The organism is Microcella sp., assembly GCF_046296455.1.
Taxonomy (GTDB): Bacteria; Actinomycetota; Actinomycetes; order Actinomycetales; family Microbacteriaceae; genus Microcella.
The window spans coordinates 62,299-115,342 of the sequence record NZ_JBKBLF010000006.1; the positions used below are offsets into that span (position 1 = coordinate 62,299).

The 53,044-nt window shown below is 70.4% G+C and carries 55 protein-coding genes and 1 other RNA gene (1 of these 56 cut by a window edge); 29 read left to right on the forward strand and 27 right to left on the reverse strand.

The features are described from left to right. The 4 genes in view from ACK4HH_RS04745 to ACK4HH_RS04760 are tightly spaced (at most 46 nt apart) and all read right to left on the reverse strand, a layout consistent with a single transcriptional unit that may run on beyond the window. Nucleotides 1–10: the 5' end (the start) of a hypothetical protein gene (locus tag ACK4HH_RS04745; RefSeq protein WP_409648785.1), read on the reverse strand. Its footprint begins 539 nt before the window's first position; 10 of the gene's 549 nt are visible here — the first part of the coding sequence; the start codon lies at nt 8–10; the stop codon falls past the left edge of the window. A gap of 36 nt (nt 11–46) precedes the next feature. Then, entirely contained in the window at nt 47–1,141 is a 1,095-nt protein-coding gene (locus ACK4HH_RS04750) for a glycosyltransferase (protein WP_409648788.1), read from the reverse strand. Continuing rightward, nucleotides 1,138–2,067: a hypothetical protein gene (locus ACK4HH_RS04755; RefSeq protein ID WP_409648791.1), complete on the reverse strand. Its 930-nt coding sequence runs from the start codon at nt 2,065–2,067 to the stop codon at nt 1,138–1,140. Before ACK4HH_RS04755 ends, ACK4HH_RS04750 begins: the two co-directional genes overlap by 4 nt. 46 nt (nt 2,068–2,113) lie before the next feature. Continuing rightward, the gene (locus tag ACK4HH_RS04760) at nt 2,114–3,334 is read right to left on the reverse strand and encodes an MFS transporter (RefSeq protein ID WP_409648794.1); all 1,221 of its coding nucleotides are present in this window, start codon (nt 3,332–3,334) and stop codon (nt 2,114–2,116) included. A 44-nt stretch (nt 3,335–3,378) separates the two neighbouring features. Between ACK4HH_RS04760 and prfB the strand changes: the two genes are divergently transcribed. From prfB to smpB, 5 genes are all read left to right on the forward strand, one after another. Beyond that, a complete protein-coding gene (gene prfB, locus ACK4HH_RS04765) occupies nt 3,379–4,488 on the forward strand; it encodes a peptide chain release factor 2 (protein WP_409648797.1) in 1,110 nt (369 codons plus the stop codon). 28 nt (nt 4,489–4,516) lie between these two features. Continuing rightward, nucleotides 4,517–4,885 carry a VOC family protein gene (locus tag ACK4HH_RS04770; protein ID WP_409648800.1) on the forward strand — a complete coding sequence of 123 codons (369 nt, stop codon included), beginning with the start codon at nt 4,517–4,519 and terminating at the stop codon, nt 4,883–4,885. A gap of 75 nt (nt 4,886–4,960) precedes the next feature. Beyond that, nucleotides 4,961–5,719 carry a cell division ATP-binding protein FtsE gene (gene ftsE / locus ACK4HH_RS04775; protein ID WP_409648803.1) on the forward strand — a complete coding sequence of 253 codons (759 nt, stop codon included), beginning with the start codon at nt 4,961–4,963 and terminating at the stop codon, nt 5,717–5,719. After that, complete coding sequence (gene ftsX / locus ACK4HH_RS04780; RefSeq protein WP_409648806.1) at nt 5,716–6,630, forward strand: permease-like cell division protein FtsX; 915 nt, start codon at nt 5,716–5,718, stop codon at nt 6,628–6,630. The genes ftsE and ftsX overlap by 4 nt, the downstream gene beginning before the upstream one ends. Nucleotides 6,631–6,714: 84 nt before the next feature. Further along, on the forward strand, nt 6,715–7,191 hold the full coding sequence (smpB, locus tag ACK4HH_RS04785; protein ID WP_409648808.1) for an SsrA-binding protein SmpB: 477 nt from the start codon (nt 6,715–6,717) through the stop codon (nt 7,189–7,191). A gap of 17 nt (nt 7,192–7,208) precedes the next feature. Here smpB and ACK4HH_RS04790 read toward each other — a convergent pair whose 3' ends face one another. Both ACK4HH_RS04790 and ACK4HH_RS04795 read right to left on the reverse strand, forming a co-directional pair. Continuing rightward, a complete protein-coding gene (locus ACK4HH_RS04790; protein WP_409648811.1) occupies nt 7,209–8,720 on the reverse strand; it encodes a hypothetical protein in 1,512 nt (503 codons plus the stop codon). Between the two features lie 152 nt (nt 8,721–8,872). Then, a complete protein-coding gene (locus tag ACK4HH_RS04795; RefSeq protein WP_409648814.1) occupies nt 8,873–9,544 on the reverse strand; it encodes an SIMPL domain-containing protein in 672 nt (223 codons plus the stop codon). Between the two features lie 158 nt (nt 9,545–9,702). Between ACK4HH_RS04795 and ssrA the strand changes: the two genes are divergently transcribed. The 6 genes from ssrA to ACK4HH_RS04825 all read left to right on the forward strand — a co-directional run bounded on the left by ssrA (nt 9,703) and on the right by ACK4HH_RS04825 (nt 13,151). Then, nucleotides 9,703–10,074: a transfer-messenger RNA gene (gene ssrA / locus ACK4HH_RS04800) on the forward strand. 64 nt (nt 10,075–10,138) lie between these two features. After that, complete coding sequence (locus tag ACK4HH_RS04805) at nt 10,139–10,513, forward strand: YccF domain-containing protein (protein WP_409648817.1); 375 nt, start codon at nt 10,139–10,141, stop codon at nt 10,511–10,513. Next, on the forward strand, nt 10,510–11,403 hold the full coding sequence (locus tag ACK4HH_RS04810; protein ID WP_409648820.1) for an EamA family transporter: 894 nt from the start codon (nt 10,510–10,512) through the stop codon (nt 11,401–11,403). The genes ACK4HH_RS04805 and ACK4HH_RS04810 overlap by 4 nt, the downstream gene beginning before the upstream one ends. Nucleotides 11,404–11,467: 64 nt before the next feature. Further along, complete coding sequence (locus ACK4HH_RS04815; RefSeq protein WP_409648823.1) at nt 11,468–11,911, forward strand: hypothetical protein; 444 nt, start codon at nt 11,468–11,470, stop codon at nt 11,909–11,911. Then, nucleotides 11,905–12,144, forward strand: a complete 240-nt coding sequence (locus tag ACK4HH_RS04820) for a helix-turn-helix transcriptional regulator (RefSeq protein WP_409648826.1) — start codon at nt 11,905–11,907, stop codon at nt 12,142–12,144. Before ACK4HH_RS04815 ends, ACK4HH_RS04820 begins: the two co-directional genes overlap by 7 nt. Continuing rightward, the gene (locus ACK4HH_RS04825; protein ID WP_409648829.1) at nt 12,141–13,151 is read left to right on the forward strand and encodes an NAD(P)-dependent alcohol dehydrogenase; all 1,011 of its coding nucleotides are present in this window, start codon (nt 12,141–12,143) and stop codon (nt 13,149–13,151) included. Before ACK4HH_RS04820 ends, ACK4HH_RS04825 begins: the two co-directional genes overlap by 4 nt. On the opposite strand, the gene ACK4HH_RS04830 is transcribed toward ACK4HH_RS04825, so the two are convergent. From ACK4HH_RS04830 to aroA, 5 genes are all read right to left on the reverse strand, one after another. Continuing rightward, nucleotides 13,148–13,657 (reverse strand): septum formation family protein, encoded by a 510-nt coding sequence (locus ACK4HH_RS04830; RefSeq protein WP_409648832.1) that lies wholly within the window; start codon nt 13,655–13,657, stop codon nt 13,148–13,150. The two genes, ACK4HH_RS04825 and ACK4HH_RS04830, sit on opposite strands and share 4 nt — an antisense overlap. A gap of 11 nt (nt 13,658–13,668) precedes the next feature. Further along, nucleotides 13,669–14,187, reverse strand: coding sequence for a septum formation family protein (locus tag ACK4HH_RS04835; RefSeq protein ID WP_409648835.1), 519 nt, complete (start codon nt 14,185–14,187; stop codon nt 13,669–13,671). 73 nt (nt 14,188–14,260) lie between these two features. Continuing rightward, nucleotides 14,261–15,106, reverse strand: coding sequence for an inositol monophosphatase family protein (locus tag ACK4HH_RS04840; RefSeq protein WP_409648838.1), 846 nt, complete (start codon nt 15,104–15,106; stop codon nt 14,261–14,263). After that, nucleotides 15,103–16,170 (reverse strand): ribosome small subunit-dependent GTPase A, encoded by a 1,068-nt coding sequence (gene rsgA / locus ACK4HH_RS04845; protein WP_409648840.1) that lies wholly within the window; start codon nt 16,168–16,170, stop codon nt 15,103–15,105. Before rsgA ends, ACK4HH_RS04840 begins: the two co-directional genes overlap by 4 nt. After that, nucleotides 16,167–17,585 (reverse strand): 3-phosphoshikimate 1-carboxyvinyltransferase, encoded by a 1,419-nt coding sequence (gene aroA, locus ACK4HH_RS04850; protein ID WP_409648843.1) that lies wholly within the window; start codon nt 17,583–17,585, stop codon nt 16,167–16,169. Before aroA ends, rsgA begins: the two co-directional genes overlap by 4 nt. Before the next feature lie 126 nt (nt 17,586–17,711). Between aroA and ACK4HH_RS04855 the strand changes: the two genes are divergently transcribed. Then, complete coding sequence (locus ACK4HH_RS04855; protein WP_255160971.1) at nt 17,712–18,326, forward strand: sigma-70 family RNA polymerase sigma factor; 615 nt, start codon at nt 17,712–17,714, stop codon at nt 18,324–18,326. Beyond that, nucleotides 18,323–18,562, forward strand: coding sequence for a zf-HC2 domain-containing protein (locus ACK4HH_RS04860; protein WP_255159850.1), 240 nt, complete (start codon nt 18,323–18,325; stop codon nt 18,560–18,562). The genes ACK4HH_RS04855 and ACK4HH_RS04860 overlap by 4 nt, the downstream gene beginning before the upstream one ends. Here ACK4HH_RS04860 and ACK4HH_RS04865 read toward each other — a convergent pair whose 3' ends face one another. Then, complete coding sequence (locus tag ACK4HH_RS04865) at nt 18,563–22,324, reverse strand: multifunctional oxoglutarate decarboxylase/oxoglutarate dehydrogenase thiamine pyrophosphate-binding subunit/dihydrolipoyllysine-residue succinyltransferase subunit (protein ID WP_409648846.1); 3,762 nt, start codon at nt 22,322–22,324, stop codon at nt 18,563–18,565. It abuts the gene before it with no gap. A 131-nt stretch (nt 22,325–22,455) separates the two neighbouring features. On the opposite strand from ACK4HH_RS04865, the gene ACK4HH_RS04870 reads away from it, so the two are divergent. The 5 genes from ACK4HH_RS04870 (at nt 22,456) to ACK4HH_RS04890 (ending at nt 27,766) form a co-directional block, all read left to right on the forward strand. Further along, nucleotides 22,456–23,895 carry a GuaB1 family IMP dehydrogenase-related protein gene (locus tag ACK4HH_RS04870; RefSeq protein ID WP_409648849.1) on the forward strand — a complete coding sequence of 480 codons (1,440 nt, stop codon included), beginning with the start codon at nt 22,456–22,458 and terminating at the stop codon, nt 23,893–23,895. 26 nt (nt 23,896–23,921) lie between these two features. Next, on the forward strand, nt 23,922–24,419 hold the full coding sequence (locus ACK4HH_RS04875) for a DUF2716 domain-containing protein (RefSeq protein WP_409648852.1): 498 nt from the start codon (nt 23,922–23,924) through the stop codon (nt 24,417–24,419). A gap of 88 nt (nt 24,420–24,507) precedes the next feature. Continuing rightward, nucleotides 24,508–25,167, forward strand: a complete 660-nt coding sequence (locus ACK4HH_RS04880) for a DUF4304 domain-containing protein (RefSeq protein WP_409648855.1) — start codon at nt 24,508–24,510, stop codon at nt 25,165–25,167. Nucleotides 25,168–25,352: 185 nt separating this feature from the next. Then, complete coding sequence (locus tag ACK4HH_RS04885; protein ID WP_409648858.1) at nt 25,353–26,720, forward strand: hemolysin family protein; 1,368 nt, start codon at nt 25,353–25,355, stop codon at nt 26,718–26,720. Further along, nucleotides 26,717–27,766: a hemolysin family protein gene (locus ACK4HH_RS04890; RefSeq protein ID WP_409648862.1), complete on the forward strand. Its 1,050-nt coding sequence runs from the start codon at nt 26,717–26,719 to the stop codon at nt 27,764–27,766. Before ACK4HH_RS04885 ends, ACK4HH_RS04890 begins: the two co-directional genes overlap by 4 nt. A 3-nt stretch (nt 27,767–27,769) precedes the next feature. On the opposite strand, the gene ACK4HH_RS04895 is transcribed toward ACK4HH_RS04890, so the two are convergent. Continuing rightward, nucleotides 27,770–28,927 carry an NADH:flavin oxidoreductase/NADH oxidase gene (locus ACK4HH_RS04895; RefSeq protein WP_409648865.1) on the reverse strand — a complete coding sequence of 386 codons (1,158 nt, stop codon included), beginning with the start codon at nt 28,925–28,927 and terminating at the stop codon, nt 27,770–27,772. A 53-nt stretch (nt 28,928–28,980) separates the two neighbouring features. Between ACK4HH_RS04895 and ACK4HH_RS04900 the strand changes: the two genes are divergently transcribed. Beyond that, nucleotides 28,981–29,823 carry an NAD(P)H-hydrate dehydratase gene (locus tag ACK4HH_RS04900; RefSeq protein WP_409648868.1) on the forward strand — a complete coding sequence of 281 codons (843 nt, stop codon included), beginning with the start codon at nt 28,981–28,983 and terminating at the stop codon, nt 29,821–29,823. A gap of 17 nt (nt 29,824–29,840) precedes the next feature. On the opposite strand, the gene ACK4HH_RS04905 is transcribed toward ACK4HH_RS04900, so the two are convergent. From ACK4HH_RS04905 to ACK4HH_RS04915, 3 genes are read right to left on the reverse strand one after another with little or no spacing between them, the layout of a single operon-like run. Continuing rightward, nucleotides 29,841–30,581 carry an amino acid ABC transporter ATP-binding protein gene (locus tag ACK4HH_RS04905; RefSeq protein ID WP_409648871.1) on the reverse strand — a complete coding sequence of 247 codons (741 nt, stop codon included), beginning with the start codon at nt 30,579–30,581 and terminating at the stop codon, nt 29,841–29,843. Continuing rightward, a complete protein-coding gene (locus tag ACK4HH_RS04910; protein ID WP_409648874.1) occupies nt 30,578–31,450 on the reverse strand; it encodes an amino acid ABC transporter permease in 873 nt (290 codons plus the stop codon). The genes ACK4HH_RS04905 and ACK4HH_RS04910 overlap by 4 nt, the downstream gene beginning before the upstream one ends. Continuing rightward, nucleotides 31,450–32,316 (reverse strand): transporter substrate-binding domain-containing protein, encoded by an 867-nt coding sequence (locus ACK4HH_RS04915; RefSeq protein ID WP_409648877.1) that lies wholly within the window; start codon nt 32,314–32,316, stop codon nt 31,450–31,452. Before ACK4HH_RS04915 ends, ACK4HH_RS04910 begins: the two co-directional genes overlap by 1 nt. A gap of 151 nt (nt 32,317–32,467) precedes the next feature. Here ACK4HH_RS04915 and ACK4HH_RS04920 point away from each other — a divergent pair, with 151 nt between their 5' ends. The 6 genes from ACK4HH_RS04920 to ACK4HH_RS04945 all read left to right on the forward strand — a co-directional run bounded on the left by ACK4HH_RS04920 (nt 32,468) and on the right by ACK4HH_RS04945 (nt 38,049). After that, on the forward strand, nt 32,468–33,766 hold the full coding sequence (locus ACK4HH_RS04920) for a hypothetical protein (RefSeq protein WP_409648880.1): 1,299 nt from the start codon (nt 32,468–32,470) through the stop codon (nt 33,764–33,766). Next, the gene (locus ACK4HH_RS04925) at nt 33,763–34,074 is read left to right on the forward strand and encodes an MTH1187 family thiamine-binding protein (RefSeq protein ID WP_409648883.1); all 312 of its coding nucleotides are present in this window, start codon (nt 33,763–33,765) and stop codon (nt 34,072–34,074) included. Before ACK4HH_RS04920 ends, ACK4HH_RS04925 begins: the two co-directional genes overlap by 4 nt. Before the next feature lie 32 nt (nt 34,075–34,106). Continuing rightward, a complete protein-coding gene (locus ACK4HH_RS04930) occupies nt 34,107–35,420 on the forward strand; it encodes a DUF222 domain-containing protein (RefSeq protein ID WP_409648887.1) in 1,314 nt (437 codons plus the stop codon). Between the two features lie 73 nt (nt 35,421–35,493). Further along, on the forward strand, nt 35,494–36,105 hold the full coding sequence (locus ACK4HH_RS04935) for a hypothetical protein (protein ID WP_409648889.1): 612 nt from the start codon (nt 35,494–35,496) through the stop codon (nt 36,103–36,105). Between the two features lie 20 nt (nt 36,106–36,125). Continuing rightward, nucleotides 36,126–36,608, forward strand: coding sequence for an RNA polymerase sigma factor (locus ACK4HH_RS04940; protein ID WP_409648929.1), 483 nt, complete (start codon nt 36,126–36,128; stop codon nt 36,606–36,608). A 268-nt stretch (nt 36,609–36,876) separates the two neighbouring features. Further along, a complete protein-coding gene (locus tag ACK4HH_RS04945) occupies nt 36,877–38,049 on the forward strand; it encodes an MFS transporter (protein ID WP_409648932.1) in 1,173 nt (390 codons plus the stop codon). A gap of 24 nt (nt 38,050–38,073) precedes the next feature. Here the strand turns inward: ACK4HH_RS04945 and ACK4HH_RS04950 are convergent, their stop codons facing one another. The 7 genes from ACK4HH_RS04950 to ACK4HH_RS04980 form a co-directional block, all read right to left on the reverse strand. Beyond that, nucleotides 38,074–38,745 (reverse strand): response regulator, encoded by a 672-nt coding sequence (locus ACK4HH_RS04950; RefSeq protein WP_255159833.1) that lies wholly within the window; start codon nt 38,743–38,745, stop codon nt 38,074–38,076. A 50-nt stretch (nt 38,746–38,795) separates the two neighbouring features. Beyond that, nucleotides 38,796–40,052: a hypothetical protein gene (locus ACK4HH_RS04955; protein WP_409648892.1), complete on the reverse strand. Its 1,257-nt coding sequence runs from the start codon at nt 40,050–40,052 to the stop codon at nt 38,796–38,798. Continuing rightward, nucleotides 40,049–41,212, reverse strand: coding sequence for a sensor histidine kinase (locus ACK4HH_RS04960; protein ID WP_409648895.1), 1,164 nt, complete (start codon nt 41,210–41,212; stop codon nt 40,049–40,051). Before ACK4HH_RS04960 ends, ACK4HH_RS04955 begins: the two co-directional genes overlap by 4 nt. A 35-nt stretch (nt 41,213–41,247) precedes the next feature. Further along, the gene (locus ACK4HH_RS04965) at nt 41,248–42,156 is read right to left on the reverse strand and encodes a hypothetical protein (RefSeq protein ID WP_409648898.1); all 909 of its coding nucleotides are present in this window, start codon (nt 42,154–42,156) and stop codon (nt 41,248–41,250) included. Nucleotides 42,157–42,162: 6 nt separating this feature from the next. Continuing rightward, nucleotides 42,163–43,362, reverse strand: a complete 1,200-nt coding sequence (locus tag ACK4HH_RS04970) for a homoserine O-acetyltransferase (protein ID WP_409648901.1) — start codon at nt 43,360–43,362, stop codon at nt 42,163–42,165. Between the two features lie 86 nt (nt 43,363–43,448). Further along, a complete protein-coding gene (locus ACK4HH_RS04975; protein ID WP_409648935.1) occupies nt 43,449–44,864 on the reverse strand; it encodes a bifunctional o-acetylhomoserine/o-acetylserine sulfhydrylase in 1,416 nt (471 codons plus the stop codon). Nucleotides 44,865–44,868: 4 nt separating this feature from the next. Further along, on the reverse strand, nt 44,869–45,990 hold the full coding sequence (locus tag ACK4HH_RS04980; protein ID WP_409648904.1) for an acyltransferase family protein: 1,122 nt from the start codon (nt 45,988–45,990) through the stop codon (nt 44,869–44,871). A gap of 42 nt (nt 45,991–46,032) precedes the next feature. Here ACK4HH_RS04980 and ACK4HH_RS04985 point away from each other — a divergent pair, with 42 nt between their 5' ends. Next, nucleotides 46,033–46,812: an SDR family oxidoreductase gene (locus ACK4HH_RS04985; RefSeq protein ID WP_409648907.1), complete on the forward strand. Its 780-nt coding sequence runs from the start codon at nt 46,033–46,035 to the stop codon at nt 46,810–46,812. Here the strand turns inward: ACK4HH_RS04985 and ACK4HH_RS04990 are convergent. Next, nucleotides 46,809–48,308: an MFS transporter gene (locus ACK4HH_RS04990; protein WP_409648909.1), complete on the reverse strand. Its 1,500-nt coding sequence runs from the start codon at nt 48,306–48,308 to the stop codon at nt 46,809–46,811. The genes ACK4HH_RS04985 and ACK4HH_RS04990 overlap by 4 nt on opposite strands. A gap of 42 nt (nt 48,309–48,350) precedes the next feature. Between ACK4HH_RS04990 and ACK4HH_RS04995 the strand changes: the two genes are divergently transcribed. Together ACK4HH_RS04995 and ACK4HH_RS05000 are read left to right on the forward strand one after the other, a co-directional pair. Continuing rightward, nucleotides 48,351–49,040 (forward strand): uracil-DNA glycosylase, encoded by a 690-nt coding sequence (locus tag ACK4HH_RS04995; protein WP_409648912.1) that lies wholly within the window; start codon nt 48,351–48,353, stop codon nt 49,038–49,040. A gap of 42 nt (nt 49,041–49,082) precedes the next feature. Further along, a complete protein-coding gene (locus tag ACK4HH_RS05000) occupies nt 49,083–49,670 on the forward strand; it encodes an N-acetyltransferase family protein (protein ID WP_409648915.1) in 588 nt (195 codons plus the stop codon). A 21-nt stretch (nt 49,671–49,691) separates the two neighbouring features. Here ACK4HH_RS05000 and ACK4HH_RS05005 read toward each other — a convergent pair whose 3' ends face one another. Continuing rightward, nucleotides 49,692–50,306, reverse strand: a complete 615-nt coding sequence (locus ACK4HH_RS05005) for a hypothetical protein (RefSeq protein WP_409648918.1) — start codon at nt 50,304–50,306, stop codon at nt 49,692–49,694. 182 nt (nt 50,307–50,488) lie between these two features. Between ACK4HH_RS05005 and ACK4HH_RS05010 the strand changes: the two genes are divergently transcribed. After that, on the forward strand, nt 50,489–51,952 hold the full coding sequence (locus tag ACK4HH_RS05010) for an amidase (RefSeq protein ID WP_409648921.1): 1,464 nt from the start codon (nt 50,489–50,491) through the stop codon (nt 51,950–51,952). Nucleotides 51,953–52,018: 66 nt separating this feature from the next. On the opposite strand, the gene ACK4HH_RS05015 is transcribed toward ACK4HH_RS05010, so the two are convergent. After that, nucleotides 52,019–52,600 carry a hypothetical protein gene (locus tag ACK4HH_RS05015; RefSeq protein WP_409648924.1) on the reverse strand — a complete coding sequence of 194 codons (582 nt, stop codon included), beginning with the start codon at nt 52,598–52,600 and terminating at the stop codon, nt 52,019–52,021. A gap of 42 nt (nt 52,601–52,642) precedes the next feature. Then, nucleotides 52,643–52,999 carry a hypothetical protein gene (locus ACK4HH_RS05020; protein WP_255160969.1) on the reverse strand — a complete coding sequence of 119 codons (357 nt, stop codon included), beginning with the start codon at nt 52,997–52,999 and terminating at the stop codon, nt 52,643–52,645. Nucleotides 53,000–53,044 lie beyond the last annotated feature (45 nt).

The following is a 53,044-nucleotide window of genomic DNA, read 5'->3' on the forward strand; positions in this document are numbered from 1 at the left end:
GACTCGGCATGAACGACTCTCTCTTTCGGGTGCGCTCAGCCTAGCTTCACGCCGGCGTCGGGCGCGGGTTTTCTGCCGAGGCGAGGTCTGACCGCATGAGCTGCAGGTGGTCGCGGTGCTCGGCAGGCACGCCGTCGAGGGTCAGCAGCCGCTCGACCTCGGTGCGTGCGAGCGCACGATGGCCGATGCGCCAGGCTGCGTCGGCGCGCTCGAAGGCCGCCGCCCAGCGGTAGACCTCGGCGTCGACGAACAGGGTGTCGTCGGGCAGCTCGAGGGCCGCGGCCGCACTGGCGAAGACCCACGCGGCATGGTGCTGGCGCAGCAGCCGGTGGCGGCGGGCGAGTCGGTAGAGCGGTTCGGCGCGCTCGGGGCGAGCATCCCATGCCCGGATCATGGCGTCGGTCGCTGTTGGCGAGGCGATCGCCTCTTCGATCAGGGCCGCCTGGTAGAGCGACCAGAACACCTCTTCGGCCCAGCCGCCCATGGTCGCGCGCCGTCGGTACTGCTGCAGGGCCAGCTCGCGCTCGCCGGCGTCTCGATAGGTCTGCGCCAGGTAGAAGACCGTGCGGCTCGAATCGGGGTGCTCGAGCAGGTCGAGGCCGAGCAGGGCGGCGTCGCGCTCGAGCTTCACCTGGTGCGACGAACCGTCGGCGACGTGCGTGATGCGCAGGCCGTCGAACCACTCGGTTCGATACGGAGCGGTGCTCGAGAGGTGCTCGTGCGTGCGCCCCACGTAGTGCCACGGGCGGCTGCCGCGCACGAGGTAGGGCATGCGGTACGAGACCCCGCCGTTGACGGGCACGAGCGCGGCATCGGCCGAGAAGGCCGCGAGCTGCTCGGCCAGGTCGGCGTCGGCATCGACGATCATGTCGGCGTCGAGCAGCAGCAGCCAGTCGGCCCCGTCGGTCGCCCAGTCGACGAGCTCGGAGCGGTTGTGCCCGAAGTCGACCCACGTGCTGCGCCGCAGCTCGCCCGCAACCCCCGCGAGGGAGGTCTCGATGAGCGCCACGGTGTCGTCGGTCGACCCGGTGTCGATGATGCGCCACGAGTCGATGAGCGGCAGCACGGAGGCGAGGGCGCGCTGGATGATCGGCGCCTCGTCGCGCACGATCATGGCCAGGCGCACGCCCGTTCCCCTCACGCGGTCACCCCGATCGGCCGTCGCACGGGGTCGAGCCGCTCGAGCACGCCCGCGATCGGCAGGCGCGCCAGCCAGGCTTCGCGGTCGGCCACGCCGAAGGTCATGAGAAGGTCGCCGCCCTCGCGGGCGGCTCCCGCAGCGAACTCGACGCCGAATCCGGTGAGGCGCAGTCGAGGCGACGCCCGAGCGACGAGCCCGTCGCCGCCGATGGTGACGAAACGGTGCAGGTAGGCCCGACCGGTGGGCAGCAGGTGGCTCTCGTGCACCACGAACAGGGTCTCGCCATCGTCGAGGTCGACCGGGCCCGCCCCGCCGCGGGTACTCGGTCCGAGGCCGCTCGATCCGCGCTCATCGAGATCGGACGTCCCCGTCGCGGGGTCGATTGTGATGATGCGCAGCGGGTCCCACGAGTACACCGCGCGAACGGCACCCGATATCGGCCAGGGGATCCAGTTCTTCTCGTGCCGGCCGGGCCGCGGGCTGTCGACGAGCACCTCGGCGACGACGTCGTCGCCCTGCGGCACGAGCAGCGCGATGCGGCAGACTCCCGATTCGTCCACATCGCGCACGGTCGCGAGCCCGCAGATGCCCGCCTCGCCGGCGAACAGCCGCACGTCCTCCCAGCCCTGCACGGGGAATGACGAGGGGGTGCGGTCGGTATGGATCTGCAGCGGACGAGGTTGTCGACTCTCGCCGTCGACCAGGTCGATGAGCACGGTCTGCGATCGGATCACGGTGTCGGGCATCTCGTAGCGCCCAGCGTCGGTCAGGCGGTAGTTGGCGCTGCGCACCCCAATCGTGGTCGTGCCGGCGGTGCGCACGATCGACGGGTTGAAGCGCGACCACCCCGGTTGCACGGGCGGCGTCAGCGGCTCGAGCGTGACCGCGGGGGCCCACTGCGCGAGCAGCGGGGGAACGGTCGCCATGCGGGCCACTGTAGCGCCGCATCCCGCGAGCCGTCGGTCGCGGGGCTCAGCGGTCGCGCGGCAGGTAGCGTGGGATCATCCAGGCCAGCATCCCGCCACCGACGAGACCGAGCACGCCCAGCACGCCCGCGCCGACCGCGAGCGAGAAGGCCGCGGTGAGCCCGGCCAGCAGCAGGGGAGCCCCGGCTCCGCCGGCATCCAGAATCAAGCGCCACGCGCCGAGGAAGAGCGCGGGGTCGGTGCGGCCGGCGAGGTCGCTGCCCATCGTCATCAAGATGCCCGCACCGATGCCGTTCGCGAGCGCGAGACCGATCGCGACGCCGACGAACCACGCGACCGGGTCGGCGGCGGCCGCCGAGAGCGCGAGCACGATGAACCCCACCCCGAGCCCGAGCGTCGACGGCACGGCCGTGTAGAGCCGGCCGAAGCGGTCCATGAGCCAGCCGCCCAGGTAGAAGAGGGCGAAGTCGACCGCGGCGGTGGCGCCGATGATCGTCGCCGTCTGGGCGTCGCCGAGCCCGATGCTCACGGCCCACAGGGGCAGCAGCACCTGCCGGCTGGCGCGCAGGGCCGAGACGGTGAGCGCGGCGAGCCCGAGCCGAGCGAGAACGTCACGGCGCGCGCCGATCGTGCGCAGCACGTCAAGGGGGCGCACGGCCGGGCGTTCGACCTCGGGGTCGCGACGCAGCAGGCCCTCGGGGTCGGGCAGCAGCAGGAGGCTCGCGGCGACGCCGACGAGCGTCGCGATCGCGAACCAGTAGACGGCCCCGGTCTCGCCGGTGAGCGTGATGATGAGCGCGCCGACGAAGGGGCCGATCATGAGCCCGAGCCGAAACACCCCGCCGAGCGTCGACAGGGCACGCGCACGGTAGGCCGCGGGAACCGCGGTTGTCAGCAGGGCGTGCCGGGCCAGGGCGAAGACCGCGGCCGAGGCGCCCAGCACGAGCATTCCGAGACCGAGCAGGGCGACCGTGGGGGCGAGCGCCGAGATCGCAATGCCCACCCCGGCCGAGCCCAGGGCGCCGAGCATGGCCGCCCGTTCGCCAAGGCGCGCGACGATCCAGCCCGCGGGAAGGTCGCCGAGCAGCTGGCCGACGAGCAGCAGCGCCGCCACGAAGCCGGCGGCGGCGAGATCGGCCCCGACCTGCGCGGCGAGCGAGGGGATGAGGGGGATGATCGCGCCCTCGCCGATGGTGAACAGCAGCGTGGGCAGCAGGGCGGGCGCGACGATCGACCGCCAGCGGAACTCGGGCTCGGGCGTCGACATCTCGCCGTTCAGCGTACGCGCCCGCGGGTAGGCTGGCTGGCGACATGATCGATCTGGACTTCGCCGAGCGCATCGCCGCCGCCCGCAGCACTTTCGCCGACATCCGCGCCGTCGTCGACGTCGAGCGCCTCGAGGCCGACATCGCCGCGCTCAACGAGCAGGCGGGCGCGCCCGACCTGTGGGACGACACGGCGAACGCGCAGAAGGTCACGAGCGCGTTGAGCCACCGGCAGAGCGAGCTCAAGCGCATCACCGAGCTGCAGGCCAAACTCGACGACCTCGACGTGCTCATCGAGATGGCGCGCGAGGCCGACGACGCCGACGCAGCCGCCGAGGCGGCGAGCGAGCTCGACGGCATCGAGAAGGCGCTCGCCGAGATGGAGGTGCAGACGCTGCTCGACGGCGAGTACGACGCGCGCCCCGCGGTCGTCACGATCCGCGCCGGGGCCGGCGGGGTCGACGCGGCCGACTTCGCCGACATGCTGCTGCGCATGTACCTGCGCTGGGCCGAGCAGCACAAGTACCCCACGACGGTCATGGACATCTCGTACGCCGAAGAGGCGGGCATCAAGAGCGCGACCTTCGAAGTGGATGCGCCCCACGCCTTCGGAACCCTCAGTGTCGAGGCGGGCACGCACCGCCTCGTGCGCATGTCGCCGTTCGGCGCCGCGGGCAAGCGGCAGACGAGCTTCGCCGCGGTCGAGGTGATTCCGCTGCTCGAAGAGAGTGCCGAGATCGAGGTGCCCGAGTCCGACATCCGGGTCGATGTGTTCCGCTCCTCAGGCCCCGGCGGGCAGTCGGTCAACACGACCGACTCGGCCGTGCGCATCACCCACCTGCCGACCGGCCTCGTCGTGTCGATGCAGAACGAGAAGAGCCAGATCCAGAACCGAGCGGCCGCGATGCGCGTGCTGCAGTCGCGCCTGCTCATCATGCAGAAAGAGCAGGAGGCGGCGACGAAGAAAGAGCTCGCCGGCACCATCACGGCCAGCTGGGGCGACCAGATGCGCTCGTACGTGCTCGCGCCGTACCAAATGGTGAAAGACCTGCGCACCGAGCACGAGGTCAACAACCCCTCGGCGGTCTTCGACGGCGACCTCGACGGCTTCATCGCCGCGGGCATCAAGTGGCGCAAGCAAAAGCCCGTCGACTAAGCCGCGCCGCGCCCGTAGAGCGCTCGCCATGGTGAGCATCAACATCGTCGAGATCCCCGCCCGCCGCCTCGAGCAGGCGCTCGACTTCTACGCGACCGTCTTCGCGATCGAGCTCGAGCTGACCGAGATCGACGGCCAGCGCATGGTGTTCTTCCCCTCTGACGACCCGACCGGCCCCGCGATCGCGATCACCGAGGGCGACGACTACCAGCCGAGCGGGGAGGGCATCCGCCTGTACATCACGGTCGACGACGTCGAGGCCGTGCTCGCGCGGGCGGTGGATGCGGGGGGCGAGATCGCGGCAGAGGTCGACGTCGTCGAGGGCTGGGGCGCCTACGCGGCGTTCCGCGATCTCGAGGGCACGGTCATCGGCATCACGCAGCCCGAGGCCGGCTAAGCGCGTTCTGAGAACCGTGCCCCCGCGGGTGTCGCACCCGCTTGTCGTGCGGCGCGCGGCTTACGCTGACCCTCGATGATTCGATTCGACGAGGTCTCTAAGGTCTACCGCGGAACGGCGAGGCCGGCGCTCAACGGCGTCAGCCTCGAGATTCTCAGCGGCGAGTTCGTGTTCCTCGTGGGCGCCTCCGGTTCGGGAAAGTCGACGTTCCTGCGCCTCGTGCTCAAAGAAGAGAAGCCGTCGGCCGGAGCGATCCACGTGCTCGGGCAAGATCTTGGCCGCATTTCGAGCCGCAAGGTGCCGTACTTTCGCCGGAACCTCGGCGTCGTCTTCCAAGACTTCCGCCTGCTGCCGAACAAGACGGTCTTCGACAACGTCGCGTTCACGCTGCAGGTCATCGGCAAGAGTAAGGGTTTCATCCACGAGGCGGTTCCCGACGCCCTGCAGACCGTCGGCCTCGATGGCAAGGCGCAGCGGTTTCCGCACGAGCTCTCGGGCGGCGAGCAGCAGCGCGTGGCGATCGCCCGCGCCGTCGTCAACAAGCCCGCGATCATGCTCGCCGACGAGCCCACAGGCAACCTCGACCCCGAGACGAGCGCGGGCATCATGGCGCTGCTCGAGCGCATCAACGCCAACGGCACGACCGTCATCATGGCCACGCACGATGCGGGCATCGTCGACCGCCTGCAGCGCCGCGTGATCGAGGTCATCGGCGGCCGCATCGTTCGCGATGAGCGCGGGGGCGGCTACAAGACGCAGGCGACCCCGATCGTGAGCCAGGGCTTCGGCCTGACGCCCACCGCGGCTCCCCTGAGCACCGGGGGGCAGTCGTGAGGCTCGGGCTCGTGCTCGGCGAGGTCGGTCAGGGCCTGCGCCGCAACCTCAGCATGGTCATCTCGGTCGTGCTCGTCACGTTCATCTCGCTGACCTTCGTCGGCGCGGCGATCCTGCTGCAGATGCAGATCACCCAGATGAAGTCGTACTGGTTCGATCGGGCGCAGGTCGCGGTCTACATGTGCACCGAGTTCTCGACGGTCGGCGGCTGCGACCAGCAAGCCGCCACCCCCGAGCAGGTCGCGCTCGTCGAGGCGCAGCTCGAGAGCGAGACGCTCGCCCCCTTCATCGACACCTTCTACTTCGAGACCCAGCAGCAGGCCTACGAGAACTTCCAAGAGCAGTTCGCGGGCGACGCGGTGGCCGACCTCATCACGCCCGAGCTGCTGCCCGAGGCGTTCTGGGTCAACCTCATCGACCCGACCCAGAGCGCGATCCTCGCCGACGCGCTCGGCGGGCTCGCGGGGGTCGAGAGCATCGTCGACCAGCGCAGCTACCTCGACCAGATCTTCGACATCCTCAACGCCTCGAGCCTCACGGCCATCGGTATCGCGGCCCTCATGCTCGTCGCCGCCGCGCTGCTCATCGCCACGACCATTCGGCTCAGCGCGTTCTCGCGCCGCCGCGAGATCGGCATCATGCGCCTGGTCGGCGCATCCAACCGGTTCATCCAGACGCCGTTCATCATCGAGGGGGTCGTCGCGGCGCTCATCGGATCGGTGCTCGCGGGGCTCGCCGTCGTCGGACTCGTGCAGTTCTTCGTGCAGGGCTACCTCGCCGAGACGCTGCCGCTCACCTCGTTCGTCGGGCTGTCGGATGCCCTGCTCGTGGTGCCCATCCTGCTCGGTGCGGGCGCCCTGCTGGCGGCGCTCTCGGCCAACGTCGCCATCACCCGATACCTGCGCGTCTAGCGTTCGCGACCTCGGCCGGTATGCTGGAGGGCTGCGCTCGAGGTGAGCGCAGCATCCACAGGCCGATCGCGCAGGAGGTGAACCGTGCCGAAGGAGAAGGGCGAGAAGGTCGTCGCGACCAACCGCAAGGCGCGGCACGACTACACGATCGAAGACACCTACGAAGCCGGCCTGGTGCTGAGCGGCACCGAGGTGAAGTCGCTGCGTATGGGTCGGGCGAGCCTCGTCGACGGCTACGGCTTCATCGACCGCGGTGAGGCATGGCTCGACGCCGTGCACATTCCCGAGTACACGCAGGGCACGTGGACCAACCACCCGCCCCGCCGCAAGCGCAAGATGCTGCTGCACAAGGCGCAGATCATCAAGATCAGCAACAAGGTCAAAGAGGGCGGTTACACCCTCGTACCCCTGCGCATCTACTTCAGCGACGGGCGCGCCAAGGTCGAGCTCGCCGTCGCGAAAGGCAAGAAGGAGTACGACAAGCGGCACGCGCTGCGCGAGCGGCAAGACAAGCGCGAGGCCGACCGCGCCATGCGCACGCGCAACCGACTCGGCGACTAGCGCGCGAGTACCGCGGACTACTCCTGCGGAGCGGGCACCGCGCCGGTCAGCTGCGGGTCGCGGTGGAACATCGGCCACGACCCGATGTCGTCGACCGTTGCACCATCGCTGCCGGGAATCGAGTAGTGCCGCACGATGCTGCGCAGCTGCACTCGACCCGACACCATCTCGCCCACGTAGCCGGCGATCGTCACCCCGACGGTTCCGTCAGAGCGCTCGGTGACGAGGGGCGAGTTCTGCAGCCCGATGCCGTTGATGCTGTGAACGATCTCGCCCGTTCGACCGTCGAGGATCCGCAGCCCGCTCGTGGTCGGAACGAGCACGCTCTGGTAGCCGTTGCCGAGATCGGCCGTGACCACCGAGCCGACCACGCCGCCGGTGACGCTGGTTCGCCAGATCGTGCCGCCGGTGGGGCCTTCGAGAGCCCAGACGCTCGTGCTCGACGAGCTCACCCGGGCGGCGATGACGACATCGAGCGAGCCATCGCCCTTGATGTCGGCGAACGCCGGGCTCGACGCGGTCGAGCCGTCGAGCTGCTTGCGCCACACATCGCCGCAGCGGTCGTTGATCATGAAGATGAACTTCGTCGCGGTCTGATTCGGGTAATAGGTTCCGGTGCCGAAGGCGATGCCGGTCTCACCGTCGGCGAGCACCGGTCCGACCGCGGGCGACGACTGCACGACCTGGTTGGTGCGCCGCTCGCAGACGAGGCCGCGGTTGGGGTACTTCTCGCCGGCGCGACCCGTGGGCTTGAGAATGCGCAGGGCCCCGCCGTTGCCGTACGTGCGGTAGTACGACGTGCCCGCCGTCGAGTCGGCGCCGGTGATGACGTAGTCGCGCCCGGTGCCGTACAGGTCGTAGAGGGCGGCCGTTGAGAAGGTCGAGTCGGCCGCGACCCACCAGAAGCCCGAGATGTTCTTGCCCGACTCGGTCGCCAGCGCGTAGTGCAGCTGCCCCATCGTGGGCGCGTAGGCGTCGAGCGTCGACGGACCGCGCAAGTGGCCGAGCGATACCGAGGCCTTGACGCCGCGCGTGCCCGCCTGGGTCGGGTGGGCGCGCGGAGTGACCTTCCACATCACGGCGCCGGTGTTCTTGATCTTCCAGATGCCGCCCTTGCTGGGGCTCGCGCTGCCTCCGACCCCCACGTAGACGCGGGCGGTGTCGCCGCTGCCCGAGACGGAGGGGGTCGAGTCGACGACGATGCCGCCCGTGCGCACCGGCCAGCCGCTCACCCACGAGCCGTCAGAGAGGTGCAGGGCCCAGATGTTGCCCGCGCGGTCGCCCACCACGACAGCGGGGCCGCCGTTGTCGAGCGTCACGACGTTGGGCGATGAGGTGGCGATGGGCTTGCCGAGCGTGCCGCCGCGGCGCTCCCACTCGAGGCACAGCGTGTCGCCGCACGCGTTGGCGGCGGGCGCCACGGCCGTGGTCGACACCGCAGCCTGCGGCGTCGCCGCCGTCTCGACCGCGGTGGCAGGGCTGATGCCCGCGGCCAGCACGAGAGCGGCGCCGACCGCCGTCGCCGCCATCGAACGACGCGTCTTTTTCGGTGCCCGAACCACGTGGATCCCCCCTGCGCATCCCCCCGGATGCGACTGAGGTCAGGGTACCGCCGAGCAGGCCTCGGCACCCACCCCCGAAGGGGGTGCATTGTTCGCTTCGCGCATACCGCTCGGGCGGCTCAGGCGCTGAACCGCGCGTCGACGGCGACCTCGATCGTGATGGGCTGCGGGCGCAGCGCGAAACCGCCGCCGCCGGCGTCCATCGCCATCGACATGGCCTTCTCGAAGCGCGGCTGCGGCATCGGGCCGGGTGCCGCGCCGTCGAGCATGCCGGGGTCGGCGAGGGCGACCGCCACGACATCCGACCGGCCGACCGCCGCGGCCAGCGCCTGGGCCTTGCCGAGCGCGTCGCCGACCGCGAGGGTGCGGGCTTCGGACTGCGCGGCCGAGAGCCGGGCATCCGTCAGCGACCATTCGAGGCCCTCGATCGTGACCGAGGGATGCGCCGAGAGCGCGTCGACGAGCGCGGCGACGGCAGCGGCCTCGGCCGTGAGGGTCGCCCGACCCGCGGCCGCGGCCCGGTGCACGAGCGGTGCCTGGCTGCCGTCGTTCGTCCAGGGGCGTTGCGCGCTCACCGTCACCTGGTCGGCCGACCACGCGAGCACGGGGCCCGACCGCGCATCGTGCCGGTCGGCGAGCATGCTGCTGATCGTCGCGAGCGCCGCGCTGACCGCGTCGACCACCGGCGCACGGTCGGGGCCGTCGGCGGCCACGGTGAAGCGCAGATCGGCGCGCTCGGGCTCGAGCTCGATGCGGGCGGTGCCCTGCACGGTGAGGGTGAGGGGGGTCATCATGGGCCTCCTGTCGGCGGTGACGTATACTGTAGGGCTACGCCGAGAACGGCGTCTGATCGCCGGGCCTCGAGCCGCGGCCCCCACAACTCCACAGTGCGTGACAGCGACCCGCCCGGGTCGGGTTCTCCTCGCGAGAACCATGCCCGGGTGACCGAGGGGATGATCGGTTTCGACATCGCCTGCGAAACGGTGAGAAGCGGGTCGAGGATGCAGGGTTATCTCGTTAACGATCTCTGCAAACAACAGGTGCCAATGCTAAGCGCACCGACTTCGCTCTCGCCGCCTAGGCAAGAGTAGTTAAGTCCGTCAGCCCGGGTTCGTCTCCGCCCCGGTCGCTGGCGTCATGAAGGAGACTTGCTGCGTGCCTGCGTCTCAGGTGCACGCGGGACTTTCACTGAGGCTGGGCTCGTCGACCTAGGGGTCTGCAACAAAGGTCGGAGCCGAGCAGAACGATTCAGCAGACTACGCCCGTAGAAGGCTCCGGCTCACAGCGATGGACGGGGGTTCAATTCCCCCCATCTCCACCGCGAAGGAACGCTGTCACGCACTGTTGGACCAATCCGGTGCGATTCGCTCTGCCAGACTGGGCGGATGCGCACCCTGCTCAACATCATCTGGCTCGTGCTCTCGGGCTTCTGGCTGTTTCTCGGCTACGCCCTCGCGGCGCTCATCATGTTCGTGCTCATCGTCACGATCCCGTGGGGCATCGCCGCGTGGCGTATCGGCGTGTACTCGCTCTGGCCGTTCGGCAAGACCGTTGTCGATAAGCCGACCGCGGGCGCATGGTCGGTCATCGGCAACATCGTGTGGGTGCTGCTCGCGGGCTTCTGGCTCGCGATCGGCCACGTGACCTCGGCGATCGCGCTCGCGATTACGATCATCGGAATCCCGTTCGCGTGGGCGAACCTGAAGATGGTGCCGGTGGCGCTGCTGCCCCTCGGCAAAGACATCGTCGACCAGCGGTGAGCCTGCGGCACTCGCTGCTGGCCCTGCTCGTCGTCGTCATCTGGGGCGCGAACTTCGTCGTCATCGACGCGGGGCAAGAGGATGTCCCACCCCTGCTCTTCCTCGCCCTGCGCTTTCTCGTGGTGTGCGTACCGGCGGTCTTCCTGCTGAAGCCGCCCGGCATCGGGTGGCGGCAGCTGCTTCTGGTGGGCGGATTCCTCAGCCTCGGCCAGTTCGCCCTGCTCTACCTGGGGCTCGCGCTCGGCATGCCGCCCGGGCTGGCATCGCTGCTGCTGCAGACCCAGGTCATGTTCTCGATCGTGGTCGCCGCGCTGCTGCTGCGCGAGCGCCCCACGCGCCGTCAGCTCATCGGTATCGCGATCGGCATGCTCGGTCTGGCCCTCGTCGTGGTCGGCCACTCGCAGTCGGCGCCGTGGATGCCGCTCGTCGTCACGCTCGCAGCGGCCCTCGCGTGGGCGATCGGCAACGTGCTCGCCCGGCGCGCGCAGGCGAGTTCGGGCCTCTCGCTCGTGGTCTGGTCGGGACTCGTCGTGCCGCTGCCGGCCCTCGCCCTCTCGCTCGTCGTCGACTCGCCGCCCGTGGTCTGGCAGGCGCTCACCAACCTCTCGTGGGTGGCGATCGGCAGCACGGTCTACACCGCGGTGTTCGCGAGCCTCATCGGCTACGGCATCTGGAACTCGCTGCTCGCGCGGTACCCGACGAGCGCCGTCGTGCCGTTCACGCTGCTCGTACCCGTCGTGGGCATCCTCGCCGCCTGGCTCGTGCAGGGCGAGGTGCCGACCACGACCGAGTTCATCGGCGGCGCCATCATGCTCGCGGGGCTCGCTGCGGCGGTGCTGCAGCCCCGGCGTCCGCAATTCTCGACGCTGAGTAAACAAAACTTGACATGATGTAACAACTGCTTTACCTTCGAGTGTGTCAAGGATTCTTGACACCGACCGAAGGGAGGCCGTCATGGCCGAGCACGACATGGGCTTCGAAGAGAAGATCGCGTGGGCCGGGGTGATCGTCTCGATCGTCCACTTCACGATCTACCTCAGCGTGCTGCTGACGCGCGCCGCCACGACCCCGATGCCCGAGACGCCGTACATCGACGCAATGCTATGGAGCATCGGCGCGTCGATCGTCGTCATGATCATCGTCTCGATCGTCGTCGCTGTCACCACGCACCGCGACGGCCACGAGATGGATATCCGCGACAAGCAGATCAAGGCGCGCGCCGAGTTCACCTCGCGCGGCCTGCTCATCGCCGCCGCGCTCGCCGCGCTCATCTTCGCGATGCTCGAGCTCGATCCGTTCTGGATCGCGAACGTGCTCTACCTCGGCTTCTTCCTCTCGGCGATACTCGAGACCGTCACGAAGATCGCCCTGTACCGCGGGGGAGTGCCGGCATGGTGAAGCCCACGCGCGTCGCGAACAGCATCCGCGCCCTGCGATTCGCGGCCGGCGAGATGACGCAGGCCGACCTCGCCGAGCGGGTCGGTGTCACCCGCCAGACCATCATCGCCATCGAGCAGGGCAAGTACTCTCCCTCGCTCGAGGTCGCCTTCCAGATCGCGCACGCCCTCGGGGTGCGTCTCGACGAGGTCTTCAGCTACCCCACCACCACCACCAACGGAGAATCCGCATGACCACCACGACCGCCACGATGACCGCCATCACCCAGCACGCCTACGGCGGCACCGAGGTTCTCGCCGTCGGGCGGGTGCCCGCACCGACGCCGAAGCCCGACCAGGTGCTCGTGCGTGTGCACGCCGTCAGCCCCGACTCGGGCACCGTGCACCTCTTGACGGGCGACCCCTACGCGGTGCGCCTGGCCCTCGGGCTGCGCCGACCGCGCCAGACGGTCATCGGCCTCGCCTTCGCGGGAGTGATCGAGCAGGTCGGCAGCGAGGTCACCGGGCTCTCGGTCGGCGACCGCGTGGCCGGCACTGCGTGGGCGGCGTTCGCCGAGCTGGTCGTCGCCGCTCCGGCGAAGATCGCGCGCATTCCCGACGGGGTGTCGATGGTGGATGCCGCGGCTCTGCCGGTCTCGGCCTCAACAGCCCTGCAGGCGGTGCGTGACAGCGCCCGCGTGCAGTCGGGCCAGCGCGTGCTGATCATCGGCGCGGGCGGCGGGGTTGGATCGTTCATGGTGCAGCTCGCCGTCGCCGAGGGCGCGCGGGTCACGGGAATGGCGAGCGCGGGCAAAGCCGCGTTCGTGCGCTCGCTCGGAGCCGAGCAGGTCATCGACTACCGAACGACTCCCGACCCTGCCGATTGGGGGCGCTTCGACGTCATCATCGACGCGGCCGACGGTCGGGCGCTGCACGTGCTGCGTCGTGCGCTCACCGAGCGGGGCACGCTCGTGATCGTCGGCGCCGACAAGGCCGGTGGCCGGTTGCTGCGCGGCACCGACCGTCAGCTGCGGGCCGTCATGCTCGACCCCTGGGTGCGTCATCGGCTCACCGCCGTGATGCAGCGCGAGAACAGGGCCGACCTCGAGACGCTGCTCGGCATGGTCGACGACGGCCGTCTCTCATCGTCGATCGACGAGGTCGCCGGCATCGACGGAGCGATGGCTCTCATCGACCGCCTCGCGGCACAGCAGACGCGCGGCAAGGCCGTGATCGCGCTGCTGCCCGAGCTGCTGCGCTAGTCGGTGACGCCCTCGAGGGTTCCCGTCACGGGACCCTCGGGGTCGTAGATGACGCACAGCACTTCGCGGTCGCCGGTGGCCCAGCTCTCGGCGGTGGGGTAGTAGAAGCTGAAGTCGAAGCGCGACTCGAGGTAGGGCTCGCCGACGAACTGCTCGAACGCCGGCAGGCACAGCGCTTCGGCCTTGTCGACGACGATGTCGTCGCCGGGGTACTGCGATTGGCCGAGCAGGTGCGCCGAGTAGATCTCGCTGTCGTGCGGTTCGTCGCACGGCACGGTGGGCACTGTCTGCACCTCGCCCGTGGCCGTACCGTCGTCGAGGCAGTCACCCACCTGCAGGGCGAAAGCGTCGGTCTGCTCGTTGGGCTCGATGATTCGCCCGTCGTCGTCGCGCACAGGTTCATCCGCCGGCACGAGTGGCCCGAAGGCGCTGCAGGCGCTGAGCGCGACCACGGCGGCGCCGATCACGAGGATCGCGATCGGGCGCCGCCGGGTCGACAGGGTCATGATGCGGATGCTCAGCGACCGATGTTCTGCAGTGAGCCCGTGACCTGGCCGGCCTCGTCGTAGATCGTGCAGAGGATCTCGCGGTCGCCACCGGCCCAGCTGCCCTCGGTGGGGAAGTAGTAGCTGTAGTAGTAGATCGAGTCGGCGTACTCGGTGCCCGTGAAGCCCGGGAAGGCTTCGAGGCAGGCGGCGTCTGCCTCGGCGATGACCGCCTCGCTGCCGGGGAAGGTGTCGCCCTCCATGATGATCGAGGCGTAGATCTCGCTGTCGTGGGGCTCGTCGCACGGCACGGTCGGGATCGTCTCGACCGTCTCGGAGGCGGTCGCGTCGTTGAGACAGTCACCCACCTGCAGGGTGAAGACGTCGGTGTTGTCGTTGCCCTCGACGACCTGGCCGTCGTCGTCGCGCGTGGCGGTTCCGCCGCCCGTGAACTGGTCGAGGATGCTGCACCCGCTCAGGGCGATGCCGGCGGCGGCGATGGTCACGATGGTGAGTGCACGCGCCCAGGGCGCGGAGGAGACGATGGTCACGGGGGCTCTTTTCGGCTCAGGGTGGAGGGGTGGATGAGGGCGGGCGCTGCGGTGCCCGTTCTCGAGTGCGAGCCTACTCAGGCTTGAGCCGTCGCAACACCTCATCGTGCAGCAGTCCATTCGTGGCGAGGGCGCTGCCATGCCACGGCCCCTCTGCGCCGTCGACCGAGCTGAACCGCCCGCCGGCCTCTTCGACGATGGGCTGCAGTGCCGCCATGTCGTAGGGCTGCAGGTCGAACTCACCCGCGACATCGATGGCGCCCTCTGCCACGAGCATGTACGACCACATGTCGCCGATGGCTCGAGCTCGCCACACGGCGCGGGTCAGGTCGACGATCTGCGGCAGGCGCCCTGCGTCGTCCCACCCCGGCAGGCTGTTGTAGCTCAGCACGGCATCGGCGAGCTCGCTCACGCCACTGACGCGCAAGCGGCGGGGTGCCGCGCCCCGAGCGGCCGCGTGGGCTCCGAGGCCGCGGGCCGCCCACCACCGCTGGCCGAGGGCGGGTGCGCTCACGACGCCGACGACGGGCACGCCGTCGATCGCGAGGGCGATGAGGGTGCCCCAGATGGGCACGCCCCGCAAGAAGTTCGCCGTTCCGTCGATGGGGTCGATGATCCACTGGCGGTGCGCACCGCTGCCCGAGCCGGCCGCTGTGCCGTACTCTTCGCCGAGAACGCCGTCGGCGGCGCGCTGCGCGCTCAGTCCCTCGCGAATCACCCGCTCGACGGCCTGATCGGCGTCCGTGACCGGCGTGCGATCGGGCTTGGTGGTCACCGTCAGATCGACCGCGCGAAACCGGTCGAGCGACACGGCGTCGGCCCGGTCGGCGAGGTCGAGGGCGAGCGCGAGGTCGGCAGCGAGGTCGGTGTCGGCGACGCCGCGCGGGTCGTCAGCGGGCGTACGGGATGCGGGGCTCACGGTCTCAGCGTATCGGCGCCGGTTCGCCCGCTCGGGGTCATGAGCGTCGTCAGCAGGCGCTGCAGCGAGTCCAGCCGCTCGGCACCGTACTCGCCGAGTTCGCCGGCCGCGGCCCGCTCGACGAGTTCGCAGTCGGGCGCGTCGGGCAGGTGGGTGCAGCCGCGCGGGCAACTCGCCCCGATCTCGGCCAGATCGCCGAACGAGCGCAGAATATTGTCGGGGTCGACGTGGCCGAGACCGAACGAGCGCACGCCTGGGGTGTCGATGATCCACCCGCCGCCGGGGAGCCGCAGCGACACGGTGGAGGACGAGGTGTGGCGGCCACGGCCGGTGACGGCGTTGACGACGCCGGTCGCGCGCCGGGCATCCGGAACCAGGGCGTTGACGAGGGTCGACTTGCCGACGCCCGAATGCCCCACCGCGACGGTCGTGCGGTCGCGCAGCATCGCGCGCAGCTCGTCGACGGGCGGAGCGTCGGAGCGGCTCGTGACGACGCGCAGCGCGAGCCCGCGAAACTGCGCGAGGAACGGCGCGGGGTCGGCGAGGTCGGACTTCGTCATGACCAGCAGCGGTTCGATACCCGCGTCGAAGGCCGCCACGAGGTAGCGGTCGACCAGTCGGGGTCGCGGTTCGGGGTTCGCGGCGGCCACGACGATGAGCAGCTGGTCGGCGTTCGCCACGATGATGCGCTCGACGGCATCGGTGTCGTCGGCGCTGCGGCGCAGCAGGGTGCGCCGTTCGTGGATGCGCACGATGCGGGCGAGCGAGCCCTCGGCCCCGCTCGCATCGCCCACGAGGTCGACCCGATCGCCCGTGACGATCGCATTCGTGCGCAGTTCGCGCGCCCGCGTGGCGATGACCTCGCGCTCGACTGAGCCGCCCTCGTCGACGAGGCACAGGTAGCGGCCCCGATCGACCGTGACGATGCGGCCGACGACGGCGTTCTCGTGGGCGGGGCGCTGCTTCGAGCGCGGGCGGTTGGCTTTGGGGTTGGGCCGCGCCCGGATGAGCGACTCGTCGTACTGCTCGTACGGATCGTCGTCGTCGGGCGGCAGCCAGCTCACGGAAGCCCTGCCGGATCCGCGCCGCCCGACTGGTCGAGCATCGCGCTCCACAGCTCGGCGAACTGCGGCAGCGTCTTCGCGGTCGAGCCGATGTCGTCGACCCGCACACCGTCGACGGCGAGCCCGATGATCGCTGCGGCTGTGGCCATGCGGTGGTCTTCGTAGGCGCGCCACGGCCCGCCGTGCAGCGGGCGCGGCTCGATCGCGAGCCCCTCGGCGAGCTCGGTCACCGCGCCCCCGAGCGCCGTGATCTCAGCCGCGAGGGCGGCAAGGCGGTCGGTCTCGTGCCCCCGCAGGTGGCCGATGCCCGTGATCGTGCTCGGGGTGCTCGCGAGCGCGGCGAGCGCGACGATCGCGGGGGCGAGCTCGCCGCCCGTCGAGAGGTCGAGGTCGACGCCGGGCACGGTCGAGCCGCCGAGGAGTCCGGCGCCGCCGTCGACCACGAGCGTCGCGCCGTCGCGCCGCACGCTCGCCCCGAAGAGCGGCAGCAGCGACTCGAGATCGGCGCCGACCTGCGTGGTCGCTCGCGGCCATCCATCGATCGTCACGGTCCCACCGGCGACGATCGCGGCGACGAGAAACGGTGCGGCGTTCGAGAGGTCAGGCTCGATCGCGAGCTCGCGGCCCGCGATGGGCCCGGCGGGCACGACCCAGACGCCGGGCTCGGGGCTCTCGACGACCACGCCGCGGTCGGCGAGCGCGGCGATCGTCATCTCGATGTGCGGCATCGAGGGCAGGCGCTCGCCCGTATGGCGCAGCACGAGGCCCTCGGTGAAGCGCGGGGCGGCGAGCAGCAGCCCCGACACGAACTGGCTCGAGGCCGAGGCGTCGATGGCGACCTCGCCGCCGCGAACGGCACCTGTGCCCCACAGGCTGAAGGGCAGGGCGCCACGACCGTCATCGTTGACGTCGACGCCGAGCGCGCGCAGCGAGTCGATCGTCGTGCGCATGGGGCGGCGCCGGGCGCTCTCGTCCCCGTCGAATGCGACCGGGCCGAGCGCGAGTGCGGCCACGGGCGGCAGAAACCGCATGACGGTGCCCGCGAGCCCGCAGTCGATCGCGGTGCTGCCCGAGAGCTCGGTCGGGGGAGTGATGCGCAGATCGGGGCCGTACTCGCCGTCGCCCGCGACCTCGTCGATCCCGACGCCGAGCGACCGCAGGGCCTCGATCATGAGCATCGAGTCGCGCGAGTGCAGCGGCCGGCGCAGCAGCGAGGGTCCGTCGGCGAGCGCTGAGAGCACGAGCTCGCGGTTGGTGAGGCTCTTGGAACCGGGCAGGGTGAGCCGGGCATCCAGCGGCGAGGTCGCCCGGGGGGCGAGCCACTCGTCGTCATGGCCGAGGCCGGCGGAGACGCCCGTCAGCTGCTCGTCGCCGTAGGACGTGAACCGAGCTCCGGAATAGGTGAAGACCTGCATCGGTTATCAGGGTAACGGCACCCGCTGGTGCCCGCCGCCCCGCACGAGAGGAACCGCATGACGACGCTGCTGCTGGATGCTCCCGTCGCGGGCCCGGCGCAGGCGCGCTCGCTAGACTCGCGCGTGATGACCGAGATGACCGACGAGCTCGCCGAGCGCCGCCGCCTGTTCCAAGAGCAGGCGCTGCCGTTCATGGACCAGCTGTACGGCGCCGCCATGCGCATGACCAAGAATCCGGCCGACGCCGCCGACCTCGTGCAAGAGACCTTCGTCAAGGCCTTCGCCGCCTTCGCGCAGTTCGAGCAGGGCACGAACCTCAAGGCCTGGTTGTACCGCATCCTGACGAACACGTTCATCAACGTGTACCGCAAGAAGCAGCGCGACCCGTACCAGGGCACGATCGACGAGCTCGAAGACTGGCAGCTCGGCGGGGCCGAGTCGGCCACGTCGACCACGACGCGTTCGGCCGAGGCCGAGGCGATCGACCGCATGCCCGCGAGCGCGGTGAAAGATGCGCTGCAGTCGATCCCCGAAGACTTCAGGCTGGCGGTCTACTTCGCCGACGTCGAAGGCTTCTCGTACCAAGAGATCGCCGACATCATGAAGACGCCCGTCGGAACCGTCATGAGCCGCCTGCACCGCGGCCGACGCCTGCTGCGGGAACTGCTGGCCGATTACGCACGGGAGCGCGGCATGACCGCCCCGGATGCGGCCGCCACGACGAGAGGGAGCACGCGATGACCGACTGCGGCTGCGACAAGGCGAAGCAAGAGCTCGAGGAGTTTCTGCACAACGAGCTCACCCCCGAGCAGTGCGGCGACATTCGCGAGCACCTGGCGAACTGCGACGACTGCTCGGCCGAGCACCTGGTGGGCATCACCCTGACCACGAAGGTCAAAGAGGCGTGCCAAGAGAAGGCGCCCGACGAGCTTCGCAGCCTCGTGCTGGGCGCCATCTCGACGCTGGATGCGCGCTAACTAGCTCAGCGCGGCATCCATGATGTCGGCGTGCTCTTGCGCGCTGCGCTTGCTCGAACCCGTCGCCGGCGAGGCCGAGGCGTGCCGCGAGACCACCCGCATGGGGCGCATGCCGCGCTTCTGCGCTTCGAGCGCCAGGAACGGCCAGGCGCCCTGGTTCTCGGGCTCGTCTTGCACCCACACCACCTCGGCGTTCGGGTAGCGGTCGAGCACGGTGCGCAGCGATGCCTCGGGCAGCGGGTGGAACTGCTCGAGGCGCACGAGGGCGACCCCGGTCGTTCCCCGCTTCTCGACCTCGGCCTTGAGGTCGTAGTGGATCTTGCCGGCGTGCAGCAGCACCCGGCGCACGGCGCCGGCATCCACGATCGTCGCGTCGTCGATGACGGGCTCGAAGCGGCCGCTCGTGAAGTCGGCGACCTCGCTCGTCGCTCCGCGCAGGCGCAGCATGGCCTTCGGGGTGAAGACGATGAGCGGGCGCCGCGGGCGGGCGTAGGCCTGGCGACGCAGCAGGTGGAAGTACGATGCGGGCGTCGAGGGCCGCGCGATCGTCATGTTCTCTTCTGCCGCGAGCTGCAAGAACCGCTCGATGCGCGCCGACGAGTGGTCGGGGCCCTGGCCCTCATAGCCGTGCGGCAGCAGCAGCACGACGCTCGAGCGCTGGTTCCACTTCTGCTCGGCCGACGAGATGAACTCGTCGATGATGGTCTGGGCGCCGTTGGCGAAGTCGCCGAACTGGGCCTCCCACAGCACGAGCGCGTCGGGGCGCTCGACCGAGTAGCCGTACTCGAAGCCCATCGCCGCGTACTCGCTCAGCAGCGAGTCGTAGATCCAGAACTTCGCCTGGTTCTCGCTCAGGTTGGCGAGCGGCAGCCACTCCTGGCCGTTGACGCGGTCGTGCAGCACCGCGTGGCGCTGCACGAAGGTGCCGCGGCGCGAGTCTTGCCCGGCCATGCGCACGGGCGTGCCCTCCATGAGCAGCGAGCCGAGGGCGAGCAGCTCGCCGAAGCCCCAGTCGATCTGGCCCTGACGGCTCATCTCGACGCGCTTCTTGAGCATCGCCTGCAGCTTGGTGTGCACGGTGAACCCGGCGGGCGGGTTGTCGTGCGCGTCGCCGATGTGCTGGATGACCGCCGCATCGACACCCGTCGACTCGGGCTCGCCCGCCAGGTCGTCGGTGTCGGGAGCCGGCGTGCCCGTGACGACGGGCATCGAGCCGGTCTGGGCCGCATGCGTCTCGGCGAAGGCGACCTCGAGGCGGTCTTGGAAGTCGCGGTGCGCGGCCTCGAACTCTTCTTCGGTGATGTCGCCGCGGCCGACGAGGGCCTCGGTGTAGAGCGTGCGCACGCTGCGCTTGGCCTCGATGAGGTTGTACATGAGCGGCTGGGTCATCGAGGGGTCGTCGCCCTCGTTGTGCCCGCGGCGGCGGTAGCAGACGAGGTCGATGACGACGTCGCGTTTGAACTGCTGCCGGTAGGCGAAGGCGAGCTCGGCCACGCGCACGACGGCTTCGGGGTCGTCGCCGTTGACGTGGAAGATCGGCGCCTGGATCGTCTTGGCGACGTCGGTCGAGTAGATCGACGACCGGCCCTCGCCGGGGGGCGTCGTGAAGCCGACCTGGTTGTTGACGACGACATGGATCGTGCCGCCCGTGCGGTAGCCGCGCAGCATGCTCAGCTGCAGGGTCTCGAGCACGACACCCTGACCGGCCATGGCCGCATCGCCGTGCACGAGCACCGCGAGCGTGCTGAAGGCGCCGTCGTTCTTGCGGTCTTGCTTGGCGCGCACGATGCCCTCGAGCACGCCGTTGACGGCCTCGAGGTGCGAGGGGTTCGCCGCGAGGTAGACCTCGATCTGCTGGCCCGCCGCCGAGGTGAACACGCCCTCGGTGCCGAGGTGGTACTTGACGTCGCCCGAGCCCTGCACCGACTTGGGGTCTTGCGTGCCCTCGAACTCGCGGAAGATCTGCCCGTAGGTCTTGCCCGCGATGTTGGCGAGCACGTTGAGGCGGCCGCGGTGGGCCATGCCGATCGCGACCTCGTCGAGCCCTTGCTCGGCGGCGCCCTGCAGCAGCTCGTCGAGAAGCGGGATGACGCTCTCGCCGCCCTCGAGGCTGAAGCGCTTCTGGCCGACGTACTTGGTCTGCAGGAAGGTCTCGAAGGCCTCAGCCTGGTTGAGCTTGCCGAGGATGCGCATCTGCTCGTCGTGCGTGGGCTTCTGGTACGGCTTCTCGAGGCGCTCTTGGAACCAGCGGCGCTGCTCCGGCTCCTGAATGTGCATGTACTCGATGCCGACCGTGCGGCAGTAGGTGTCGCGCAGTACGCCGAGCACCTCGCGCAGCAGCATCGAGCGGCGGCCGCCGAAGCCGGCGGTGACGAACTCGCGGTCGAGATCCCAGAAGGTCAGCCCGTGGCTCGAGATGTCGAGGTCGGGGTGGCTGCGCTGGCGGTACTCGAGCGGGTCGACGTCGGCCATGAGGTGGCCGCGCACGCGGTAGGCGTTGATGAGCTCGTGCACCCGTGCGGTCTTGTTGATCTGGTCGGCGAGGTCGACGTGGATGTCTTGCGCCCAGTGGATCGGGTCGTAGGGGATGCGCAGGTCGGCGAAGATGTCTTCGTAGAAGCGGCGCTCGCCGATCAGCAGCTCGTGCACCTTCTTGAGGAACTCGCCCGAGCCGGCACCCTGAATGACGCGGTGGTCGTAGGTGCTCGTGAGCGTGATGGTCTTGCCGATGCCGAGGTCGGCGAGGGTCGCCTGCGACATGCCCTGGAACTCGGCCGGGTACTCGAGGGCCCCGGCGCCGATGATGGCGCCCTGGCCCTTCATGAGGCGCGGCACCGAGTGCACGGTGCCGATGCCGCCCGGGTTGGTGAGCGAGATGGTGTTGCCCTGAAAGTCGGAGGCGGTGAGCTTATTGTCGCGCGCGCGCTTGACGACGTCTTCGTAGGCGGCGATGAAGTCGCCGAAGCCCATGCCCTCGCAGCGCTTGATGCCGGGAACCAGTAGCGACCGGGTGCCATCGGGCTTCGGCAGGTCGATCGCGATCCCTAAGTTGATGTGGGCGGGGGTGACGACCACGGGCTTGCCGTCGACCTCGTCGTAGAAGACGTTCTGGCTGGGGAACTCGCGCAGGGCGCGCACCATGGCCCAGGCGATGAGGTGCGTGAAGCTGACCTTGCCGCCGCGCGCGCGCTTGAGGTGGTTGTTGATGACGATGCGGTTGTCGATCATCAGCTTCGCGGGGATGGTGCGTACGCTCGTCGCGGTCGGCACCGTGAGGCTCGCATCCATATTGGTGGCGAGGGTCTTGGCCATGCCCTTGAGGGGCGTGACGATGTCGTCGAGCTCGCCGTCGCCGTCGGCGTCGACAGGCAGCGTCGTGGCGCCGGTCGCGGGCGCGGGGGCCTGCGCGGGGATGGGCGTGGGCTGCGGCGCGATCGAGGTGGTGCGCGCGACGGGCTGGCTGCCGGTGGCGGGCACCGCGGCCGAGGGCACCGATGCGCTGGGCACCGACGCGCTGGGCGCCGAGGCCGGGGCGGCCGCGGGGGCGGGCACCTCGACGGGCGTCGCCTCGGCGGCGGGGGCGGTGCTCGAGGCGGCGGTCGTCGACTGGTGGTACTTCTCGAGAATCGGCCACCAGGAGGGGTCGACTGCGTTCTTGTCGACCTTGTACTGCTCGTAGAGTTCGTCAACGAGCCACTCGTTGGCTCCGAATTCGCCCGCGGCGTTGCCGTCAGGGCCGACTCCGGTCACTTGGCTTGACACAGCCGACCGCCCACTTTCGCTTCACATCGATTGGGTTGGCACCGGCGGAGCCCTCGCTGGCACCGCCCGCACAAGCTTAACCGCTCCTGCACGCCGGTTTCGCCCTCGCGGGGGGCGAGTAGCGTTAATTCGTGCGATTCTTCCGCGAGCCTCCCGCCCATGACCTCACCTACAGCGACGTCTTCCTCATGCCGCAGCATTCCGCGGTCGGCAGCCGGCTCTCGGTGGACCTGACGGCGGAGGACCCGACGGGGCTGCGCATCCCCATCGTCGCCGCGAACATGACCTCGGTGACGGGGTCGCGACTGGCCGTCGCGCTCGCGCGCCGCGGCGGGCTCGCGGTGCTGCCGCAAGACGGATCGCCGCAGCAGCTCGACACCGCGATCCGCGCCGTCAAGGGCGCCTCGACCCTGCTCGACCCGCTCGTGCTCGTCGGCCGAGCGCACACGATCGCGGCCGCGCGGGCGCTCGTCGCCGACGTTCCCGGCGCCCTGCTGACGATCGTCGACGCCGAGGGTGTGCCCGAGCGCAGCATCCCGGCCAGTGCCCTGCGGTACGCGCTGCCCGACTCGGTCATCGGCGACCTCGTTGCGCCGAGCGTGCCCTCGATCGACGACGACGACGTCACCGAGCCGCGCGCGGCGTTCGCTCTCATCGACGCGGCGGGCGTCGAGGCCGTGGCGGTGCGCCACCACGGGCGCATCATTGGCTCGCTGAGCGCGCGCAGCGCCGTGCGGGCGACGATCTACCCGCCGGCGGTGGATGCTCACGGTCGGCTGCGCGTTGCGGCGGCGGTCGGCGTCACGGGCGATGCGGCCGCGCGGGCCGCCGCCCTCGTCGAGGCCGGCGTCGACGTCATCGTCATCGACACGGCGCACGGCCACCAGCAGCAGGCGGTGGATGCCGTGCGCGCGGTCGCCGCCCGCGACCTCGGCGTGCCCATCGTCGCCGGCAACGTCGTCACCGCCGAGGGCGTGCGCGATCTCGTCGAGGCCGGGGCGCACGTGCTGAAGGTCGGCGTCGGACCGGGTGCCATGTGCACGACGCGCATGATGACGGCCGTCGGCCGCCCGCAGTTCTCGGCCGTGCTCGACACGGCGGCCGCCGCTCGCGAGCTCGGCGCGCACGTGTGGGCCGACGGCGGCGTGCGCTACCCGCGCGACGTCGCGCTCGCTCTTGCGGCGGGTGCCTCGGCCGTCATGGTCGGCTCGTGGTTCGCGGGCACGCTCGAAGCACCCGGCGAACTCGAGGCCGACGAGCAGGGGCGCTGGTTCAAGAGCAGCTGGGGCATGGCCTCCACCAAGGCCGTCGAGCAGCGGTTCCAGCGGCTCGACGCCTTCGAGCTCGCGCGCAAGCGGTTGTTCGCCGAGGGCATCTCGAGCTCGCGCATCTATCTCGACCCCGAACGGCCCTCACTCGACGACCTGCTCGACATGATCACGTCGGGGCTGCGGTCGTCGATGACGTATGCGGGGGCATCCACGCTGCGCGAATTCCACGAACGCGCCGTCGTGGGCACGCAATCGGCGGCCGGGTACGAGGAGGGCAAGGCGCTGCCGGTGAGTTGGTGACTGATGCTCGCCGCTAGTGTCGTCGCATGATCGGAGCTTGGACTCGACTTGAAGAGCCTGAATACAGCTCGGTCTGGGGTGCGTTCGACAAACAGTTCGAGTTCACACCGACAGGGGGTCGACCGCTCCAGGCGATACGCGATCCAACCCCCTCGGTGACTTTCGACATTCGAGGAATCTCGGATGCGGTGGCTGCGGAGGTCGAAGCCTCAGCGCGCCGAGCGTTCATTTCCGACTTCGGTTCCGACATCGAGGTGCTAGTCCTCGATTGGCAGCACGAAGCCTTCCGGGTCCGTCCAGGGCAAGAGGCACCGGCAGCAGTCGGAGCGGACGGATATCCGTTGGTGCCATCGGTGCTGCCAGACGGCGACTACTACATCCACACGACTATCGACCTGGAGAACGGAACGTTCGGACACCCTTGGGAACCGTCGCTCTGCGTGTTCGGACCGAAGCTCACCTTCTCCCTCGGCAACGATCTTCGCGCCGTGCTGCCTGTCCTGCGCGAAACAGGTGTGTCTTAAGTCGACAACAGCTTTGCCGGTTTCATGGTGAGCGCACGGCTCGTGATTGGCTAATGCAATGGGAGCCGTCACACCCGAGGCAGCAAGAATGGCCGAGATTGTCGCCGCGAATGCGAAGTCGCTTCGAGACATCGGTTTCAGGAAAAGGCGATACGGATTCAATCGGCCTCTCGACTCGGGCCTCGTGCATGTGGTGCATTTTTGGCAGGCACCTCGGGAACCCCCAGCCTGGACGGAGGTCCCTGGACTCCGCGAGCGTCGTTACGGGACTTTCCGACTGGACTTTGGCGTCTATGTGCCTGAAATGAACCGCAGCCACGTGCCCCGCTCTGAGTGGATTAATCAGTATGACTGCTCCGTCCGCGCCACTATCGGCCAATTAGTCACGGGGGAGTGGAAGGACCTGTGGTGGGATCTCGATGCAGCAGACGCCGAGGAAGTCGCGCGAGGCGCATTGTCTGACTTTGGCCTCCCGTGGCTGGACTCCTTTCCGGATCAGGAGTCCATCGTCAGTGCCTTTAGGACCGGCGGTATCGCGGCGTTGTGGGGATCGCCGGCCACGCCACTCGATATTGCAACGCTCCTAGCAAACCTCGGTAGGGATGGCGAAGCGCGCGTAGTCGTTGAGTCCTACGTCGTGAAGCCAGTGCATATCGGCCACGCCGAGTACCTGAGGGGGTGGCTCAATCGCTCTGGATACTCTGACCTAGTGCCTCTCGTTTCAACTCGCACGCCTGACGTCGATTGAGTGCACTGAACTGACGAGAAGGCTGTCCGTTTCGCTTTGGTCGCGATGGTGTCGTGGTGAGCTCCCAGGCGCGAGCGAGCCTCAGCCCTCTATAGTGGTGGCGTTATGGAGCCTCCTAGTACGGGCGAATCGCCCGCCCCTGACGAACCCAGCCATAGACCCTCGCCGATGATCGGGGGCACGCTGTGAGCGCCGAGTGGATCGGCGTGCTCGCCGGCCTGCTGCTGACCATCGGCACTGGATTCTTCGTCGCGAGCGAGTTCGCGCTCGTCAATCTCGACCGTTCTGAGCTCGAGGCGCGCCAGGCGCGCGGTGAGAAGCAGCTCGGCCCCACGATCGCGGCGCTCAAGATCACGTCGACGCACCTCTCGAGCGCGCAACTGGGCATCACCCTCACGACGCTGCTCACCGGTTTTCTCATGGAGCCCGCGATCTCGAGCATGCTCGCCGACCCGCTGCGTTCGATCGGGCTGCCCGAGGGTGCCGTGCCCGTGGTCGGCTCGATCATCGCGATCGTGCTGGCGACCCTGCTGTCGATGATCGTCGGCGAGCTCGTGCCCAAGAACTTCGCGCTGAGCCTGCCGCGCCAGACGGCCAAGGTCGTCGTGCCCTTCCAGTGGGCGTTCACGACCGTGTTCCGCCCGGCCATCGCCTTCCTCAACGGCTCGGCGAACGCCATTCTGCGCGCGATGGGCGTCGAGCCTAAGGAGGAGCTGAGCGGTGCCCGCACGGCCGAAGAGCTGGCCTCCCTCGTGCGCCGCTCGGCGAGCGAGGGCCGCCTCGACCGCGACACCGCCACGCTGCTCTCGCGCACGCTCGCCTTCTCGCAGCACACCGCGCAAGACGTCATGACCCCCCGTCCGCGTGTAGCCGCGGTCGAGCGCGGCGACAGCGCGCAGTCGGTCATCGAGCTCGCCCGCACGACCGGCCACTCGCGGTTCCCCGTGATCGACGAGTCGATCGACGACATCGTTGGCATCGTGCACGTGAAGCAGGCCGTCGCCGTACCGCGCGACCGCCGCGCCGAGGTGCCCGCCTCGGCCCTGCAGAGCGAAGCGCTGCGCGTGCCCGAGACGATGATGCTCGACACGCTGCTCGCCGAGCTGCGCGGGCGCGGCTACCAGATGGCGATCGTCGTCGACGAGTACGGCGGAACCGCCGGGGTCGCGACGCTCGAAGACCTCGTCGAAGAGCTCGTGGGCGAGGTGAGCGACGAGCACGACCGCGCGCGCGTCGACGTCGTGCGCTCGCGTAACTGGCTGACCTTCCCCGGAATCCTGCGCCCCGACGAGCTGGCCGATCGCGCGGGCGTCACGGTGCCCGACGACGGCCCGTGGGAGACCGTCGGCGGTTTCCTCATGGCGGAGCTCGGCCGCCTTCCCGAGGTGGGCGACACGGTCGAGATCGCCTCGGGCACCTTCCGCATCGAACGATTGGATGGCCGCCGCATCGACCGCGTGCGCTTCACTCCGCTCGCCACGGGCGAGATCACCCTGCCGGCCACGGCTGTCCGCGCCGCTGCGACGAGCACCGAGGCGGGTGAGTCACGATGACCGAATCCGACTGGTGGGGCATCGCCTGGCTGTTCGTGCTGCTCGCCGGCAACGCTTTCTTCGTCGGCTCGGAGTTCGCGGTGATCGCCGCCAAGCGCTCGCAGATCGAGCCGCGGGCCGAGGCCGGCTCGCGCGCCGCGAAGACGGCGCTGTGGGCCATGGAGCACGCCACCCTCATGCTCGCCACGAGCCAGCTCGGCATCACGATCTGCTCGCTGCTGATCCTCAACGTCTCCGAGCCCGCCATCAAGCACCTCTTCGAGATTCCGCTCGGGCTCACGGGCCTCAGCGCGGAATGGATCGCCGGCATCGCCTTCACGATCGCCCTGCTGCTCGTGACCTACCTGCACGTGGTGTTCGGCGAGATGGTGCCGAAGAACCTGTCGTTCTCGCTGCCGACGCGCGCGGTGCTCATTCTCGCGCCGCCGCTCGTGCTCGTCTCGCGCATCTTCTCGCCGGTCATCCGCAGCCTCAATGCGATCGCGAACGGCGTGCTGCGCCTGTTCCGTGTCGAGCCGAAGAACGAGGCCGAGAGCGCCTTCACGCTCGAGCAGGTCGAGACGATCGTGCGCCAGTCGACGCGCGAGGGCGTGCTCGACGACACGACGGGCGCCCTCGCCGCGGCGTTCGAGTTCACGACGAAGGTCGTGAGCGACATCGCCCTGCCGATGGATGCCCTCACGTCGCTGCCCGACGACGCGAGTGCCCTCGACGTCGAACGCGCGGTCGCCCAGCGCGGGTTCAGCCGCTACGTGCTGATCGACGACGCGGGCGAGCCCACCGGCTACCTGCACCTCAAAGACGTCATCGACCTGCCCGACGACGAGCTCGACGACCCCGTGCCGCCGAAGCGGATTCGTCGGCTCGTGTCGATCCTTGCCACGGCCGACCTCGAAGACGCCCTCGCGGTCATGCGCCGCTCAGGTGCGCACGTCGCCCGTTCGGTCGACGCTGACGGTCGCACGACCGGCGTGCTCTTTCTCGAAGACATCATCGAGGAGCTCGTCGGCGAGGTGCAGGACGCGACGCAGCGCGGTGGGCGGTAGGCCTCAGCGGTACGCGCGCAGGTACTGCGGCGGCGTGCCGACCGGGGCGCGGTCGACCTCGACGCCGAGCTCGCGGGCGAAGCGCAGGGCGGCGTGCGGGTCGCGCATGAACTCGCGGCCCATCATGACGGCGTCGGCCTGGCCGGTGGCGACGATCGCCTCGGCCTGCGCGGCCTCGGTGATGAGGCCGACGGCGTTGACGGGCACGTCTCCTTCGCGGCGCACCGTCTCGGCGAACGGCACCTGGTAGCCGGGCCCCACCTCGATGCGGGCGCGCACGAGGCCGCCCGTCGAAATGTCGAACAGGTCGGCGCCGGCATCCTGCGCCCACGCGGCAACGGTCGCGGTGTCGTGCTCGTTCCAGCCGGCGACTCCCGAGTCGGCGAGTCCGTGCGATTCGAGCCAGTCGTCGTCGACCCAGTCGGTCGCCGAGAAGCGCACGAGAATGGGCACGTCGACGACCGCGCGCACGGCGCGCACGATGTCGAGCAGCAGGCGCGCGCGGTTCTCGAGGCTGCCGCCCCACTCGTCGTCGCGCGTGTTCGACAGCGGCGAGAGGAACTGGTGCAGCAGGTAGCCGTGCGCCGCATGGATCTCGACGAGATCGAAGCCCGCGGCGACGCTGCGGCGGGCGGAGTCGGCGAAGGCGACCACGACATCCTGAATGCCGGCAGCATCGAGCGCGCCGGGCTCGGCGTACCCCTCGAAGGCGATGGCCGAGGCCGACACGGTCTGCCAGCCACCCTGCTCGATCGGCACGGTGCCGTGGCCGGAGGCGCCGTTCGCCATGGCGCCCCACTCGGGAAAGACCGAGGCCTTGCGCCCGGCATGGGCGAGCTGGATGCCCGCCGCGGCTCCCTGCGTGTGGATGAAGTCGACCACGCGCGACCAGGCCTCGGCCTGCGCGTCGTTCCAGATGCCCGTGTCGTGCGGGCTGATGCGCCCCTCGGGGTTCACGGCGGTCGCCTCGGCCATGACGAGCCCCGCGCCGCCCGCGGCGAACGAGCCCAAGTGCACGAGGTGCCAGTCGGTGGGCACGCCGTCAGCGGCCGTCACCGAGTACTGGCAGAGCGGCGACACCCACAGCCGGTTGCGCAGGGTGAGCGAGCGGATGGACAGGGGCGAGAAGAGCGCTGAGGTCACACAGTCAGTCAAGCCCATGCCGGCCGCGCGTATTCCGAGCGGCCACGGTTTGGCGGGGATAGGGTGACCGCGTGAGCGAGCCCCGCACCATCACGACCGCCGAGGTGGCGGCGCTGCTGCGCGTGCCTGGCCCGCACGACGACAAGTACTCGCGCGGCGTGCTCGGCATGGTCACGGGCTCGACGCGCTACCCGGGCGCCGCGGTGCTCGGCGTCGAGGCCGCGCTGCGCACGGGCGTGGGCATGGTGCGGTACCTCGGCCCCGCGCGGGCCGCCGACCTCGTGCTGCAGCGGCGCCCCGAGGCGGTCACGGCCGAGGGGCGCGTGCAGGCCTGGGTGCTGGGGTCGGGCATGGATGCGGGGGCGACGGCGGTCGAGGAGGGACCCGACGCCGAGTGTGCCGGGCGGATGAGGGCGGCGCTCGCGAGCGGGCATCCATTGGTCATCGACGCGGGAGCCCTTGACGCCGTCGGCTCGGCGCGCGGCCCCGCCATCATCACGCCGCACGCCCGTGAGCTCGCGCGCCTGTCGGGTGCCGACCTCGATGCCGTGCTCGCCGACCCCGCGGGTGCCGCGCGCGCGGCCGCCGAGCGGTTCGGCGTCACCGTGCTGCTCAAGGGACACGCGACCCACGTGGTGGCTCGCGGCGGGCCGACGCTCGTCGCGCGTTCGGCGACCCCCTGGCTCGCGACCGCCGGGGCGGGGGATGCTCTCGCTGGCATCCTCGGCGCCCTCGTCGCGACGCACGCGGCCGTCGGGCCCGCCGATCCGGCGTTGCTCGCACGGCTCGGCGCCGCGGCCGCCGTCGTGCACGGGCTCGCCGCTCAGCGCGCCTCGGCGGGCGGACCCGTCACGGTGCTCGACGTGTGCGCCGCGGTGCCCGCAACGATCGCGGCGCTGCTGCGCGCGCGCTGACCGGCGCTCGACGCTGGCTAGAGCCGGTCGAGGTAGCGCGAGAGGAACGCGCGCGTGCGCTCGTGCTGCGGGTCGCCGAAGATCTGCGCCGCCGTGCCTTCCTCGGCGATGCGCCCGGCGTCGAGAAAGACGACGCGGTCGGCGATGTCGCGCGCGAAAGCCATCTCGTGGGTGGCCATGACGATCGTCGTGCCCTCGTTCTTGAGCTCGCGCACGAGGTCGAGCACCTCGGTGACGAGCTGCGGGTCGAGGGCCGAGGTGATCTCGTCGAGCAGCAGCAGCTCGGGGCTCGTCGCGACCGCGCGCACGATGGCGACACGCTGCTGCTGGCCGCCCGAGAGGCGGTCGGGGAACTCGTGGGCCTTGTCGGCGAGCCCGACGCGTTCGAGCAGGGCCAGCGCGGTCGCCTCGGCCTCGGCACGGGGCGTCTTGAGCACGCGGCGCGCGGCGAGCGTGACGTTGTCGAGCACGCGGATGTGCGGGAACAGGTTGAACTGCTGAAAGACGACGCCGATGCGCGCGCGCACCGTGTCGACGGGCACGCGCGGGTCGCTGATGTCGTCGTCGCGCAGCCAGATGCGGCCGTCGTCGATCTGCTCGAGCAGGTTGACGCACCGCAGCAGGGTCGACTTGCCCGACCCGCTCGCACCGATGAGGGCGACGACCTCGTGCTCGGCCACCGCGAGATCGACGCCCTGCAGCACGGGGGTGGAGCCGAAGTTCTTGTGCACGTTCTCAAGGCGCAGCACCGCGCTCATACGAGGCTTCCCATCTGCTCGCGCGCGCGCAGGCGGGCCGTGTACCAGTCGGTGAGCCGGATCATCGGCAGGGCGAGCAGCACGAAGAGCAGGCCGGCGAGCACGTAGGGCGTGAAGTTGAAGGCGGCCGCGGTCTCGATCTGCGCGGCGCGCACGGCGTCGACGACGCCGAGCACCGAGATGAGCCCCACGTCTTTCTGCATCGCCACGAAGTCGTTCATGAGCGCGGGCGTCACCTTGCGCACGGCCTGCGGCAGCACGACGATGCGCATGGTGTGGCCGTGGCTGAGGCCGAGCGATCGCGCGGCGAGGCGCTGCGAGGGGTGCACCGCCTCGATGCCCGCGCGGAACACCTCGCTGACATACGCCGAGTAGGTGAGGATGAGCGCGATCGTGCCCCAGAACTGCGCCGAGTTGCGCGGGAACAGCTCGAGCCCCGGAACCCCGAAGCCGATGAGGAACAGCACGATGATGAGCGGCAGACCGCGGAACAGGTCGGTGTAGCCGGTCGCGAGGGCCCGCAGCGGAAACCAGATGGGCCCGCGCAGGGTGCGGATCGTCGCGATGAGCACGCTGAGCACGAGCACGCCGATGCTCGCGAAGAACAGCACTTGAATGTTGACCCACAGGCCCGCGATCACGCGCGGCCAGGCCTGGATCGCCGTCTCGAGGTCGAAGAAGCTGCGCTGCACCTGTGCCCAGCCGGGCGTATTGATAACGGTCAGCCAGATGACGACGGCGAACACGATCGTCGAGACGAGCGACACGAGCACCGACCGCGTGTTCTGCGTGCGGCGGTACTCGCGTCGCCCGATCTCGACGTCGCTGACCGGGCGGCTCAGCCCGGGCGGGTCGTTCGAAAAGGGCACTACTGAAGGATAGGCGCGCCCGCGTCGGCACCCAGCCACTCGTCGGCGATCTCGGCGAGGCGGCCGGAGTCGCGCAGGGCATCCACCGCAGCGGTCACCGCGGCCGTGAGCGGGCTGTCTTTCGCGAGCACGAGGCCCCACTCGTCGCTGATGCCGGCGTCGGCGGGCAGCTGGCCGAGCAGCACGCCGCCGTCGAGGATGACGCCCGTGAGGAAGAACGCGGTCGGCAGGTCGACGACGATCGCGTCGACGGTGCCGTTCTGCAGGGCGAGCACGGCGTCATCGTTGGTGTTGAATGCCTGGGCGCCCGCGGTCGGGGTGATCTGCTCCTCGATCGCGGTGAAGCTCGTGGTGCCGGTCGCGGCGCCGATCAGCAGGCCCGAGAGGTCGGCGAGGCTGCCGGCCTCAGCGGCGGGCGAGCCCTCGACCGTGACGACGGCCTGCGGGGTGGCGTAGTACGGCGACGAGAAGTCGACGTTCTCGGCGCGCTCGTCGGTGATCGTGTACTGCTGCAGGTTGAAGTCGAAGTCCTTCGGGCCGGGCTGGATCGCCGCCTCGAAGCTCGTGCGCACCCAGACCACGTCCTCCGCCGCGAACCCGAGCTCCTCGGCGACCGCGTAGGCGATCGCGGCCTCGAAGCCCTCGCCGCTCTCGGGCGCGTCGTCGATGACGTACGGGAAGTAGGCGGGCTCGCCGGTGGCGATCGTGAGCTTGCCTTCGGTGACGAGGCCCGTGAGCTCGCCCTCGGCGGGCTCCTCGACGGGGGCTTCGGCGGCGGGAGTGCAGGCCGCGAGGGTCAGCGCGGCAGCGGCGAGGCCGGCCGTGAGGGCGGCGACGCGGCGCGCGCGGCGGGGGGAGCGGAACATGGTGCCTCCAGATGTCGAAGCGGGCAGCGTCACGAGGTCGTGCCGCAGAACGTGCAGGGAGTTTCATTATCGGTTGCGCCGTGTTTCGCGCGTGTATCGGCGACGAATTGTTACACGGGCGCTCGCGCCGAGCGGCACTACGCTCGACACCATGCCCGCGCCCGCCGCCCGTCTCGCGACCGCGCGCCGGTTTACTGTGACGGCCGCCGGCAGCGCTGTCTCGCTCTGGATCGCCTTCGCCGCCGTTCACCTCTGGCTCGGGTTTCTCAACCTCTACGGCCCCGGCCTGCCGATGGGCGACGTCACCTACGTCTACCTGTTCTGGGTCGAGCGCGGCGTGCTCGGCAACGAGTGGGTGGGCATCGACACCTCGTGGGTCTACCCGCTGCTTGCGCTCGTGCCCATGCTGGCCTCCTACGCCTTCGGCCCCGACCTCTACGGCACGACCTGGCTTACGATCGTCATGGTGCTCAACGCTGCGGCGCTCGTCTCGATCATCGGTGTCGAAGAGCGGGCGCGGCGCGCCGCGGTCGCCTGGTGGTGGATGCTCTTCCTGGTGCTCGTCGGACCGATCGCGCTCGGCCGCATCGACGCCATCACGGTGCCCGTGGCGCTCGTCGCCGTCATGCTCATCGCCGATCATCCGAAGTGGGGCGGCGCGCTGCTCGCGGTCGGTGCCTGGATCAAGGTCTGGCCCGCGGGTCTGCTGCTCGCTGCGCTCGTGGCCCTGCGTGCCCGCGCAGCGGTGCTCGCCGCGGCCGTGGCGGTCTCGATGCTCGTCGTCGCGGCGGGCATCGCGCTCGGCGGCGCCTCGGCGCTGCTGACGCCCATCACCGAGCAGGCGGGCCGCGGGCTGCAGGTGGAGTCGCCCATCTCGACCGTGTGGCTCTGGGCCGCGGCGGCGGGGGAGTGGGCGTCGCGCGTCTACTACGACCAGGGCATCCTGACCTGGCAGGTCATCGGCGAGGGCAGCGCGCAGGCGGCCGCGGTCATGACGCCGCTCCTCGCCCTCGCGGTGCTCGTGATCACGGCGCTCGGCGTCATCGCCGTGCGGCGCGGGGTCGACGAGGTCGAACTGTTCCCCGTGCTCGCCCTCGCGCTCGTCATGGCCCTCATCACGGTCAACAAGGTCGGCTCGCCGCAGTTCGCCACCTGGATCGCCGTGCCCATCGTGCTCGGGCTCGCCTGGCAGCGCTGGGGCGGCGTGCGGTTCACCGTGCCCGCCGTGCTCGCGCTCGCGACCGCCGCACTCACGCAGGTCGTCTACCCCGTGCTGTACGGCTCGCTGCTCGCGCTCGATCCGCGCATGCTCGTGGCACTCTCGGCGCGAAACCTGCTCTACGTCGCGCTGCTCGTCTGGGCGGTCTGGCAGCTCGCCGTGCTGTGCTGGAGGCCGCGGGTCGTCGAGCCGGTCGCGGTCGGCGCGGCTCAGGAAGGAGCATCCTCATGATCGTCGCGTTCTCGGTGGCCCCCTCGGGCGGGTCGTCGTCGGACTCGGTGCACGACGCCGTCGCGGCGGCGGTGCGCGTCGTGCGCGAGTCGGGCCTGCCCAACCGCACCTCGTCGATGTTCACCGAGATCGAGGGGGAGTGGGACGAGGTCATGGATGTCGTGAAGCGCGCGACCATTGCCGTGGCCGAGTTCGGACCGCGCGTCTCGCTCGTGCTCAAGGCCGACTACCGCCCGGGCCATGTCGGCGAGCTCGACGGCAAAGTGCAGCGGCTCGAGGCCGCGCTCGAGGTGCCCACCAACGGCTGAGAAATGTCGGTAGTCGATGGTGTGATTGCCTCATGAACGCACCCGAGGTCGCACTGGCTGATGCGCAGCGGCCCTCGACGCAGTTCGCAGACTCGCTGGTCGACCTGCTGCAGGCGGCGGCGACGCTCGACCGGGTCATCGCGTCGGCGCAGTCCATTCGGGCCGGGGTCATCGATCGCGCCCGCCAGCTGGCAGAGCTCTCTGCGGTGTCCGAGTCTGCAGAGCTGAACCGTGACGACTCGCCCTCGGCGCGACGTCAGCTCGCGCACCGAGTGCTCGTGTGCGAGGTAGCGTGCGCTCTGCGTCTGCCTGAGCGCACGGCCGAGCGGTTGATCGACGAGAGCGACATGCTCGTGACGCACCTGGGGGCAACTCACCGCGCGCTCGCCGAGGGGTCGATCAGCTACCGCCACGCCCAGGTGATCATCGACGAGGCGCACTCGTTGCCTGACGAGGCGCGTCCCCACTTCGAGCAGACCGTGCTGCCCGCGGCCGAGCGACTCACCGCCGCTCGATTGCGACCGCGCGTGCGTGCCGAGCGCGAGCGGTGCCACCCCGAGAGCATCGAGCAGCGCGTCGAGAAGTGTCGCACTGATCGTCAGGTGCTTCTCGAACCAGCGCATGACGGTATGGCGTGGCTCAGCGCGTTTCTGCCGGCAGAGCGGGCCAGCGCGATCTACGAGCGAGTGACGAGCGTGGCGCTAGGCATCAAGCGCGGCGCGCAGGGCGACGACGAACTGCGCACTCTCACGCAATTGCGCGCGGACGTACTCTGCGATCTGCTCATCGACGGCGTTGTCGATGCGACCGGGTGCGGTACCGGGGTGCGCGCAAGCGTGCACGTGACGGTGCCGGTCGAGCGGCTGCTCGGCGTCGCGAAGTCGGGTGAGACGCCCACACTCTCTGCCTCGGCGTTCGTTCCTCCTGCCGAACTCGAGGGCTACGGCCCGATCGACGACGAGACTGCTCGTGAACTGGCCGCAGGCGCACCCTCGTTCACGCGCTTGCTGCGGCATCCCGAGTCGGGGGCCGTGCTGTCGGTCGGGCGCGATCGGTACTCAGTGCCCGCTGACCTCGCGACGGCCTTGCGCATTCGTGACCGCACGTGCCGCTTCCCGGGTTGCGGTCGCTCAGCCGCCCGAAGCGATCTCGACCATACGGTCGACTGGCGGTTCGGCGGCACGACCTCGATCGACAACCTCGCGCACCTGTGCCCGGCGCACCATCAGCTGAAGCATCGCAGCGAGTGGCAGGTGTCGCAGCACGGTGGCGGAGTCCTTCGATGGCGATCACCGAGCGGCTTGACCTACGTGACTCTTCCTGAGGGCGGCCCCGCCCCGCCGTGAGGGACGATTGCAACGAAAGCTCGTTCTCTGGCCATGTCTCAGGTAGGGGCAACCAACCAGAGAGAGGTCGATCATGCACGACGACGACGTAGCGACGCTGTTGAGGCAGTCTGATCCGGCAGCGTCCATAGTGCGGACTGAACGACTCGGCGCAGTCGAGGTCGAAGCACGTAGCCGTGCCGCAGGCACGCGTATGCGACGACGGCGACTTGCCTGGATGATTCCCTCGATAGCGCTTGCTGGCGGGCTCACTGCAATCACGGCAGGAACCACGCTGGAGAACTTTGCGCTGTCGAGGCCGCCATTCTTTGGGCTTGCGCCTGATGAGCAGCGACCTGCCGTCGGGGCGCGATTCGTTCCCCAGAGCGGTCAGGACATGGGAGAACGGTGTTTGCTCTTTCCGGATTACGTCGGGCTTGAGAGCGATGAGCTACGAGTCATCACGGGAGCCATCGAGTCAGGTGCTTGGGAGGCGCCGCTCGCCGAGGCTTCCGAGCGAGCGCTGAGGGATGCAGGTGTCGCTCCTCTTTCGACTTCGGCGCGCTCCGACACGGCTCACGACGCAGAGATTGCAGAAGTCAATGTCGTCCTTCGTGAACTCAGCAAGACTCTTGTCCCGTCGCTGAACGACGACGACAAGTACCTGACCGCGTTCACCATCACGTGTCGCGAGGGTCTGTGGTGAACGGCAGCCGCGTCGCTGACGTGGACCAACTCGTACGCCGAGAGTCCGCAGATCTTCTCGCTTACTTTGCTCGGCGAGTCGAGCAGCCCGCCGACGCGGCCGACCTGTTGAGCGACACTTTGGTCGTCATCTGGCGGCGTTCACGCGACATCCCTCTCGACCCTCACGAAGCTCGGTTGTGGTCATTCGGTGTCGCACGTAAGGTTCTTTCCGGTCACTGGCGATCACGCAGGCGTCGAGCAGACGTGGTCGCCAAGCTCGGGGAAGAACTGACGAACGTGAACACGTCGTCTGACCCGGGTTCTCTGCTGGACGTTCGGTCAGCGATTGCGCGTCTTTCGGAGCTCGACCGAGAGATCGTCCGACTCGTGTACTGGGAGGGTTTCACTCTGGAGGAGACGAGTCGCCTGTTAACAATGAGTTCAGCGACGGTTCGGAGCCGCCATCATCGCGCAAAGGCGAAGCTGGCCGCAGAACTCTCCGGACAAGCGGCTCTGCCGTGACACCGTTCTTCTCACGCTGAAGCGTCCGCTCCCCCGCCTCGAATCGATTCGATAGAGTGTGGGCGAACCCGCCCGCAAGTACGCGCGGCCCCACCCCCTCTGCCGCCCAGGAGTTGCCGTGAGCGTCTCGACCGCCAGCGTGCCCATCATCGACGAGGCGACCGCGGCCGAGTACGCGCGGGCGCAGCGCGAGCACGACGAGGCGCACCGCCGCGCGCACGGCGGTGCCGACCGGCCGCCGCTCAGCCGGGCGCGGGTCTACGCGGCCCTGCTTGCGCTGGCGCTCGGCGGCTTCGGCATCGGCTCGACCGAGTTCGTCGCCATGGGGCTGCTGCCCGAGATCGCGCGCGATCTGCTGCCCGGCCTCTACGCCGCCAATACCGAAGAAGCGATCGGCCAGTCGGGCTGGGTGATCACGGCCTACGCCCTCGGCGTCGTCGTCGGCGCGCCGACGATCGCGGCGTTCGCGGGCCGCGTGCCGCGCCGCCGCCTGCTGCTGTGGCTCGCCGCGGCCTTCACGCTCGGCACTGTCGTCTCGGCGACCCTGCCGACCTTCGAGCTCGTCATCGCCGCGCGTTTTCTGGCCGGGCTGCCGCACGGCGCCTACTTCGGCATCGCGGCGCTCGTCGCGGCGAGCCTCATGGGCCCGGGCAAACGCGGGCAGGGCGTCGCCCTCGTGCTGAGCGGTCTCACCGTGTCGACCGTCATCGGCGTTCCCCTCATCACGGCCGTCGGCCAGGCTGCGGGCTGGCGCGCCGCCTACCTCGTCGTGGCCGCCCTGTTCGCCGCCACCTTCATCGCCGTGCGCATCCTCGTGCCCTGGCAGCCCGGCGACGCCAACTCGACGGTGCGTCGCGAGCTCGCGGCCTTCGGCAGCCTGCAGGTCTGGGTCGCGGTCGCGGTCGGCGCCATCGGCTTCGGCGGCTTCTTCGCCGTCTACAGCTACATCGCGCCCATGGTCACCGACTCGGCGGGCATGCCGGGCGGCGCCGTGCCCTGGGTGCTCGCGAGCACGGGCATCGGCCTCACGATCGGCAACATCATCGGCGGGCGACTGGCCGACGCGGGCACGTCGCGCGCGATGTTCCAGGGCTTCGCCGGGCTCATCGGCTCGCTCGCCCTGCTCGGTCTGGCGGGGACGACGCCCCTCGGGCTCATCGCCGGAACCTTTCTCGTCGGCTTCACGGCCTCGATCATGTCGCCCGTCATCCAGACGCGGTTGATGGATGTCGCGGGCGACTCGCAGACGCTCGCCGCGGCCCTCAACCACTCGGCCCTCAATGTCGGCAACGCCCTCGGCGCGTTCCTCGGCGGGCTCGTCGTCGCGGCCGGCTGGGGCTACCTGACGCCGGCGTGGGTCGGGCTGCTGCTCGCGCTCGGCGGCGTCGTGCTCGCGATCGTGAGTGTGGCGCTCGAGCGCCGGGCGCGGCTCACCGCCTAACGCCGCGACCGCGGCAGTGCGGGCCTAGAGGCCGCCGCCGCCGCCCGGAGCATCCACGAGGATGCCATCGGAGATGGCCTGCTTGCGCAACGCGACCTTCGTGCCCACGTCGATGCCCGCAATGCGGTACTTCTCGCGGATGCGCTTGAGGTAGCTCTTGGCCGTCTCTTCTGAGATGCCGAGCTGGTAGGCGACGGTCTTGACGGGCTCGCCCGCGCCGTAGAGCGCCATGACGCGACGCTCTTGCGCGCTCAATCGCGGCGAGCCGCCGATGTCGGCGGCGTTGAGCGCCAGGTCGAGCTCGGCCGAGATGAACGATTCGCCCGCCCGCGCGGCGCGGATGGCCTCGACGATCATGCCGGCGTCTTCGCTCTTGACGAGGTAGCCGAGGGCGCCCGCGTTGAGCGCCTCGCGCACGACGTTGGGTTCGCTGTAGGTGCTCATGAGCACGACGCGCACGTTCATCGACTTGAGGGTCTGGATCTTGAGCGAGACGGGGATGTTGTCTTTGAGGTCGAGGTCGAGCAGCACGACGTCGACGGGGAAGGCGGGGTGCGAGAGCAGGTCGGGCCATGAGGCGACGGCGGCGACCATCTCGATGTCGTCGGCCGCCTGGCGGATCCACTCGGTGAGCGCACCGAGCAGCATGCGGTGGTCGTCGACGAGGGCCAGTCGAATGGGCGTGGACTGCGCCATCGCGGTGCCTCCTGAGGTCTCGGGTGGATCGTGTTCGGTGCGGGTCGTGCTCAGTGCGGGCGGGCGGCGTCGACCGGGTTGTCGACCGTGCAGTCGAGCTCGATCACGACCGTGCCGCTCGCCGTGCTGTCACTGTAGCGCCCGACCCGGTCGAGGGCCTCCCACACACCGGGGTCGACACGATTGCGTTTCAGGCCGGTCACCTCGATGCGCACGGGGATCACGAGGCGGCCGCCCGCGGGCGAGCGCTGCGGGTCGAGCGGGCCGAGCTCGACCGTGACGGTGCGGGTCGGCGAGGCTCCCGCGGGGTCGGCGGCGAGCAACCACAGCGCCGCGAGCAGCGAGTCGCGCTGCACGTCGTCGAGCAGGCCGGCGAGGGTCGCGGGGTCGCTCACGGTCACGCGGCGACCGAGGTGCTCGGACTCGGTGATGGCGTGGAACAGCCACGTCTCGCGTCGTCCCTCGATGAGGTGCAGGCGCAGCTCGGTGGCGAGCGTGGATGCCCGCGACGAGTACACCGCCGGCAGGGGCAGCGGCGCTTCGCCCGTCGCGACGGCCTCGAGAAGCTCTTCGGCGTCGAGGTCGAGCCGCGCGAGCTCTTCGCTCGCGAGCATGCCGACGGCGAGGCGCGGCGCGGTGACGGTCGATTGCACGAGCACGCGGTCGAGCTCGCGCTTGAGCATCCGTTCGAAGCCGCTGACCAGCAGCACGCCTGTGATGCCGGGGCCGACCGCGAGCGCCACCGTGACGAGCTGCGAGGGGATCGTGACGGGCGTGAGCGGCGTCGTGAGCACGATCGAGACGATGAAGGCCACGCCGAGCGCACCGGTCGCGAGCAGCACCTCCCATCGGGATCGCAGCGTGACGATCACGAGCAGCACGAAGCCCGCCGAGATGGATGCGGTCGCGTTGCGCCCGATGTCGCCCAGCGGGGCGATCGCCACGAAGTCGAGCCACACGACCGCGGCCAGCGCCGCCAGGAACACGGCGTAGAGCCAGTCGGGCAGGCGCTCGCCGCTCGCCGAGATCGTGATGGTCAGACCGAGGAAGGTGACCATGAGCAGCAGCCACGCCCCGGCGACGGGGATGACCGAGGGGTACTCGTCGATGCGCAGCAGGAACAGGGCGATGCCCAGCATCGACTGCAGGGCCGCGATGATCGCCACGCCCAGGCCGAGAAAGCCCGAGCCGAGGGCCGAGGCGTGCGTCGAGGTGGGGGTGCCGCGCCGCGTCGACGATCGCGCGCCCGCGGGCCGCACGAGCCCGCCGAGCGTCGTCTCGTCGGGCGGTGTGTACCCCCGGCTCATCGCGGCACCTCGAGGATCACGGTCGTTCCGGCCCCGGGCGTCGAGAACACGCGCGCGTTGCCGCCCACGTCGTGCAGGCGCGCGACGACCGACTCGGTGAACCCGAGCCGCTCGGCGGCGACCTCGCTCGGGTCGAAGCCCACGCCGGCATCGGTCACGACCGCCCGCAGCACGTCGTCGCCCTGGGTGATGGTCACGTCGGCCTCATCGACGCCGGCGTGCCGCCGCACGTTCTCGAGGCATTCGGCGAGCGCGAGCAAGAACGCGTCGAGCACCTCGCTGGGCAGCAGCACCTGCCCGCTGCCGTGCCAGCGCACCGAGAGCCCCATGCGCAAGAACCGCTGCTTGACCGACTCGAGGGTGGTGCCGAGCGGGGTCTCGGCGACGGGCTCGAGACTGTAGACCCCCGAGAACTGGGGCATGGGCGTCGACCCGAGCCGCAACTGGCGCAGCAGCCGAGCGTCTTCGCCGGCCTGCTCGCGCAGGGCCGCGGCCGTGACGCCCACGCCCGAGTGCGCGAGCAGGGTGAGCGTGGCGAGCACGGTGTCGTGCAGCAGCCGAGCGCTCTGGCGCCGTTGCGCCTCGGTCTCGCTCGCCTGCCGCTCGAGGTGGTGTGCTCGGCCGATGTTCTCGATGCGGCGCACGGCCCGCTGCACGCCCACGGTCACCCAGAGGCCGATGATGAGCGTGATGACCCAGCCGGCGAGGGTCGCGATCGCCGAGGTCGAGAAGAAGGTGCTCGTGGGGCCAGCCGTCGCGACGAGCAGGCTGCTGACGAGTGTGCCGCCGGCCCAGAGCAGCCATCGCCCGGGGTTCTCGCTCAGCACCATGCCGACCGCGCCGAGCCCAGCGGCGCCGAGCGGCGCGAGCGAGGTCGAGAGCGCGAGCGACGTCGACTGCCCCCACGGCAGCTGCGCGAGCGCGAGGGCGCCGCAGCCGAGCACGATCGTGAGGGCGACCCAGCCGATGTGGTCGCTGCGGCCGACCATGATGAGCGACCCTGCCTGGCCCGCGAGCAGGATGAGCACCGAGGGCAGCACGTCGGGGTCGACGACGCCGGGCAGCGCCAGGCACACGGCCGCGATGATGACCCCGCTGAGCCCGAACGCGCGAGCCGCCGACTGGAGCAGCCGTCGGCGCTCCTTCTCGATCAGCTCCATGGGCCTCAGTCTGGCACCCGAACGGGGTACAGGCCCTACAGCTCGCACGCGCGTCGGAACGCGTCGTAGAGCCCGGCGCGCGTGGCCGAGTCGGCCGCGATCGTCACGGTTCCGGGCACGCCATCGAGCACGACGTCGATGCGGAACAGCGTGCCCTGCTTGTCGTCGGCGAGCGCGTGAGCGTCGCATCGCGCCGGGGTGAGCAGAATCGGGATGCTGACCGCCGCGGCGCCGTCGCCCGTGCCCGTCGGCAGAGGCGCGCGCGTCACCCGACGGCCGTCGCTCGACTGCACGAGCCCGAACAGCACGGTGTCGCTGAGGCTGACGAGCTCGACCCCGGCCTCGCCGGCGCCGGACCGCGGCGCGATGTCGAGCAGCAGCCCGATGAGCGCCCCGTCGTCGCGCGCCGGGTCGTGGCGCACCGTGAGCTGCACCCGCTCGGCCACGGCGGCGGCGAAGCACTCGGCCGCCACCCACTCGGCCCACTGCCCGATGCGGTCGACGGTCGGCACCGCGACCTCGGCGGTGCTGCCGTCGATGAGCTGCACGACGAGCACCGCCTGAGGCGGATCCGGATCGCCGGCGGGGCACGCTGCGGGGGTGAGGGTGAGGGCGAGGTCGCGGGTCAGTCCCGGGCCGATGACGGTCGTGCGCTCGCGCACGATCGGCTGTTGCAGTGCGGGCGACTCGAGGCGCGTGCCGACGATCGTGAGCGGCACGGGGCCGTCGTTGCGCACCGAGAGCTGCATGCCGCCGCGCGACGGATCGATGCGCGAGCGGTACACCTCGGCGGTGACGGCGACATCGGCGGCCGTGACCGGCCCGGGCAGGGCGATCGAACCGGGGTCGGCGGGGTCTGCGGGCGAGCATCCGCTCAGCACCGCCGATGCGACGACGAGCACGGCGGCCACGCACGGGGCGAGGAGGGCGCGGCGGCGGGGCATGATCGCCTAGTCGGCGAGCAGCGCCGCGATCGGGGGCCCGACGAGGTCGTCTTCGATGAGGAACGCGTCGTGCCCGAAGGGCGAGGAGATGACGATCGCCTCGTCGCCATGCACGGTCGAGGGAAGGTTCGCGGCGAGCACCTGCTGCTGCTCGACGGGGAACAGTCGGTCGCTGTCGATGCCGAGCACGAGCGTGCGCGCGGTGACGACGCTCAGCGCCTCGGCGAGCGTGCCGCGACCGCGGGCAATGTCGTGCGAGTTCATGGCCTCGACGAGCGTGATGTAGCTGCCCGCGTCGAACCGCCGGGTGAACTTGTTGCCGTGAAAGTCGAGGTAGCTCTCGACGGCGAAGCGCCCACCGTGACCGAGCGGGTCGAGCACGCCCTGCCACGAGCGCTCGAAGCGGTCGTTGAGCTCGCTCGGCGATCGGTAGTTGAGCAGCGCCATGCGCCGGGCGAGCGCGAGGCCGCGGTACGGGCCTTCGGGCTCGTCGTAGTAGTCGCCGTCGCGGAACAGCGGATCCATGCGGATCGCCTCGAGCTGCACCGAGTTGAGCGCGATCTGATCGGCACTCGAGACGGCCGGGGCGGCGAGCACGGCGAGCCGTTCGACCCGCTCGGGATGCTGCACCGCCCACTCGAGCGCGTGCATGCCCCCCATCGATCCGCCGACGATCGCGGCGAAGCGCTCGATGCCGAGCGCGTCGGCGAGCATGACCTGCGCCGCGACCTGGTCGCGGATCGTCAGGTACGGGAATCGCGAGCCCCACTCGGCGCCGTCGGGCGAGAACGACGAGGGCCCCGTCGAGCCCTGGCAGCCCCCGAGCATGTTGGCCGCGATCACGAACCAGCGGTCGGTGTCGATCGCGAGCCCGGGGCCGACGATGCCGCCCCACCACCCCGCCGTGGGGTGGCCGGCACCCGGGCGCCCCACGACGTGGCTGTCGCCCGTGAGCGCGTGCATGACGAGCACGGCGTTGTCGCGCGCGGGCGACAGGGTGCCCCAGGTCTCGTAGGCCAGGCGCACGTGCGGCAGCCGCGAGCCCGACTCGAGCTCCAGAGCCCCGAGCGACTGGAACACGCGGTCACCCGGGTCATCGCCCTCGCGCCACGCGCCCGTCGTGGGCGGGGTGCCCAGCATCGAGCGCCGGTTGGCCTCGGTGATGAACGCCGAGGGCACCGTGTCTTCGCTCGTCTGCCAGTCCATGCTGGTGCCCATTCTGTCGCAGACGCGGCCGTGCCCCCGCCGTATGTCGGCGGGGGCACGGCGCGCGATCGACGGGATGCGCGCGATCAGACCGCCGCGTTGGCCGCGACGACCGCGCGCGCGGCCGCGAAGCCCGCCTCGAGGTCGGCGATGATGTCGTCGATGTTCTCGAGCCCTACCGAGAGCCGCACGAGTCCGGGCGTGACGCCGCTCGTCAGCTGCTGCTCGGGCGTGAGCTGCGAGTGGGTCGTCGAGGCCGGGTGGATGATAAGGCTGCGCACGTCGCCGATGTTGGCGACGTGGCTGAAGAGCTCGACCGAGTCGACGAGCGCGCGACCCGCATCCACGCCGCCCTTCAGCTCGAACGAGAGCACCGCGCCCACGCCCTTCGGCGCGTACTTCTGGCCGGCCGCGAACCAAGGGCTCGACGGCAGGCCCGAGTAGCTGACGCTCGCGACGTCGGGGTGCGACTCGAGCCACTGCGCCACGGCCTCGGCGTTCTGCACGTGCCGCTCGATGCGCAGGCTCAGGGTCTCGATGCCCTGGATCAGCTGCCAGGCGTTGTCAGGCGAGATCGCGGCGCCGATGTCGCGCAGCAACTGCACGCGCGCCTTGATGATGTAGGCGATGCCGTCGCCGAGCACCCCGGTGTAGCTCGCCCCGTGGTACGAGGGGTCGGGCTCGGTGAGTCCCGGGAACGTCGAGGTGTTCTTCGACCAGGCGAACTTTCCGCCGTCGACGATGACGCCGCCGAGCACCGTGCCGTGGCCGCCGAGAAACTTCGTGGCCGAGTGCACGACGATGTCGGCGCCGTGCTCGAGCGGGCGCACGAGGAACGGCGTCGCGATCGTGTTGTCGACGATGAGCGGCAGGCCGTGCGCGTGCGCGACCTCGGCGACCGCGGCGATGTCGAGAATGTTGACCTTGGGGTTGCCGATCGTCTCGCCGAACAGCAGCTTCGTGTTCGGGCGGATCGCGGCGGCCCACGCGGCCGGGTCGTCTTGGTTCTCGACGAACGTTACCTCGATGCCGAGCTTCGCGAGCGTGTAGGTGAAGAGGTTGTAGGTGCCGCCGTAGATCGACGACGACGACACGATGTGATCGCCCGCTTGCGCGATGTTCAGCACGGCGTAGGTCGTCGCGGCCTGACCCGACGACAGCAGCAGGGCCGCCGTGCCGCCCTCGAGCGCGGCGATACGCTGCTCGACCACGTCTTGCGTGGGGTTCTGGATGCGCGTGTAGATGTTGCCGAATTCGGCGAGCGCGAAGAGGTTCTTGGCGTGCTGCGCGTCGTTGAACGTGTACGCGGTCGTGCGGTACACCGGGGTGGCGCGCGCGTTCGTGACCGGATCGGGGTGAGCGCCCGCGTGGATCTGCAGGGTCTCGAACTTCCAGCTGGCGGTCATGGGGGTCTCCTCGTGGGTCGGTGGAACGCCTCGAACGGTACGCCCGGCCCGCGGGCACCGGCAACGCCGTGCGACACACGCCGTAACGTGCTGCAGCGGCTCAGCGCTCGCGATCGCGCCGCGAGCCCGTGGGGTCGGTGCGCGAGGGCTGGATGCGCAACGGGCCCGTGCGCGCATCCAGATCGGGGCGGAACAGCCAGCGGGGCCGCGGTTCGACGAGCGGGCGGAAGAGCCGGCGCACCGGCCTGCTCGCGAGCACGATCGTCAGCAGCAGCGAGAAGACCACGAGCGCGATGAGCCACGGCCAGTCCGAGCGCTCGTCACCGCCGATGACGCCGCTCTCGCGAATGGGGTAGAGCACGAAGCTGTGCAGCAGGTACACGTACATCGTCGCCTGGCCGAAGGGCGTGATGGCGATCGGGCGGCGTGGAACGAGCACGAGCACGGCTGCCGAGAGCAGGGTGGCGAGCGCGATGAGCGCGAGCCGAACGAGACCCGCCCACCACTCGTCGTGCCCGAGGTCGCGGTACGAGTCCTCGTAGAAGAACCAGAAGCGCAGGTCGATCGCGCGCCACACGTCGATGAACGCGATGAGCACGGCGAGCCAAAAGCCGAGCACCGCGACGGCGATCGAGCGCACGAGCACCGTCGGCGGGTCGGCGAGCCGCCAGCGGTCGACCACGCCCCACTCGTGCAGCTTCCAGCCGAGCACGAAGAACGGCAGGATGCCGATCGCGCGCGAGAGCGAGAACGTCGAGTCGACGTTGCCGAAGTAGCCGACGCCCACCGAGAAGGCGATCGACCACACGAGCGGCCACCGCACGAGCGCCAAGTAGGGCAGCACGAGCCGGAAGATGCCGAGCGCGAGCAAGAACCACAGTGTCCACGACGGCCGGGTGGGGTTGAGGGTCCAGTTGTCCTCGACGACCGCCTGCACCGCCGTCCAGATGGTCTCGAAAATGACGTAGGGCAGCACGATGTCGGTGATGACGCGGCGCATCTGTCGCTCGTTCGGCGGGCCCGGCTTCGAGAAGTAGCCGCTGATGATCGCGAACAGCGGCATGTGGAACGCGTAAATGAACAGGTAGGTCACGAGCGCGGCGTCGGAGTCGGAGATGAGCCGCTGGATCGCGTGCCCCGTCACGACCAGGGCGATGGCGATGAACCGAGTCGTGTCCCACAACGGCACGCGCGGGCGCGCCGAGGTCGATGAAGCCCCCATCGCTCCACGTTAGCCCGGCCCCTCGGCGGGTAGCGTGTGACCATGACCCCCTTGACAGCAGTCGTGACCGGTGCAAGCTCGGGAATCGGGGCCGCAACAGCCCGTCTGCTGCGCGCGCGCGGCTGGCGCGTGGTCGCCGTCGCCCGGCGGGCCGACCGGCTGGCGGCGCTCGCCGCCGAGACCGGGTGCGAGACCGTCGTGGCCGATCTGACCGACGCGGCGGCGGTGGATGCCCTGCGCGAGCACGTCGCCGCCACCGGCCCGATCCACGCCATCGTCGCCGTCGCGGGCGGCGCGATCGGCACCGATTCGGTCGAGTCGGCCGACGCCGCCGACTGGATGCGCATGTTCGACATCAACGTGCTGAGCGCGCAGCGGGTCATCAGCGCCCTGCTGCCCGCGCTGCGGGCCGGCGCGCGCGAGCGTGGTGTCGGCGACATCCTCGCCATCACGTCGACGGCCGGCCAGATCGCCTACGAGTCGGGTGGCGGGTACAACGCCGCCAAGTTCGCCCTGCGCGGCATGATGCACGCCCTGCGCCTCGAGCTGGCGGGCGAGCCGCTGCGCGTCATGCAGGTGGCCCCGGGAATGGTGCGCACCGACGAGTTCGCGCTCAACCGCTTCGGGGGAGACTTCGCGAAGGTCGATGCGCTCTACGAGGGGGTCGAGCACCCCTTGACGGCCCACGACATCGCCGAGCTCGTCGTGCACGCGCTCGAGGCGCCCGCGCACGTCAACCTCGACGAGCTGACGGTGCGCCCCGTGGCGCAGGCCGCGCAGCACAAGATCGTGCGCCGCCCGCTCGCGGTGCGCGAAGACTAGGGGCGAACGCTCGTCGTCGGCTGCGCATCCGGCTCGGCCGCCACGTCGCCGAAGGCGAGCCGGGGCACGACGAGCAGCGCGGTGGCCGCGACGAGCGCCGCACCGCCGCAGATCGCGAACACGATGAGGTAGCCGAGCAGGCTCGACGCGGTCTCGGTGACCGCCTGGCCCGCGGCGAGCACGAGCACGACGGCGAAGACGGCGCTCGCGAAGGCACCGCCGATCGTCTTGGTGGTGTTGGTGAGTCCCGTCGCGATGCCGGTCTGCCCGAGCGGCGCGGCGGCGGCCGCGGCGGCGGGCAGTGCCGCGACGAGAGCGCCCGAGCCGATGCCCGCGACCACCATGTTGAGGGTGACCCCCACGGCGGTCGTGTTGTTGACGAGGAACGCCAGGTACCCGAGCCCGACCGTCACCGAGGCGGCGATGAGGGCGAGACGCGGCGTGAACCGGCGCGAGACGACCGGGAAGAGCAGGGCGCCGATGATCATCGCCACGAGGTAGGCGCCGATGATGTACGAGCGCTCGGCGGCGTCGAGGCCGAGCCCGAAGCCGTTCGCGGGGTCGGTGCCGGCGAAGGTGCTGAGCGGCGCCTGCGCGCCCAGGATGCTGATGCCGACGAGGCCGGCGGTCAGCTGCACGGGCCACATGGTGGGCTGCCGCAGCACGCGCAGGTCGATCGCCGGGTCGGGGTGCCGCAGCACCCAGCGGCCGAAGGGGTAGAGCAGCAGCAGGCCGAGCAGCATGAGTGCGTACACCCACCACGTGGCGGGCCCGTTGATGCGCAAGAAGGTGAGCCCGGAGGTGACGGTGAGCAGCGCGATCGTCAGCAGCACGAATCCGATCGTGTCGAGGCGGCGCCCGGGCTGCGGGGTCGATTCGGGCACCCCGAAGAGGATGACGAAGAACGCGACGGTCACGGCGATCGCCGGGATCATGAGCGTGAGCGTGACGTTCTCGTTGAACGCGGCGAAGACCCTGGCACCGCCGAGCGCGCCCACGATGGCACCGGCCTCGAGCGCCACGACCAGGTACCCGGCCGCGCGGCGCGTCTGCGAGGCGCCCGTGTCGCTGCGTCGGCCGCGGTCGAAGATGAGCGCGACCTCGAGCGGCAGCCAGACGACGTAGAAGCCCTGCAGCGCCCAGGCGGCCAGGAACACCCAGAACGAGTCGGCGAACACGAGCCACCAGCTGGCCCCCGCCGTGAGCACGGTCGAGATGAGCAGCACCTTCTTGTGGCCGATCATGTCGCCGAGCTTGGCGAGCACGGGCACGACGAGCGCGCTCAGCAGCAGCTGCGCCGCCTCGAACCAGTTGAAGTCGGCGTCGCGAATGCCGAGGTACTCGACGAGGTCGCTGATGAGCGGCACGTAGTAGCCCTGCAGCACGCCGCTCACGAACTCGACGAAGAACAGGTAGCCGACAAGGCCCATCGTGATGGCGCCGGCTTTTCCGCGCAGGGGGGAGGGGCTGGTCGAGGCGCTCGCGGGCTCGGTCATTCCGCGATGCTAGCGCGCGGCGGGGCGCGGTAGCGTGCTCGCATGAGCGAGGGGCGGGCAGGCATGGCGCCCGACTGGGCGGTCGCGCTCGCGCCTGTCGCCGACCGCATCGACGCCCTGCTCGCCGCGCTGCGTGCCGAGGCCGCGGCGGGGTTACCCTTCCTGCCCGCCGAGCGCGACGTGCTGCGGGCCTTCGCCCGGCCGCTCGGCGAGGTGCGGGTCGTGATCGTGGGGCAAGACCCGTACCCGACGCCGGGCCATGCCGTCGGGCTCAGCTTCGCCGTCGACGCCGCCGTGCGGCCGCTGCCGCGCTCGCTCGTCAACCTATACCGCGAGCTGCACGACGATCTCGGCATCCCGGCGGCCGAGCACGGCGACCTGAGCGCCTGGAGCGATCAGGGCGTGCTGCTGCTCAACCGCGTGCTGACGGTCGCCCCCGGGCGCGCGGGCGCGCACCGGGGGCGCGGCTGGGAGGAGGTCACGGCCTGCGCGCTGCGGGCTCTCGGCGCGCGCGGCGGGCCGCTCGTCGCGGTGCTGTGGGGCCGGGATGCTGCGGCTGCGGCGCCGCTGCTGGGCCGGGTTCCGGTCGTCGCGAGCGCGCATCCCAGCCCCCTGTCGGCCCATCGGGGCTTCATCGGATCCCGCCCGTTCAGCCGCGTGAACCGGCTGCTCGCCGAGCAGGGGGCGCCGCCGATCGACTGGCGCCTGCCCCCGGCGGCGACCGTAGACTGACGCGGTCGGAATCGGGAACGAGGCGCTGAGAGAGGGGGCGGGATGCTCGAAGAGGAGTACGAGCGCCGCCGCGCCCTGCCGCCCCACCTGCGCAAGCGCCCCGAGCCCGAGGCGCCCTTCGCGTTCACCGTGCGCGAGGCGGTCGAGCAGGATCTTCCCGACGTGCGCGAGATCTACAACCACTACGTGGCCAACTCGACGGTGACCTTCGACGAGTCGCCGTGGAGCCTTGCGGCGCTGCGCGAGAAGTTCGCGAAGGTGCGCGAGCTCGGCTACCCGTTCCTCGTGGCGGTCTCGCCCAACGGGGTCGTGCTCGGCTTCGCCTACGTCTACCCGTGGAAGGAGAAGGCGGCGTACCGCTTCACGGTCGAGAACTCGATCTACCTCGGGCCCGCGTCGACGGGCAAGGGGCTCGGCACGGCGCTCATGCGCGAGCTGCTCGATCGCGCGAAGGCCGCGGGGGTCAAAGAGGTCATCGCGGTGATCGCCGATCGCGGCGCGGAGGGCTCGATCGCCCTGCACGAGCGCTACGGCTTCGTGACGACCGGCTCGATGGGGCGCGTCGGCTTCAAGTTCGGCCGCTGGCTCGGCGTCGTCATGATGCAGAAGTCGCTCGGCCGCCGCCGCTGAGCGGCGTGGCGAGCGCGCAGGCTACTGGTAGACCTCGCCCGCGACCTCGGTCGCGAGGGTGACGGCCTCGTTGTAGAAGACCTCGCCGCCGAAGGTGCTGATGACCGAGATCCAGCTGTCGTCGGTGATGACGTTGTAGATCGCGGGCACGACGCCCTCGTCGCCCTGCTGGCTGTACGTGACCGCGCCATCGTCGGTCGTGGCCTCGTTGAGGCCCTGCGCCGTGAGGTCGTTGACGATGCCCGCGCGGTTGGCCGCGGTGATGGGCGCGACGCTGATGAGCAGGCTTGAGAGGTCGACGCCGTCTTCGGCGTAGACGCAGCTGATGCCGCCCGCCAGCTGCTCGGGGGTCGGGTCGAAGAAGTACTCGTCGCCGTACACGCCGCCGGGGCCGCCCAGCAGTTCGAGGTTCTGCTCGGCGAAGGCGTCGAGGCGCGACTGCGGCAGGATCGTGGTGCAGTCGGCGGGCATCGTGAAGAAGACCGGCTCGGGTTCGGGCTCGGTGGTCTCGACGGCGGTGGGGGTCGGCTCGGGGGCCTCGGGCTCGGTGACGGGCTCGGACTCGGGCGCGCACGCGGCGAGACCGCCGATGAGAACGAGAACGGCGGTGCCGACGAGCAGGCGCTGCGCGATCATGGTGCTCCTTCTGTGGTGACCGGACCAGACGGGGTGCGCTCCGCGAGCGGCCCCCGGCGGCGAATCTAGCAGTCGATGCCTCATGTTCCCGGGCCGCGCGGGGCGCTGCGGGGCTTCGGGCACCCTTCGTTGTCGAATCGATACGCGGCGGCCGCCGCGCCCTGTCGCCGTAGGCTCGCAGGGTGTTCGAACTCCACCACCTCAGCGCGCTCGAGCAGGGGGAGTGGCTGCGGCGCGGGCGCATCAGCCCTCGCGAGCTCGTCGAGCACTACCTGGCCCGCATCGAGCGCCACAACTCGGCGGTGGGGGCGTTCACGGTCGTCGAGGCCGAGCGCTCGCTCGCTCGCGCCGATGCGCTCGAGGGTCTCGTCGCGCGGTCGGCGCCGCTGTGGGGCATCCCGATCGCCGACAAAGAGCTCGTGCAGCGCGCGGGGCAGCGCACGACCTTCGGCTCGCGGCTGCGCATCGACCACGTGCCCTCGAGCGACGACGAGCTCGTGCAGCACCTCGACGCCGCCGGCGCGATCAGCCTGGGCGCGACCGCCGCACCCGAGTTCGGCCTGCCCTCGTACACCGAGAGCCGCGTCGCGCCGCCCGCGCGCACGCCTTACGACCTGAGCCGAGGCGCGGGGGGCTCGAGCGGTGGTGCAGCGGCCGCCGTCGCCGCGGGCCTGCTGCCCGTCGCGCCCGGCAGCGATGGCGGCGGCAGCATCCGCATTCCGGCAGCCGCGTGCGGGCTCGTCGGGCTCAAGCCCTCGCGCGGTCGGGTTCCCGCCGGCAGCGGTCTCGACCGCCTCGCGGGGCTCGTGGTGCCGGGACCGATCGCGCGCACGGTCGCCGACGCGGCCCTCGTGCTCGATGCGCTCGTCGCCGCGGCGCCCTGGCCGTTCGCGACGCGCGCCCCCGTCGACCCTCCGCTCGCCTCGGGCCGCGAGCACCCGCACCAGGGCCCCTTGCTCGGGGCGGCGGTGCGCGGCGAGGGCCGCTACCAACTCGGAGTCATGACGAGGTCGCCGTGGGACGAGTACACCGACATCCTGCTCGACCCCGAGGCGCGGTGGGCGCTCGACGAGGCGATCGCCACCTTCTCGACGCTCGGGCACGGTCTCGACGAGCTCGCGCTCGAGCCCGAACCCGACTACGGCGCGCACTTTCGCACCGTGTGGATGGCGAGCGCAGCGCCAATCCCCGCGCGCACGCCCGACGAGCTCGCGCAGCTTGAACCCCTCACCGCCTGGCTCGTCGAGCGCGGGCGCGCGCTGCCCGCCGAGCAGCTCGTCGGCGCGCTCGCCTGGCTCAGCGGCTTCGAGCGCCGGGTGATCCGCCGACTGTCGACCGTCGATGCCGTGCTCACGCCCGCACTCGCCATGACGCCGCGCCCGCTCGGCTGGTACGACGCCGAGGATGCTGAGCGCAACTTCACGCAGCAGGTGCAGTACACGCCGTACACGAGCTTCGTCAACGTGGCCGGGCTGCCCGCGCTGACCCTGCCGGTGGGGCTCACGCCGTCGACCTCGGATCAGCCGGGGCTGCCCATGGGCGTGCAGCTCATCGGCCGCCCCGGCGGCGAGGCCACGCTGCTGGCGCTGGGCGCCCAGTTCGAGCGCGCGCGGCGCGGGGCGAGCATCCACCCGCCGCAGTGGTGAGGAAGCGCGGTGGTGAGGAAGCGCGGTGGTGGGGAAGCGCAGTGGTGAGGGGCGCGCAGCGGCGCGCTACGGCAGCAGCTGGGCGAGCGCGTCGCTCGTGAGCGTCGCCGAATCGCCGCCCGAGAAGTAGCTGCCGATCCAGAACCCGTCAGCGAGGATGTGGGTCTCGTTGTACGAGCCGATCTCGGAGTCGACCTCGATCTCGAACAGCGTGCCATCGACGACGTATCCGGCCGCGGTGAACGCGTCGATGAGCGTCGTGCGCGTGGCCTCGTCGAGCCGGGCGATCGACGTGGTCGAGCCGCTCTCGGTGGCGGGCAGCACCCACGTGCAGCTCACGCGCTCGGGGATCGCGCTGAGTATCGCTTCGATGCTGTCGTCGGCGGTGCCCCAACCACCCATGCCCGGCCCGCTGACGTCGCCGAGCAGGCTGCGCCCCTCGCCCGTGAGGCTCGCGACGACCGCGTCGGAGTAGATGGTGTCGCAATCGGGCAGCGCGATCGGCTGCGGCGTCGACGTCGGCGTGCTGCTGGGCTCGGCGCTGCTCGCGGTCGGTGCCGCACTCGGCTCGGCCGCGGGCGTCGGGGTGCACCCGACCATGACGAGCGTCAGGAGCAGCGTGGCGGTCAGCAGCAGTGAGCGTCGCATGGCGTCAGGCTAGTGCGCCCGTCGTCGCCTGCGTATGAGTAATCACCGGTAGCCGCCCTTCTCGAGGCCCGCCTCAACCTCGAAGCGGTTGTGCCGGGCATCCTGCCCCGCCGCGAGGTAGAGCGGGATGAAGGCGAGCCCGTACTTCTTCCACTGCGCGCGGTGCACAGCCTCGTGCTCGAGCACGCTCTCGCGAAGATTGTCGCGCGTGAGGTAGGCGGCGCCGATCGTCGTGCCGCCACGCCCGAAGGCCCAGCGCGGTAGCCCTTCGCACACGATGACGCCCCCGCGCCGCGAGACGCGGAATCCGCCCAACAGGGCACCCCACGTGACGCCGACGGCCGTCGCGAACCAGTAGCCCGGCCGCGCGACGACGGGGTGCAGCCCGATCGCGCGCACGGCGCGGGTGCGGGCGAGCCGGTGCGCAATCCCGCGACGGGCGCC

Coding starts and splice junctions, on each gene's coding strand:
- ACK4HH_RS04755 (WP_409648791.1), bottom strand. CDS start 2,067: ATGGCGACCGTTCCCCCGCTGCTCGCGCAGTGGGCCCCCGCGGTCACG.
- ACK4HH_RS04760 (WP_409648794.1), bottom strand. CDS start 3,334: ATGTCGACGCCCGAGCCCGAGTTCCGCTGGCGGTCGATCGTCGCGCCC.
- prfB (WP_409648797.1), top strand. CDS start 3,379: ATGATCGATCTGGACTTCGCCGAGCGCATCGCCGCCGCCCGCAGCACT.
- ACK4HH_RS04770 (WP_409648800.1), top strand. CDS start 4,517: ATGGTGAGCATCAACATCGTCGAGATCCCCGCCCGCCGCCTCGAGCAG.
- ftsE (WP_409648803.1), top strand. CDS start 4,961: ATGATTCGATTCGACGAGGTCTCTAAGGTCTACCGCGGAACGGCGAGG.
- ACK4HH_RS04790 (WP_409648811.1), bottom strand. CDS start 8,720: ATGGCGGCGACGGCGGTCGGCGCCGCTCTCGTGCTGGCCGCGGGCATC.
- ACK4HH_RS04795 (WP_409648814.1), bottom strand. CDS start 9,544: ATGACCCCCCTCACCCTCACCGTGCAGGGCACCGCCCGCATCGAGCTC.
- ACK4HH_RS04805 (WP_409648817.1), top strand. CDS start 10,139: ATGCGCACCCTGCTCAACATCATCTGGCTCGTGCTCTCGGGCTTCTGG.
- ACK4HH_RS04815 (WP_409648823.1), top strand. CDS start 11,468: ATGGCCGAGCACGACATGGGCTTCGAAGAGAAGATCGCGTGGGCCGGG.
- ACK4HH_RS04820 (WP_409648826.1), top strand. CDS start 11,905: ATGGTGAAGCCCACGCGCGTCGCGAACAGCATCCGCGCCCTGCGATTC.
- ACK4HH_RS04825 (WP_409648829.1), top strand. CDS start 12,141: ATGACCACCACGACCGCCACGATGACCGCCATCACCCAGCACGCCTAC.
- ACK4HH_RS04830 (WP_409648832.1), bottom strand. CDS start 13,657: ATGACCCTGTCGACCCGGCGGCGCCCGATCGCGATCCTCGTGATCGGC.
- aroA (WP_409648843.1), bottom strand. CDS start 17,585: ATGCAGGTCTTCACCTATTCCGGAGCTCGGTTCACGTCCTACGGCGAC.
- ACK4HH_RS04855 (WP_255160971.1), top strand. CDS start 17,712: ATGACCGAGATGACCGACGAGCTCGCCGAGCGCCGCCGCCTGTTCCAA.
- ACK4HH_RS04860 (WP_255159850.1), top strand. CDS start 18,323: ATGACCGACTGCGGCTGCGACAAGGCGAAGCAAGAGCTCGAGGAGTTT.
- ACK4HH_RS04875 (WP_409648852.1), top strand. CDS start 23,922: ATGATCGGAGCTTGGACTCGACTTGAAGAGCCTGAATACAGCTCGGTC.
- ACK4HH_RS04880 (WP_409648855.1), top strand. CDS start 24,508: ATGGCCGAGATTGTCGCCGCGAATGCGAAGTCGCTTCGAGACATCGGT.
- ACK4HH_RS04890 (WP_409648862.1), top strand. CDS start 26,717: ATGACCGAATCCGACTGGTGGGGCATCGCCTGGCTGTTCGTGCTGCTC.
- ACK4HH_RS04895 (WP_409648865.1), bottom strand. CDS start 28,927: ATGGGCTTGACTGACTGTGTGACCTCAGCGCTCTTCTCGCCCCTGTCC.
- ACK4HH_RS04905 (WP_409648871.1), bottom strand. CDS start 30,581: ATGAGCGCGGTGCTGCGCCTTGAGAACGTGCACAAGAACTTCGGCTCC.
- ACK4HH_RS04915 (WP_409648877.1), bottom strand. CDS start 32,316: ATGTTCCGCTCCCCCCGCCGCGCGCGCCGCGTCGCCGCCCTCACGGCC.
- ACK4HH_RS04920 (WP_409648880.1), top strand. CDS start 32,468: ATGCCCGCGCCCGCCGCCCGTCTCGCGACCGCGCGCCGGTTTACTGTG.
- ACK4HH_RS04925 (WP_409648883.1), top strand. CDS start 33,763: ATGATCGTCGCGTTCTCGGTGGCCCCCTCGGGCGGGTCGTCGTCGGAC.
- ACK4HH_RS04930 (WP_409648887.1), top strand. CDS start 34,107: ATGAACGCACCCGAGGTCGCACTGGCTGATGCGCAGCGGCCCTCGACG.
- ACK4HH_RS04935 (WP_409648889.1), top strand. CDS start 35,494: ATGCACGACGACGACGTAGCGACGCTGTTGAGGCAGTCTGATCCGGCA.
- ACK4HH_RS04950 (WP_255159833.1), bottom strand. CDS start 38,745: ATGGCGCAGTCCACGCCCATTCGACTGGCCCTCGTCGACGACCACCGC.
- ACK4HH_RS04955 (WP_409648892.1), bottom strand. CDS start 40,052: ATGAGCCGGGGGTACACACCGCCCGACGAGACGACGCTCGGCGGGCTC.
- ACK4HH_RS04960 (WP_409648895.1), bottom strand. CDS start 41,212: ATGGAGCTGATCGAGAAGGAGCGCCGACGGCTGCTCCAGTCGGCGGCT.
- ACK4HH_RS04965 (WP_409648898.1), bottom strand. CDS start 42,156: ATGCCCCGCCGCCGCGCCCTCCTCGCCCCGTGCGTGGCCGCCGTGCTC.
- ACK4HH_RS04970 (WP_409648901.1), bottom strand. CDS start 43,362: ATGGACTGGCAGACGAGCGAAGACACGGTGCCCTCGGCGTTCATCACC.
- ACK4HH_RS04980 (WP_409648904.1), bottom strand. CDS start 45,990: ATGGGGGCTTCATCGACCTCGGCGCGCCCGCGCGTGCCGTTGTGGGAC.
- ACK4HH_RS04985 (WP_409648907.1), top strand. CDS start 46,033: ATGACCCCCTTGACAGCAGTCGTGACCGGTGCAAGCTCGGGAATCGGG.
- ACK4HH_RS04990 (WP_409648909.1), bottom strand. CDS start 48,308: ATGACCGAGCCCGCGAGCGCCTCGACCAGCCCCTCCCCCCTGCGCGGA.
- ACK4HH_RS04995 (WP_409648912.1), top strand. CDS start 48,351: ATGAGCGAGGGGCGGGCAGGCATGGCGCCCGACTGGGCGGTCGCGCTC.
- ACK4HH_RS05000 (WP_409648915.1), top strand. CDS start 49,083: ATGCTCGAAGAGGAGTACGAGCGCCGCCGCGCCCTGCCGCCCCACCTG.
- ACK4HH_RS05005 (WP_409648918.1), bottom strand. CDS start 50,306: ATGATCGCGCAGCGCCTGCTCGTCGGCACCGCCGTTCTCGTTCTCATC.
- ACK4HH_RS05015 (WP_409648924.1), bottom strand. CDS start 52,600: ATGCGACGCTCACTGCTGCTGACCGCCACGCTGCTCCTGACGCTCGTC.